Here is a 56,196-nt window from a genome sequence, read left to right as displayed (position 1 = left end):
GAGCTGAAAAAGCAAAAAGCCGCGCAATGCGCGGCTTTGTCGTATCTGGTGGGCCCACACGGACTCGAACCGTGGACCAAAGGATTATGAGTCCTCTGCTCTAACCAACTGAGCTATAGGCCCCAGAGGTGGCGGGGATTATAACGAGGGTTTGAGGTGGGTGCCATCTGAAAGATCTGATAGTGCTATGCGAAGGAAGGTGGCAGCGAATTCCTCCGCAGGCAGGGGCAGGCTGACGATGTAGCCCTGAATTTGTTCGCAGCCTTCGCAGGCGAGAAAGTTTTGCTGCGCCTGGTTCTCGACACCTTCGGCAATGATGGTCAACTGCATGCTGCGTCCCAGGGCGATAATTGCGCGGGTGATGGCGACGTCATGGGGATCGCTGGGCAGGCCGCGAATGAATGACTGATCGATCTTGAGAATGTCCAGGGGTAGACGTTTGAGATAGCTCAGGGACGAATAGCCGGTGCCGAAATCGTCGATCGCCAGCTGCACGCCGAGCGCCTTGAGCTGATGAAGGATGGCCAAGGCTTCCTCGGCCTGGCTCATGATGAAGTTCTCGGTGATTTCTAGCTGCAGGTCCCCGGCCTTGAGCTGGTAGGTCTTGAGCAGGTGTTCTATGCGTCTGGCCAGGTTGGGCTGGCGCAGCTGGGCGCCGGCGAGGTTGATCGACAAAGGGCCAAACGGCTCGTAGGTGCTCTTCCATTTGTACATCTGCCGGCAGGCTTGTTCCAGCACCCAGTCGCCCAACTGCAAAATGGTGCCGTTCTCTTCGGCCAGGTGGATGAACTGCTCTGGCGGGACGTCGCCTAGGGTGGGATGACGCCAGCGGATCAAGGCCTCTGCGCCAACCAGGTTTTGGGTCTTGAGGCTGAACTTGGGCTGAAAGCACAGGCTCATTTCGTTGCGCTCGATCGCCCGACGCAGTTCGTGTTCCAGAGCGATGCGCTCGCTGGCCTGGGCGGTCAGGTCGCGGGTATAGGCCTCGACCCGGTTGCGGCCCTTGGCCTTGGAGCGGTACATGGCCGCGTCGGCGTTGCGAATAAGGTTGGCGACGTCGGTGCCATCCTGTGGATAAAGGCTGATGCCGATGCTGGCGCTGGTGAAGAACTCATGCTCACCGGCCTCGAACGGGGCATGGAAGCAGGTTAGCAGCTTGTTGGCGATGGCGCTTGCATCGCTTGGGCGATGCAGGCCGGGCAGGAGGATGATGAACTCATCGCCACCCAGCCGCGCCACCGTGTCCAGGTCGCGTACCTGCTCTCTCAGGCGTTGGGCGATGCCTTTGAGCAGTAGGTCGCCGACCGGATGGCCGAGGCTGTCGTTGATGTGCTTGAAGCGGTCCAGATCCAGAAACAGCACCGCACCCTGTCGGTTGGCCTCTTGCGGGCACGTGAGGGCAGCCTGCAGACGTTTTTCGAACAACGCACGGTTGGGCAGGCCCGTCAGCGGGTCGTGGTGGGCCTGGTAATCGAGCTTGGCTTGGGCGAGCTTGAGGCTGGAGATATCAGCGAACACTGCCACGAAGTGGGTGATCTCATGGTCGCGGTTGCGCACGGCGCTGATGGTCAGCCAGCCGGGGTAGAGCTCGCCATTCTTGCGCTTGTTGTAGATCTCGCCTTGCCAATGGCCTTCGGCAGTCAGTTGATGCCACATGGCCGCGTAGAACGCGCTGTCGTGCTGCCCGGACGCGAGCAGGCGCGGCGTTTGCCCAAGGGCTTCGATCTCGCTGTAGCCGGTGATCTCGCTGAAAGCGCGGTTGACGGCGTTGATGCGCTGGTCGGGATCGGTGATGAGCACCCCTTCGGCAGTGTTCTCGAACACCGTGGCGGCCAGTTGCAGTTTTTCCTGCATCAGATGGCGCTCGGTGATGTCCCGGGCGATGGTCAGCATGCAGTCGGTGCTTTCGATCGGCAGCGGCCTGGCGGAGAGCTCGCACAGGCGGATCTGCCCATCGCTGCGCCGGATATGACAACTGAAGTCGCGCACGAAACCGTCGCGCTGCAATTGCTCGATCAGGCGCTTGCGCTCGTTGAGGTCGACCCAGATGCCCAGGTCCAGGGAGGTCTGGTCCATGGCTGGATTGATGTCATAGCCGGTGAGGCGGCAGAACCCTTCGTTCACTTCGAGCAATAAACCATCGCTTTGACGCGACAGCAACAGGCCGTCGGGGGAGGCATGGAAGGCCTTGGCGAACTTTTCTTCGGAGGTCTGCAGCTGTCGCTGGGTTTCCTTCAATTGGCTGATGTCGCGCACCGCCACGACCATGGCCCGGGTGCCGTCGAGGTCGAACGTCTCGGCCGAGGTCAGGCCGGTGAACACCTGGCCGTTGCTGCGGCGAAAGCTCATTTCCAAGTTGCGGATGCCGCCTTGCTGCAGGCGCTCGAGCAGAGCGGGGCCGGCGCCAGCCAAGGCCCACAGGTCTAGTTCGGTGGCGGTGCGACCGATCACCTGGCCTGGGCTCAGGCCGATCTGTTCCTCGAAGGCTTCGTTGACTTCCAATAGGCAACCGTCGCTATGACGAGCAATCACCAGGATGTCCGGGCATTGCTGGAACACCGAGGCGAACTTTTGTTCCGACAGGCGCAGGGCATCTTCCGTACGTTTGGTTTCGCTGATGTCGATCATCAAGCCCCGCAGCAACGGGCGGTGGCCGTGTTCGATCATGCTGACGATATTGCGCACCCAAAGGGCGTGACCGTCGGCGCGGATCACTCGATAGTCGAGGCTGTGGTCGCGCCCCGCGGCGGTTTCGCTGTCGCAATAGGCCTGGGCCCAGAGCGCGTCCTCAGGATGCAGGATGCTGCGCCAGAAACCGGGGCGCAGCCAATCACTCAAGGGGTAGCCGAGCAGGTCTTCGGCATGGGGGGACACATAGCTGTATGTGAAGTCGTTGGCATCGGCTTCCCAGGCTATGGCGGACAGGCTTTCGACCAGACTGCGGTAGTGATACTCGCTGCTGCGCAGTTCCTGTTCGAGGGCGATGCGTCGGGAAATTTCCGAGCTCAGGCGTCGGTTGATGCGAATGACCACCGCCAGGCCGGCAAGCAGCAGCAAGACCGCAGGCAGGCCGTAGAGCAGCATGTCACTCCAGAACGACCGCTGGTCGACGACGTTCCCGACCCAGCGTTGCTGGATGTGGCTGATTTCTGCCGTGGTCATGTCGGCCATGACCTTGTCGAGGAGGCCGACCAGTACCTTGTTGTCCTTCTGGACAGCCATGGCCAGTTGATAGCGATAGGGCGTCTCACCGCTGACGTACAGGCCGTCGAGTTTTAGCTGGCGCAGGGCCCAGATACTCGAGGCGAGGTCGCCGACCACGGCGTCCACTTCATCTGTCGCCAGGGCCTGAAGGGAGGAGCTGACGTTGGGCAGTGCCACCAGGTTCAGGTCCGGGTGGTGAGTGCGCAGCAGCTCATGGGGGGCATAGTTTTCAACCACGGCCACCTTCAGCCCATACAGGTCTTCGAGGGTGCGGGGCTGTGGGCCGCCCTTGTGTGCCAGGATGACGATGGGGAAGTCCAGGTAGGGGCGGGTGAAGGCGAGGGATTGCTGGCGTTCGGGCGTCGACATGATGCCGGGGAGCAGGTCGATGCGTTTTTCCCTCGCCTGCTGCAATACCTCGGTCCAATTGCTGGGCTCGATCGGTTTGAGCGATATGCCCAGACGCTCCTGGATCAAGGCAACGTAATCGGCGGCCAATCCCTGGTAACGGTCGTCCTGGTCGCGAAACTCGAAAGGCGGCCAGGAGGCATCGACGCCCAGGCGCAGGTGTGGGTGAGCGCTGAGCCAGGCTTTTTCTTCATCAGTCAGGGTCAGGGCGCCGGCCGTTGCGTTCCACGCAAGCAGGATCAGCAACAGAAGGGCCGGCACAAAGGACATAGCGGCCTCTCATTCAGGTGGTCTGAATCGAGTGTAGACGGGCAATGGCCGAGGGGAGAGGCGATCGGTGGGGTTTGTCGCGTGCCTGAAAAGAAAAACCCCGGCCTGGGCCGGGGTTTGTCATCACTCGTCGAGGAATGAGCGCAGGTGCTCGCTTCGCGTCGGGTGGCGCAGCTTGCGCAGCGCCTTGGCTTCGATCTGACGGATCCGCTCGCGGGTCACGTCGAACTGCTTGCCTACCTCTTCGAGGGTGTGATCCGTGTTCATGTCGATACCGAAACGCATGCGCAGCACTTTGGCTTCGCGTGCGGTCAGACCGGAGAGCACGTCACGCGTGGCTTCCTTGAGGCTTTCGACCGTGGCCACGTCGATCGGGGACTGCATGGTCGAGTCCTCGATGAAATCGCCCAGATGCGAGTCTTCGTCGTCACCGATCGGCGTTTCCATGGAGATCGGTTCCTTGGCGATCTTCAACACCTTGCGGATCTTGTCCTCAGGCATTTCCATGCGCTCGCCCAGCTCTTCCGGCGTCGGTTCGCGACCCATTTCCTGCAGCATCTGGCGGGAAATACGGTTGAGCTTGTTGATCGTCTCGATCATGTGCACCGGAATACGGATGGTGCGTGCCTGGTCGGCGATCGAGCGGGTGATCGCCTGGCGGATCCACCAGGTGGCATAGGTCGAGAACTTGTAGCCGCGACGGTATTCGAACTTGTCCACCGCCTTCATCAGACCGATGTTGCCTTCCTGGATCAGGTCCAGGAACTGCAGGCCACGGTTGGTGTACTTCTTGGCGATGGAGATCACCAGACGCAGGTTCGCCTCGACCATTTCTTTCTTGGCGCGACGGGCCTTGGCCTCGCCGATCGACATGCGACGGTTGATTTCCTTGATCTCGGCGACGGTCAGGCCGGTTTCGTTCTCAAGGTCGATCAGCTTCTGCTGGCAGGCGACGATCGCAGCGTCTTTCTCACCCAGGGCGGCAGCCCACTTGGTGTTGCGCTTGGACAGGTCACCGCTCCAGGTCTGGTCGGTCTCGTTGCTTGGGAACAGGCGCAAGAAGTCGGCACGAGGCATGCGTGCATCACGTACGCACAACTGCATGATGGCGCGTTCCTGGGCGCGCAGGCGATCCAGTGCACTGCGCACGCGCTCGACCAGAACGTCGAACTGCTTGGGTACCAACTTGATCGGCATGAACAGGTCTGCCAGGGCCTGGAGGGCTTCGATGCTCTCCTTGCCGCTGCGCCCGTGTTTCTTCAGGATCTTGCCGGTGATCTGGAGCTGGTCGGCGACGGCGCCGAAACGCTGGCGGGCGACTTCTGGATCCGGGCCGCTTTCGCCCTCGTCCTCGCTGTCGTCGCTGCTTTCTTCGCTCTCTTCGTCTTCGTCCTCTTCTTCCTTGGCAGCTGCGGCCTTGGCACCCGGGATCGGGACTTCTTCGGTCGGCGCGGCAATGTTGTCGTCAGGGTCGATGTAACCGCTGAGGACATCGGACAGACGGCCACCTTCGGTGGTGACGCGATCGTATTCGCTTAGGATGTAGTCGACAGTCCCCGGGAAATGGGCGATGGCGCCCATGACTTCGCGAATGCCTTCCTCGATACGCTTGGCGATTTCGATCTCGCCTTCGCGGGTCAGCAGCTCGACGGTACCCATTTCGCGCATGTACATGCGCACCGGGTCGGTCGTGCGGCCGATATCGGTTTCGACTGCCGCCAACGCTGCGGCGGCTTCTTCGGCTGCGGCTTCGTCGGTGTCGGCTTCCGCCAACAGCAGGGCATCCGCATCCGGAGCACTCTCGAATACGTTGATCCCCATGTCGTTGATCATGCGGATGATGTCTTCCACCTGTTCCGGATCTGAAATATCCTCAGGCAGGTGGTCGTTGACCTCCGCGTAAGTCAGGTAGCCCTGCTCACGACCGCGGGTGATCAACTCTTTGATACGAGATTGCTGTTGCGCTTTTCCGGACATAACACCCTATCCACTGAAGGTCTTGGCGGGCAAAAAACAAGCCGAGGATTATACCCGAGCATGGACCTCACGCGCCAGATGAGGTCGGGGTTTGTGCGGGAACATTCCGGCTCAGCAGTGCGAGGAGCTGCGATTTTTCCTCGGTGCTCAACTCGCTTTGACGTGCTTTCCTGAGCAGATGTTCCAGGCTGCGCTCGCGTTGGCGGGCGGACAAGCTAGTTATAGTGTCGAAAAACTGTTGTTCAAGGTTATCGGCATCGATCAGCCATTCCTTTTCCGCCAGAGCCCGCAGCAGGCGGCCTTGTTCGGTGCCGTGCCAACGTGCGATCAACTGCATTGAGCTTAGCTTAGGATTCTTCTGCGCGGCCTCGATCAGCGCGACCAACAGCTGGCTGTAGATATGCTCTTCGTCGGCAAAATGGCTGGCATCTTCCACCTTTCCGGCCAGCAACGGGTAATGCAGCAGGGTGCGCAGGGCCGACAGGGTCGGCGGCTCGACCGGGGCGGGGACACGCGGTGGTGCTTCGCCGCGCTGGCCATCGCGTTGCCAGGGTTTGCCGCCTTTTTTGTCCCAGGGCTTGCCATCCCATGGTTTCTTCGCGCCCTTGTTCGGGGTCCATGGGCGCTGCTCCTGCTGGGCGGGCGCGTAGTCGGGCTGATGCGCGTCGCTGTAGTCAGGGGCGTAGCTGGCCATGGCGTCGTAGTCATAGCCTGGGTCGTAGTCGGGCACGTTGGGTGCCGGCGCATGCTGTGCCAACTGCTCGACCTGCTGAGGATCGAGACCGGTGATTTCCTTCAAGCGATTGCGCATGAGCTGACGCAAATTGGCGCCCGGAATCTTTTCGATCAGCGGTGCGGCCAATGTAGCCATGTGCGCCTTGCCTTCCAGCGATCGAGGGTCCGCCTCGTTGCTCAGTTGCTCGAAGAAGTAGTCTGCCAGCGGTTGGGCGTGCTGGTTGATGCGGGCCATGAAAGCGTCGGTGCCTTCGGCGCGGACCAGGCTATCCGGGTCTTCGCCCTCGGGCAGGAACAGAAAGCGCGCCCGGCGCCCATCCTGCAGGCTGGCCAGGGTGGACTCCAAGGCACGCCAGGCAGCCTTGCGACCAGCCTGGTCACCGTCGAAGCAGAACAGGACACTCGGCACCACGCGAAACAGGCGCTTGAGGTGTTCCTCGCTGGTTGCGGTGCCGAGGGTTGCCACCGCGTTGCGCAGGCCTTGCTGGGCCAGGGCGATGACGTCCATATAGCCCTCGACCACGATGATCTCATCGAGGTTGCGGTTGTGCTTTCGCGCTTCGAACAGGCCGTAGAGTTCCTGGCCTTTGTGAAAGACCGGGGTTTCCGGGGAGTTCAGGTACTTGGGCTTGTCATCGCCCAGGACCCGGCCGCCAAAGGCGATGACCCGCCCCCGGCTGTCACGGATTGGGAACATCACCCGGTCGCGGAAGCGGTCGTAGCGCTTGCCGCTCTCGGCGTTCTCGATCAGCAGGCCTGCGTCGATCATCACTTTCTGTTGCAGGCTATCGGCGCCCAGGTGTTTGAGCAGGTTGTCCCAGCCCGGCGGCGCGAAGCCCAGGCCGAAGTCGCGGGCGATCTCGCCGGACAGGCCGCGGCCCTTGAGGTAGTCCACCGCTGCCTTGCGGGTCGGGTGAGCGCGCAGGGCCTGGCGATAGAACTCGGCAGCGGCCTCGAGCAACGGGTAGAGGGGTGAATCGGTGGGCTGACGGGGCTTCTGACCTCGGCGGCCTTCTTCTCGCGGCACTTCCATGCCAGCGGCGCGTGCCAGTTCCTCCACGGCCTGGGGGAAGTCCAGGTTGTCGTGGTCCATGACGAAGCCGAGCGCGTTGCCGCCAGCGCCGCAGCCGAAGCAGTAATAGAACTGTTTGTCTGGGCTGACGGTGAAAGAGGGGGTTTTTTCTTTGTGGAACGGGCAACAGGCGGAGAGATTCTTGCCGGTTTTCTTCAGTTGGATGCGCGAACTCACCACATCGACGATATCGGTGCGGTTGAGCAGGTCATCAATGAAGCCTTGGGGAATCAGCCCGGCCATGGCAGTCTCGTCATCTGGCAGCTGGCAAGTCTAATCGCTACGCGCGGGTTAGGGGCGAGTAGTGCGGTGCGGGAAGTATGAGAAAAAATGTGCTCGTCAGCCACGGAGGGCTCGTCAGTCAGGACGTGCACGACTGGTCGAGGACCAGCTCTGACGTGTTCAGGCAGGTTGCCCCGGAGTTGTTGCGAGGGGCGCCTCGGACGTGAGCCTGAGGTTTGAAACAACCGCTGCCATCAACCCGGCACAGGGCCGGGCGGGGCAGAAGCTTTGCGTAGAACGTCTGTATTAGTACAGACGAACGGCGCGGCGCTGTTCGCGCTGAACCTTCTTGGCGTGACGCTTTACAGCGGCAGCAGCTTTGCGCTTGCGCTCGGCAGTCGGCTTCTCATAAAACTCGCGGCTACGAACTTCAGCCAGTACACCGGCTTTTTCGCAGGAGCGCTTGAAACGACGCAGAGCTACGTCGAAGGGTTCGTTCTCTTTAACTTTGACGGCTGGCATCCAGGGCTACCTTCATTCATTACCGGGGTAGACGTGCTCCTGGCAAAACAAAAAGGTGTGCTGGAGAACGTCGGTTTTCAAGGGTTGCGGATGTTAACCCTTAGCTGGCCGGAATGCAAAGCCTCTGATCGAAAACCGCTGGTCGGCATGGGGTACGAGGACTATCATGCGCGCCTTCGAATTCAGCCTCGACAAGGCACGGACCCATGCTAGTACTGGGATTGGAAACATCCTGCGACGAAACCGGCGTCGCATTATACGACAGCGAACGTGGCCTGCTGGCCGATGCGCTGTTCAGTCAAATCGACCTGCACCGCGTCTATGGCGGCGTGGTGCCGGAGCTGGCCTCGCGTGATCACGTCAAGCGCATGCTGCCCTTGATCCGCCAGGTGCTGGCCGAGGCCGACTGTGTCGCCACCGAGATCGATGCGATCGCCTACACTGCTGGCCCCGGGCTGGTCGGCGCGCTGCTGGTCGGCGCTTCCTGCGCCCAGGCGCTGGCGTTCGCCTGGGACATCCCGGCGGTCGGCGTACACCACATGGAAGGTCACCTGTTGGCGCCCATGCTGGAAGAAACCCCACCAGAGTTCCCGTTCGTCGCTTTGTTGGTCTCCGGCGGCCATACCCAGCTGGTGCGGGTCGATGGCATCGGCCAGTACGAGCTGCTAGGCGAAAGTCTGGATGATGCGGCAGGCGAAGCGTTCGACAAGACGGCCAAGCTGATCGGCCTGAATTACCCCGGAGGCCCGGAAATCGCCCGTCTGGCCGAAAAAGGCGTGCCGGGCCGCTTCGTGTTCCCACGGCCAATGACCGACCGTCCGGGCCTGGAGTTCAGCTTCAGTGGTCTGAAGACCTTCGCCTTGAATACCTGGCAGCAATGCCGGGATGCCGGCGATGATAGCGATCAGACCCGCTGCGACCTTTCACTGGCGTTCCAGCAGGCGGTGGTTGAGACGTTGACCATCAAGTGCAAGCGCGCGCTCAAGCAGACCGGCCTCAAGCGCCTGGTCATCGCGGGTGGCGTGAGTGCCAACAAGGCCTTGCGCGCCTCGCTGGAAACCATGCTCGCGAGTCTCCATGGCAACGTTTACTACGCGCGTCCCCAGTTCTGCACCGACAACGGCGCGATGATCGCCTATGCCGGTTGCCAGCGGCTGCTGGCCGGGCAACGCCAGGACCTGGCGATCAGCGTGCAGGCGCGCTGGCCGATGGAGCAGTTGTCGGCCTTATGAGGCGGGGTATTGCCGGGCAGGGCGTTAGAAATGTCGTTCGCGCCCAGCAAACAGGTCGCGTAGATTGCTGCGGTGGCGCCAGACGATGAGTACTGTAAGCACGGTGATTGGCAGCAGTGCCTCAGGTTCGCGCCAGGCCAGCAATGGCAGTGTCAGCGGTGTGGCAATCAATGCGGCGAGGGAACTGGTGCGGGTCAGGTAGAAGGTCAGCAGCCAGGCGGCGATGGCCAGCAAGGCGGCCGGAAAGTACAGGCCCATGAGCATGCCGGCTGCGGTGGCCACGCCCTTGCCGCCCTTGAAGCAGAAGTAAAGCGGGAACAGATGACCGATGACCGCGCAGAGGCCGATCCAGGCTTGCTCCTGAAGGCCGAGGCCGGCCAGTTGGGCGAGCAGCACGGGCAACAGCCCCTTGCACAGGTCGCCGAGCAGGGTCAGGATCGCCAGCTTGCGGCCCGCCAGGCGTAGCATGTTGGTCGCGCCGGCGTTGCCTGAGCCGCTCGAACGCGGGTCCGGGCTGCCGCTGAGGCGGCTGAGGACGATGGCGAAGGACAGAGAGCCGAGCAGGTAGGCAAGCAGCGCCAATAACCAAAACATGCTAACTATTCCGGGCGAGGACGCCTTGATTCTAACGGCGCCAGTCGCCCTTGTCGTGCTGTGGAGAGAAGTGCTTGGACAGAGTGTTCATCGAAGGCCTGGAAGTCGAGACCGTCATTGGTGCCTATGACTGGGAGCGGGATATTCGCCAGTGCCTGCGCCTGGACCTGAGTTTCGCCTGGGACAACCGCCCGGCGGCAGCAGGCGACGACCTGAGCCTTGCCCTGGACTACGCCAGTGTGAGCGCGCGTATTCAGGCGTTCGCCGAGCAGTCGCGCTATGAGCTGGTGGAGACCTTTGCCGAACGCTTGGTTGCGGCGCTGATGGAAGAGTTCAACATCCCTTGGGTACGCCTGAAGCTGACCAAGCCCGGTGCCGTGCCGGCTGCCCGCGGTGGTGTCGGCGTGGAGATCGAGCGCGGATGTCTTTGAGCACGGTTTACCTGGGGCTGGGCAGCAATATCGACCGTGAGGCGCACCTGTGCGCCGGGCTCGATGCCCTGGCGAGCGTTCTGCAGGGCATGCACTGCTCTCCGGTGTTCGAGAGCCAGGCGGTGGGCATCAAGAGTGGGCCTTTCTACAACCTGGTGGTGACCGGCAAGACCGACCTGCCGCTGCTGGAGCTGGACCGTCGGCTCAAGTTCATCGAGGCGGACAATGGTCGCTATGCGCCCGAGCGCAAAGGCCTGCCGCTGGACATCGATGTGCTGATGTACGACGACTTGTTGGGGACTTTCAACGGCTTGGTGTTGCCACGGGCCGAGATTCTGAAGAACGCGTTCGTGTTGTGGCCGCTGTCGCTGATCGCGCCGCAACTGGTGCATCCCGGCGAAGGTAAAAACATGGCTCAGCTGTGGCAGGAGGCGCGGATCGAGCAGGTGCTGGCGCCGGTGCCGTTCGAGTGGCGTGGCTTGCAGCTGACGCCACGGCAGCCCATCTGAAGCCGCCTCTGTGGGAGCGGGGGCGCCGGTGAATGCGGTGTGAACCCACCGCTCAACGATGACCCGCTCCCATGGCGAGCAATTCAGCGTTGCCTGTAGGTCTCGAGCGCCGTCAGCCGGGCCTCCTTCAGCGCTTCGCCCAGTGCCTGCCCGGTCAGGCCTTTCTCCACCAATCCCTTCACATCGACCGCCTTGGCCACTGCCGCCGCGCCGCGCAGGTAGTCGGCTTGTGGATAGGCCTGGTTCTCGCCTCGACTGCGCGCTTGTGCCTGGCAGGCGGCGATGAAGTCCTCCAAACGCTGGGGGCGACGGTACACATCGAATTTCTGCAGCAATTCCAGCAGGCCGGCAGCGCTCAGTTCCAGGGCACCATGGCACAGGGTTTGGCATTCCACGACCAGCAAGGCCAGTTCCTGGGACTCCCGGGGCGCCTTGAACCGCTGGTTGAGTGCCTTGGCCTGGTTCAGGTCGGTAAGTTCATGCAGCAGGCAGGCCCAGCGTACGTGGAGCGGTAGCTGCTCGCGGGCGGCCTGCTCCAGTGCTTGCAGGGTATGGCGTTGCTGCTTGTCCAGCAGTGCGTCCACTTCTGGCATCAGGACCTTCAGGGCGCCGCAGTTGCGTAGCACCTGGATGAACACCTGGGGTTGATCCTCCATCAGCGCGCGCTCGATCTCCTTCCAACTGCGCTCGGCGGTCAGCGCCTGCAGCTCGCCGGATGCGCTGATCTGGCGCATCAGGTCGAGCGTTTCGTCGGCGACCCGAAACCCCAGCGGCGCATAGCGGGCGGCAAAGCGAGCCACGCGCAGCACGCGCAGGGGATCTTCGGCGAATGCCGGAGAAACGTGACGTAACAAGCGCTGATCCAGGTCATTTTTGCCATGATAGGGATCGTACAGGTTGCCCTGTTCGTCTTCGGCCATGGCGTTGATTGTAAGGTCCCGGCGAATCAGGTCCTCTTCGAGGGTTACATCGGGGCTGGCATGGAAGGTAAACCCACCATAACCCCGCCCGCTCTTGCGTTCGGTACGCGCCAAGGCGTACTCCTCGCCCGTGCGCGGATGAATGAACACCGGGAAATCAGCCCCGACCGGGCGGTAGCCCAGGGCCTGCATCTGGTCGACCGTAGCGCCGACTACCAGCCAGTCGATATCGCTGACCGGGCGCCCGAGCAGGCGGTCGCGTACCGCGCCACCGACTTTATAGATCTGCATGAAAAACCTCCGTGACTGCCGACAGGATACCCTGTCGACAGCTACGGAAGGGGGCTCTAGAGGTGGTGGACCACTGCCAGGTCCATGCGACCGTACTCTCCCGCTTCGCTCTGGTCGCCGCGGGGAGGCATGTGATGGGTCTTCATGACCTGGTCGCCTTGCACGGTTTCCAAGTGGATATCGAAGCCCCACAGACGATGAAGGTGCTTGAGCACTTCCTCGGTGGAGTCGCCCAGCGGCTTGCGATTGTGCTGCTGGTGGCGCAGGGTCAGGGAGCGGTCGCCGCGACGGTCGATGCTCCAGATCTGCACGTTGGGTTCGCGATTGCCCAGGTTGTACTGGGCGGCCAGTTGCTCGCGGATGATCCGGTAGCCAGCTTCGTCGTGGATCGCCGGTACCAACAGGTCGTCACGCTGGTCGTCATCCAGGATGCTGAACAGCTTGAGGTCACGGATCACCTTGGGCGAGAGATATTGCAGGATGAAGCTTTCGTCCTTGAAGCTGCTCATGGCGAACTTGAGTGTGGAAAGCCAGTCGCTGCCGGCGATGTCAGGGAACCAGCGTCGATCTTCTTCCGTAGGATGTTCACACATGCGACGGATGTCCGTGTACATCGCAAAGCCCAAGGCATAGGGGTTGATGCCGCTGTAGTAAGGGCTGTCGAAGCCCGGCTGGAACACCACGCTGGTGTGCGACTGCAAGAACTCCATCATGAAGCCTTCGGTCACCAGGCCTTCATCGTAGAGGTCGTTCATCAGGGTGTAATGCCAGAACGTCGCCCAGCCTTCATTCATGACCTGGGTCTGTCGCTGCGGGTAGAAGTACTGGGCAATCTTACGCACGATACGCACCACTTCGCGCTGCCAGGGCTCGAGCAGCGGCGCGTGTTTTTCGATGAAATAGAGGATGTTTTCCTGCGGTTCGGCGGGGAAGCGCACATCATCGCGTTCATTGCCTTTTTCCGAGCCCTTGGGAATGGTGCGCCACAGGTCGTTGATCTGCCGTTGCAGGTGCTCCTCGCGCTCTTTCTGCCTGCGACGTTCTTCCTCGGCAGAAATGGGGTAGGGGCGCTTGTAACGGTCGACACCGTAGTTCATCAGGGCGTGGCAGGAGTCGATGAGGTCTTCGACGGCATCGATGCCGTGGCGCTCCTCGCATTGGGCGATGTACTGCTTGGCGAACACCAGGTAATCGATGATCGAGCTGGCATCGGTCCAGGTGCGGAACAGGTAGTTGCCCTTGAAGAAGCTGTTATGGCCATAGCAGGCATGGGCGATCACCAGCGCCTGCATGCACATGGTGTTTTCTTCCATCAGATAGGCGATGCACGGATCGGAGTTGATCACGATCTCGTAGGCCAGGCCCATCTGGCCACGGCTGTAGGACTTCTCCGTGCTGAGGAACTGCTTGCCGTAGGACCAATGGTGATAGCCCAGCGGCATGCCGACGGAGGCATAGGCGTCCATCATCTGCTCGGCAGTGATCACCTCGATCTGGTTGGGGTAGGTGTCCAAGGCGTAGCGCTCGGCCAGGCGGCTGATTTCGCGGTCATAGGCCTGGATAAGCTCAAACGTCCACTCGGACCCGGTGGAAATGGGTTGGCGTCTCTGCTCTCTGGCGGTCATGTGGCTAACCTGCGCTGGAAGAGTTCACGGAAGACCGGGTAGATGTCACCGGCCGATACCAACTGCTGCTGGGCGAAGGTATCTGGGAAAGCCTCACCGATGCGCTCGTATTCATACCAGAGCGCCTGATGTTCGCGAGGAGTGATCTCGACGTAAGTGTAGTACTGCACATGCGGCATGATCTGCTTGGAGAGGATGTCGCGGCAGATCGGCGAGTCGTCGTTCCAGTTGTCGCCGTCCGAGGCCTGGGCGGCATAGATGTTCCAGTCGCTGGCCGGGTAGCGTTCGGCCATGATCTCCTGCATCAGCTTGAGTGCGCTGGAAACAATGGTGCCGCCGGTTTCACGGGAGTAGAAGAACTCTTCTTCGTCCACCTCGCGAGCGCTGGTGTGGTGGCGAATGAATACCACCTCGATGCGATCGTAGTTTCGCTTGAGGAACAGGTACAGCAGGATGAAAAACCGCTTGGCGATGTCCTTGGTGGCCTGGGTCATGGAGCCGGACACGTCCATCAGGCAGAACATCACCGCTTTGGAGCTGGGGTTGGGCTGCTTGACCAGCAGGTTGTACTTGAGGTCGAAAGTGTCGAGGAAGGGCAGGCGGTTGATGCGTGCCTTGAGGCGTTCGATCTCGGCCTCGGTGGCCTGGATATCGGTGAAGTTGTCCGGCTCCTCGACCTTGAGGCGGGCAAGCTCGGCCTGGGCTTCGCGCAGCAGGGCCCGGCTGCTGCCGGTCAGGGCAATTCGCCTGGCGTGGGCCGAACGCAGGGTGCGGACAATGTTGATGCGCGAGGGGTTACCCTCGTTGGCGATGCCTGCACGCACGGTCTTGAAGGTGTCGGCGCCGGTCAGGTGACGCTTGACCAGGTTAGGCAGTTCCAGGTCCTCGAACATGAATTCGAGGAATTCTTCCTGGGTGATCTGGAACACGAAATCATCCATGCCCTCCCCGGAATTGCCGGCCTTGCCGCGGCCGCCACCCCCTCCGCCACCCTGCGGCCGGGGGATGTGTTCGCCTGCGGTGAACTCTTTGTTGCCGGGGTGGATGATGGTCTGTTTACCGCCACGACCATGGTGCAGCACGGGTTCGTCGATATCACGACCCGGAATGCTGATCTGCTCGCCATGCTCCATGTCCATGATGGAGCGGCGGCTCACGGCCTCTTCGACGGCTTTCTTGATGTGCTCACGGTACCGCCGCAAGAAGCGCTGGCGGTTGACCGTGCTCTTGTTCTTGCCGTTCAGGCGTCGGTCGATTACGTAGCTCATGGTCCCTCCGGTGACTGGATGCAGCTGCAAGCCTCAAGCTGCAAGAATGAGCAGCCACCGCTGCTGCAAACTGTGGCGCGCGAGACGTGGCCTGGCGCCGGACAGCTTGCAGCTTGCGGCTTGTCGCTTGCCGCTTTATTGCGATTTCCTGACCCGCAGATACCATTCCGACAGCAGGCGAACCTGTTTGTCGGTGTAGCCACGCTCCACCATCCGGGTGACGAAGTCGTTGTGTTTCTGTTGGTCCTCCTTGCTGGCCTTGGCGTTGAAGCTGATGACTGGCAGCAGGTCTTCGGTGTTGGAGAACATTTTCTTCTCGATCACCACGCGCAGCTTCTCGTAGCTCAGCCAGCTTGGGTTCTTGCCGTTGTTATTGGCCCGTGCCCGCAGCACGAAGTTGACGATCTCGTTGCGGAAGTCTTTCGGGTTGCTGATACCGGCCGGCTTCTCGATCTTCTCCAGCTCTTCGTTGAGGGCAATGCGGTTGAGGATCTCGCCGGTTTCCGGATCGCGGTACTCCTGGTCCTGGATCCAGAAGTCGGCGTACAGCACGTAGCGGTCGAAGATGTTCTGGCCGTATTCGCTGTAGGACTCCAGATAGGCGGTCTGAATCTCCTTGCCGATGAACTCGATGTAGCGCGGAGCCAGGTATTCCTTGAGGTAGCGCAGGTAGCGCTCGCGTACTTCGGCAGGGAATTGCTCCTGTTCGATCTGCTGTTCGAGCACATAGAGCAGGTGCACCGGGTTGGCGGCGATTTCATGGGGATCGAAGTTGAACACCTTGGAGAGGATCTTGAAGGCGAAGCGGGTCGACAGGCCGTTCATGCCTTCATCGACACCGGCGGCGTCGCGGTATTCCTGGATCGACTTGGCCTTCGGGTCGGTGTCCTTGAGATTTTCGCCGTCGTAGACGCGCATCTTCGAATAGATGTTGGAGTTCTCGGGCTCTTTCAAGCGCGACAGTACGGTGAACTGCGCAAGCATCTTGAGGGTGTCCGGTGCGCAGTGGGCCTTGGCCAGCGAGCTGTTGATCAACAGTTTGTCGTAGATCTTCACTTCGTCGCTGACACGCAGGCAGTACGGCACCTTGACGATGTAGATCCGGTCGATGAACGCCTCGTTGTTCTTGTTGTTGCGGAAGGTGTGCCATTCCGATTCGTTGGAGTGGGCCAGCAGGATCCCGGAGTAGGGGATCGCACCGAGGCCTTCGGTACTGTTGTAGTTGCCTTCCTGGGTGGCGGTGAGCAGCGGGTGCAGGACCTTGATCGGCGCCTTGAACATTTCGACGAATTCCATCAGGCCCTGGTTGGCCCGGCACAGCGCGCCCGAGTAGCTGTAGGCGTCGGCGTCGTTCTGCGGGAATTCCTCGAGCTTGCGGATATCCACCTTACCGACCAAGGCGGAAATGTCCTGGTTGTTCTCATCGCCTGGTTCGGTCTTGGCGATGGCGATCTGGTTGAGGATGGAGGGGTAGAGCTTGACCACCCGGAACTTGGAGATGTCGCCGCCGAACTCCTGCAGGCGCTTGGTGGCCCAGGGGGACATGATGGTGTTCAGGTAGCGCCGCGGAATACCGAATTCTTCTTCGAGAATGGCGCCGTCCTCGCTGGCATTGAACAGCCCCAGGGGCGATTCGAACACCGGAGAGCCTTTGATGGCGTAGAAGGGGACCTTCTCCATGAGCTGCTTGAGCTTCTCGGCCAGGGACGATTTGCCGCCACCCACCGGGCCCAGCAGGTACAGGATCTGTTTCTTCTCCTCCAGGCCCTGTGCGGCATGGCGGAAGTACGACACGATCTGGTCGATGCATTCTTCCATGCCGTGGAAGTCGGCAAAGGCCGGATAGCGCCTTATTACCTTGTTGGAGAAGATTCGCGACAGCCTGGAGTTCGTTGAGGTATCGACCAGCTCTGGTTCGCCTATGGCCAGCAACAGCCGTTCGGCCGCCGATGCATAGGCACTGCGATCCTCTTTGCACAGCTCGAGGTACTCCTGCAGCGAGAATTCTTCCTGGCGGGTTGACTCGAAACGTTGTTGGAAGTGGCTAAAAATGCTCATGACGTCACCTCGCTCGATACGTTGGAGCCGACGCCGGATCAGTCAGCATGATGCTGGCATGCAACCGGGCTGGCCGATTGCTGTATACCCCCCAGAACACCCGTAGAAACGCTACCGATGACCCGCACGCCGGTGTACCGGCTCTCCCCTTTTTTGGATGGCCTGGGCTTAAGGATAGTTGGTTATACGGGAGGTCAAGGGCGCGAGGCCGAGAAGATACTCACGACCGTTCGTCAGGAAAGGCCCAAGCCCGCACGTGGCGCGGGCTGCGGGAAAATGAAAAATTTTATTCGGCGCCGCCTTGAGCGGTTTCAGCCGGGTAGGTGTTGCGCCACAGCTCGAAGCCGCCATCGAGGCTGTACACCTCGGAAAAGCCCTGGCCCACCAGATAGGCCGCCGCGCTCTGGCTGGAATTGCCGTGGTAGCAGACCACCAGGGTCGGTGCATCGAGGTCGGCATTGCGGATGAACTCCGCGACCGAATGGTTATCCAGATGTGTGGCGCCGCTGATATGGCCGGCAGCAAACGCCTGTGGGTCGCGAATATCGACGACCACCGCACCTTGCTCACGCAAGGCCAGAGCCTGCTCGGGAGGGATGCGCTTGAATTCGCTCATGGGTCGGTTTCCTTCGGGGCTGATCGTTAAGTCTAGTCGGTTATGCCGGTGGGCGTGGGGTGCCATCGTCGGCGCACTCGCAGCGGTGGAATTCGCCGCTGTCGACGTTGTACAGCGTCATGGCGCCACCCCAGACGCAACCGGTGTCCAGGCCGACGACATCGGGGACATCGACACGACCTTCCAGGGCGGCCCAGTGGCCGAAGAGGATCTTCACATGACGTGAGCGGCGGTCCTTGTGGGCGAACCAGGGCTTATAGCCCTTGGGGGCGCTGTCCAGGCCTTCCTTGCTCTTGAGGTCGAGCTTGCCCTCGGCAGTGCAAAAGCGCATGCGGGTGAAATAGTTGGTGATGACCCGCAGGCGTTCGACGCCGGTCAGGTTCTTGCTCCATTTGTTCGGCTCGTTGCCGTACATGCCATCGAGAAAGAGCTGCAGGCGAGTGTCGTCGCGCAGCACTTCCTCCACTTCGGCCGCCAGTTCGAGCGCCTTGCCCAGGGTCCACTGGGGCGGGATGCCGGCGTGGACCATGGCGATGCCGCGTGACTCGTCATAGTGCAGCAGCTTCTGCTGGCGCAGCCAGTCGAACAGCTGGTCGGCGTCTGGTGCTTCGATGATTTCGCGCAGGGTGTCGCTCTTCTTCAAACGCTCGACGTTGTACCAGGCTGCCAGCAGATGCAGGTCATGATTGCCCAGCACACACACCAGCGACTGGCGGATCGAATACAGAAAGCGCAGGGTCTCGAGTGACTCGGGGCCGCGGTTGACCAGGTCGCCCACCAGCCACAGGCGGTCCACGGTGGGGTTGAAGTGCACGCGTTCGAGCAAGCACTTGAGCGGCTGCAGGCAGCCCTGCAGGTCGCCGACCGCGTACACCGCCATCAGTGCAGTGCTCCAGGCACGGCCAGGCGGAACGGCGCGATAGGCGCATCGAAGTGTTTGCCGTCCTCAGCGAACATCTGATAGCTGCCCTGCATAGTACCGACACGGGTCGTGAGCACCGCGCCGCTGCTGTAGGTATGGCTGTCGCCTGGCTCGATGAGCGGTTGCTGGCCGACCACTCCCGCCCCGCGAACCTCTTCGACTTCCCCGTCACCGTTGGTGATCAACCAGTGGCGTGAGACCAGACGGGCCTTGAGTGTGCCGTTGTTTTGCACAGTGATGGTGTAGGCGAAGGCAAAGCGGTCGTTGTCGGGATCGGATTGTTCTTTGAGGTAACGGGTCACGACGCTGACGTCGATCTGATAGCGGGGGTCTGACATGCAAAGGCCTTGGACGAGCGGACGCAAATACTGCAATGGTTGCAGTCTAGGCCATGGACGGGGCTGGAGGCCAGTTATGCAGGGCCTGGCGTCGCTGGTAGACATTTTCGGCCCCATCGCGGGCTTGCCTGCGCGATGGGGCCACAGTACTGGCGTGTGCCTAGCTGGCGCTGGGCTGCTCGGCCAGCTTGTCGGCCAGGCGTACGAATGCCGCCAGGTCCAGTTGTTCCGGACGCAGGCTGCCATCGACGCCTGCTGCCTCGATGGCCTGGCTGTCAAGCAGGCCCTTCAGGGTGTTGCGAAGGGTCTTGCGACGCTGGTTGAAGGCTTCGCGGACGATGCGTTCGAGCAGGCGTGGATCCTTGGCCGGGTGTGGCAGGGTTTCGTGCGGCACCAGGCGGACGATGGCTGAGTCCACTTTCGGCGGCGGGTTGAAGGCGCCAGGGCCGACGTTGAACAAGTGTTCCACGCGGCAGTGGTACTGGACCATGATCGACAGGCGGCCCCAGTCACCGCCGCCTGGGCCGGCGGCCAGGCGCTCGACCACTTCCTTTTGCAGCATGAAGTGCATGTCGCGGATCAGGTTGGCGTGTTCCAAGAGGTGGAAGATCAGCGGGGTGGAGATGTTGTAGGGCAGGTTGCCCACCACCTTGAGGCTGCGCTCGGGCACGCCTAACTGATTGAAGTCGAATTTCAGGGCATCGCCCTGGTGCAGGCGGAAGTTGTCCCGGCCTGCAAACTTGTGCTGGAGAATCGGCACAAGGTCCTTGTCCAGCTCGACGACGTCCAGTTGGGCGCCGCTGCCCAGCAGGCCTTCGGTCAGGGCGCCTTGGCCCGGGCCGATTTCCAGCAGATGCTCGCCGGGTTTGGCATTGATGGCGCGCAGGATGCGGTCGATGATGCCCGCGTCGTGCAGGAAGTTCTGGCCGAAGCGCTTGCGGGCCCGGTGTTGGTATTGCTCGTTCATGGTCGGTTCTCGGCCATCTGGTAGGCGGTTTCCAGGGCGACGCGCAGGCTCCCCGTGTCGACCTTGCCGCTGCCGGCCAGGTCCAAGGCGGTGCCGTGGTCGACCGACGTGCGGATGATCGGCAGGCCCAGGGTCACGTTGACTGCGGCGCCAAAGCCTTTGTACTTGAGTACCGGCAGGCCCTGGTCGTGGTACATCGCCAGCACCGCATCGCAGTGCTCCAGATATTTGGGGGTAAACAGGGTATCGGCCGGCAGCGGACCACGCAGGTCCATGCCTTGGCTGCGTAGGCGCTGCAAGGCGGGCTCGATGATGTCGATTTCTTCGCGGCCCAGGTGACCGCCTTCGCCGGCATGCGGGTTGAGGCCGCAAACCAGGATGCGGGGCTGGGCGATACCGAACTTGTCACGCAGGTCGGCATGCAGGATCCGCGTGACCCGCTCCAGGCGCTCGGCGGTGATGGCGTCGGCGACATCGCGCAGGGGCAGGTGGGTAGTCACCAGCGCCACGCGCAATCCATGGGTGGCCAGCATCATCACCACCTGGGTGGTGTGGGTAAGGTCAGCCAGAAATTCGGTATGGCCGGAGAAAGTGATGCCGCTTTCATTGATCACGCCCTTGTGCACCGGTGCGGTGATCATGCCGGCGAAATGCCCATCCAGACAGCCTTGGCCAGCGCGGGTCAAGGTCTGCAGCACGAAAGCGGCATTGGCCTTGTCCAACTGCCCGGGTACAACCGGGGTGGCCAATGGCGTATCCCAGACATACAGGCTGCCGGCGGGGGCGGGTTGGTCGGGCCAGGCGCCTTGGATGACCGGCAGCAGATTGACAGCCAGCCCCAGCTGCGTGGCCCGCTCGGCGAGCAGGTCACGGCTGGTGATGGCGATCAGGGGATGGGGCTGGGCCTCGGCGGCCAGCAGCAGGCACAGGTCGGGGCCTATGCCGGCCGGCTCGCCGGGCGTGACGGCGAAGCGCAGGGGCTTCACTGGGCGGCCTGGTCGGCGCCAGGCAGCTTGATTTCAACGTAGGCTTCGTCGCGGATCTGACGCAGCCAAGTCTGCAGCTCTTCATCGTACTTACGGTTGCGCAGCACGCTTAGGGCCTGCTGTTCACGCGCTTGCTCGGTGCTGTCGGTAGCGCGGCGGCCCAGCACTTCCAGTACGTGCCAGCCGTACTGGGTACGGAACGGACGGGTCACTTCGCCCTGGGGGGCGTTGGCCATCTGTTCGCGGAACTCCGGCACCAGGCTGTTGGGGTCAACCCAGTTGAGGTCGCCACCGTTGAGGGCCGAACCTGGGTCTTCCGAGAAGCTCTTGGCCAGCTCGCCGAAGTCTTCGCCGTTCTTGATGCGCTCATACAGGCGCTCGGCCAGTTGCTCGGTGGCCGCATCGCTGCGGATCTCGCTTGGCTTGATCAGGATATGGCGAACATGGACTTCGTCACGCAGCACGCTGGCATTGCCCCCACGCTTTTCCTCGAGCTTGAGGATAATGAAGCCGTTGGGGATGCGGATTGGCTGGGTGATGTCGCCGTCGGCCATGCTGCTCAACATCTTGGCGAAATCAGGCGGCAGTTGGCCGGCTTTACGCCAGCCCATCTCACCGCCTTCCAGGGCGTTCTCGCTGGCGGAACGGGCGATGGCCATCTGGCCGAAGTCCGCACCTTGCTTGAGCTGCTGGTAAACGTCACCGGCTTGGCGGGCGGCCGCCTGGATCGCCTCGGAGTTGGCGCTTTCCGGGGTCGGGATCAGGATGTTGGCCAGGCGGTACTCTTCCGACAGTTGCATCTTGCCCAGGTCGGAGTTGAGGTAGTTCTTCACTTCCTGTTCGGAGACCTGGATACGCTCGGCCACACGACGCTGGCGCACGCGGCTGATGATCATCTCGCGCTTGACCTGGTCACGGGCATCGTCGAACGACAGGCCGTCGTGGGCCAGGGCGGCACGGAACTGATCGAGGCTCATGCCGTTGCGCTGGGCAATGGTACCGATGGCCTGGTTGAGCTCTTCGTCAGTGATGCGGATGCCCGAACGTTCGCCGATCTGCAGTTGCAGATTCTCGACGATCAGACGCTCCAGCACTTGCTGCTCCAGGGCTCCGGCCGGGGGCACGCCGCCGCCGCGCTTGGCGATGGTCTGCTGCACTTCGCGGATGCGCTGGTCCAGCTGGCTTTGCATGACCACGTCGTTGTCGACGATGGCCACCACGCGGTCCAGGGGTTGTACCGCGGCATGCACCGCGCCACTCAGCAATACAGCGCCCAGCAGCAGCGGGCGCAGGCGATCAATAAGCTTGGTCTTCACGTGTACGGTAACCTTGAATGCCTTCGTCGAGGAACGTCTCGACCTTGTTGCCCACAACGCCGCCGAGGCCTTTGAGGACGATTTGCAAGAAGACGCCGTGGTCGCCCTTCTCGTTTTGCGGCAGTGCCTGGCTGAAGTCGTCGTAGTCGATCCAGTAACGGTTGATCAGACGCAGCTTCCAGCAGCAGTTGTCGTACTCGAAACCACCCATGGCTTCCAGGGTGCGGTTGCGGTTGTAGTCATGCTGCCAGCGACCGATCACGCTCCACTGAGGAACGATCGGCCAGATGACCGAGAAGTCGTGCTGCTGGATCTTGTAGTAGTCCTTGACGTAGTTCGGGCTGCCCGGGGTGCCGTAGTCGCCACCACCCACCTGCCAGGTGCCGGTGAGCGAGTCGTAGCGCACCAGGTCGTTGCGGTAGCGGTAGCCTGCGTTGATGACCTTGTTCGGGTTGTCTTCCGGTTGGTAGTGGAACATGGCGCTGCCGGAGCGTGGCTTTCGGCTGTCCGGGTCCCAGTTGTAGTCAGAGTTGAAGCGCCAGTCGCGGTTGAAGGCGTACTGGTATTCCAAGGCGTACGGGGAAACGTCCGACTGCGAGTCGGCACGGGTCCGCCAGTCGATACCTGGCATCTGCACCTTGCGGTCGCGGAAGTACAGGGCCTGGCCGACGCTCAAGCGCTGGCGCTCGAAGCCGTTTTCCTCGATCCAGCGGTTGGTCACGCCCAGCGACAGCTTGTTCTCGTCGCCGATGCGGTCGGAGCCGCTGAAGCGGTTGTCGCGGAACAGCGAGGCGTAGTTGAAGTAAGTTTCTCCAGTGTCGAAGACCGGGATGTCCTTCTGATCCTCATACGGCACGTAGAGGTAGAACAGGCGCGGTTCGAGGGTTTGGCGGTAGTTCTTGCCGAACCATTGGGTGTTGCGGTCGAAGTACAGGCCGCTGTCGACGCTGAAGACCGGAACACTGCGGTTTTGAGTGCTGGAAAAGTCGCCACGTAGCTCACGTGTTGCCGGGCTGGCATTGGCAAGATCGGTCTTGCCCTTGTTGTCCAGGTCCAGATCGTAGTGCGTATAGACGTACTTCAGCTTCGGTTTGAGGAACCCATAGCTGGCTTCCATCGGCAAGCTGATGGCTGGCGCGGCATTCAGGCGGGTGCCGTTGGCGCGCGCGAGGCCGAAGACGTTCTGATCGAGGCGTCGACCTGGCGCACCCGCGGAGGTGTCCGGCAAACCATCTTCGTTGTAAACGAAGTCGTCCTTCAGGTCACGATCGAAGCGCACGGCTTCGGTCTGGTAGCTGAAGTCGAACCCGCCCGGGTGATAGGGCAGGAGGCCGTTGAAGGTGACCTGCGGCAGCTTGTCGTACGGTGTGGTCCGCGACAGCGTCGCCATCTCATACGCTTGCAGATTCAGGCGTGCCTGGTAGCTATCACCACGATAGGTGAGGGTACCGCGCTGGTTGACCACATCCCGACTTTCAACACCAATCTGACCGGTTTCCAGATCCTGGAAGTAGAACGGGTCGCTGATGTCGGTGTAGTCAACCTCGCTCATCAAGCGCGAATCCAGCCCGCCCTTGTGCTGCCAGTTGTACATCCAGCGCTGTTCTTTGTAGTCGGTCTGATCTTTACGATCGTCGTTCTTGTCGTTCAGGTACGCAGCACCGAGCTGGCCTTCGCTGGACTTGGTCAGGTAGCGGAACTCGCCTTCCATCAACAAGCCACGCTTGGCCATGTAGCGCGGATACAAGGTGGCGTCGTAGTTCGGCGCCAGGTTGAAGTAGTACGGCGTGACCAGCATGAAGCCGGTGTCGCTGCTGGTGCTGAACGACGGCGGCAGGAAGCCGGACTGGCGACGGTCGTCGATCGGGAAGTAGATGTACGGTGTATAGAACACCGGGAAATCCTTGACCCGCAGGGTGACGTTGGTCGCGGTACCGAAGCCGGTGGCCGGGTTCAGGGTGATGTTGTTGCCCTTTAGCTGCCATGCGTTGCTGCCCGGCTCACAGGTGGTGTAGGTACCGTCCTTGAGGCGGATGATGGCGTTTTCGCCACGCTTGGCGTACAGCGCGTTGCCGCGAATGTGCGACTTGTGCATCACGTATTCGGCGTTGTCGACCTTGGCCTCGCCGGTATCCAGCTGGATTTCGGCCTGGTCGCCGACGACCAGCGAGCCGTTGTCGCGCAGCTTGACGTTGCCCTTGAGCTCGCCGCGGTTCTCGGCTTGGTACAGGTTGGCCTCGTCGGCCTGGACCTGCATGCTGCCCTGGCGCATGACCACGTCACCGGCGAGGGTGGCGATCTGCTGCTCCTGCTGGTAGCGGGAGACCTTGGCGTTCAGGTAGGTCGGCGCTTCATCCTTTGGCGTGGTGTCATCCATGCCAGGACGCGACGGCTCGATGTAGGCGCCACCGCAGTACGGACCGGTCTCAGCCAATTGGGCGGCGGTGAGTTTGTCGCGGGGAACCCAGTCAAGGTGGCTGTAGTCTTCGCTACGTGACTTCAGGCCGCGGCCCTTGCTCTCGGTGACCAGCACCGGCTTGGGTTCGCCATCGGCGTCGGTCTCGGCGACCTGGGCGTCACCGCCCGAGCTCAGTGCGGCGCCTTCATGCACTGGGCGCGGCGGCAGGTTGTTGGCCGTGGTCTTGGGCTTGCAGTCCCAACCACCGGAGGCGGACACTTGGCAGTCGAACTGCTCGGCTGCCACCACGTATGACGTGGCCAGAGGTTGCAGAGCCAGCAGACCGCCAGTCACCAGCAACGGAAACTTTCTACGAAACGCGGGGGATTTCAATGCCATCTTATTAGTCCGGGCTTCCTGCGTGCCATCTGCCCGCGTGTGGGGCCGCACGCCTCTCGATGGTCTGAAAAAGATGCTGGATAATAAAGCATGACCCGCTTGACGGCTAGGGCCGTCGGAGACCCTTGTAATGCCCGATCACGATGTACGCCTGCAACAACTGACCGCTTGGCTCGATGAGCAGCTTGACCGTCTTTTCCGTGAAAACGCCTGGGACGAGGTGCCAGAAGGCGCCCTGACCGCCGCCAGCAGCGACGCGAGCTTCCGTCGCTACTTCCGCTGGCAGGGGGGCGGACGCAGCTTCGTGATCATGGATGCGCCGCCGCCACAAGAGAATTGCCGGCCCTTCGTCGACATCGATCATCTACTGGCCAGTGCGGGCGTGCACGTGCCGGCCATCCACGCCCAGGATCTGGAGCGTGGCTTCCTGTTGCTGGGGGATCTGGGCCGTCAGACCTACCTGGATATCATCGATGCCGGCAATGCCGATGCCCTGTTCGCCGATGCCATCGACGCCTTGCTGGCCTTCCAGCGCCTGCCGATGGACGCGCCGTTGCCCAGCTACGATGTCGCCCTGCTGCGCCGCGAAGTGGAGCTGTTCCCCGAATGGTACGTCGGGCGCGAGCTGGGCCTGACGTTCACTGATTCGCAGCAGGCGACCTGGCAGCGGGTGAGTCAGTTGCTGATCGACAGTGCCCTGGCCCAGCCCAAAGTCCTGGTGCATCGCGACTATATGCCGCGCAACCTGATGCAGAGCACACCGAACCCTGGCGTGCTGGACTTCCAGGACGCCGTCTACGGCCCGGTGACCTATGACATCACCTGCCTGTTCAAAGACGCGTTCGTCAGTTGGCCCCAGATGCGAGTCGAGGGCTGGCTACGCGATTACTGGCAGAAAGCCCAAGCGGCCGGCATCCCCGTGCAGGCCGACTTCGAGGACTTCCACCGCGCCAGTGACCTGATGGGCGTGCAGCGTCACCTGAAGGTCATCGGCATCTTCGCCCGTATCTGCCACCGCGACGGCAAGCCGCGATATCTGTCTGACGTGCCGCGATTCTTCGCCTATATAGATGAAGTGATCAGCCGTCGTCCCGAGCTGGCCGAACTGGGGCAACTGATCGCCGAGCTGAAGGCCGGAGCGCGTTCATGAAGGCTATGATCTTGGCAGCGGGCAAGGGCGAGCGCATGCGTCCCCTTACCTTGCATACTCCCAAGCCACTGGTGCCAGTGGCAGGCCAGCCATTGATCGAATATCACCTGCAGGCGCTGGCCAAGGCGGGCTTCACCGAGGTGGTGATCAACCACGCCTGGCTGGGCCAGCAGATCGAGGATCACCTGGGCGACGGAGCCCGGTTCGGCCTGCACATTCGCTACTCGCCCGAGGGCGAACCGCTGGAAACCGGCGGCGGGATCTTCAAGGCGCTGCCGTTGTTGGGCGATGCGCCGTTTCTGCTGGTCAACGGCGATATCTGGACCGACTACGACTTCGCCCGGCTGCGCGTGCCCATGAGGGGGCTTGCGCACCTGGTACTGGTCGACAATCCAGGCCATCACGGCCGTGGTGACTTTCGTCTGGATGGCGATTCGGTTGTCGATGGCGACGAGGCACCTGGCACCCTGACCTTCAGCGGGATCTCCGTACTCGATCCTGCGTTGTTCGAAGGCTGTGAGCCTGGCGCGTTCAAGCTGGCGCCATTGCTGCGCCATGCAATGGCCGAGGGGCGGGTGAGCGGTGAGCACTTCCAGGGGCGCTGGGTCGATGTCGGCACCCTAGAGCGCCTGGCCGAGGTCGAGCGTTTGATCGGCGAGCGCGTTTGATATGTGGTGGCCAAGCACATTGATAGGTGCCGGCGCCGGTTTCGCCGTGGCCAGCATCCCCGGTGCGTTGCTCGGGGCCTTGCTTGGCCAGGCCATGGACCGGCGCTTGCGTCTGGAGGGCTGGGAAGACCTGCGTGAGCGTCTGGGTGGACGCCCGGCATTGCGTGACGAGGAATTGCTATTCGTCCTGCTCGGGCGACTGGCCAAGAGCGATGGCCGTGTCGTGGATGGGCACATCCAGCAGGCCCGCCAGGAAATGACCCGTCTGGATATGGCCGAGCCGGCTCGGTTACGGGCAATCGCCGCCTTCAATCGTGGCAAGTCGGGCAAGGTGCGTGTGGGACGCTATTTGCAGCGGATCAAGCAACAGCCCCATGCCGCTGAAGGCACCCTACGCGCCTGCTGGCGGATGGTCTGGGCGGATGGCAAGGCGGGGATGCGTGAGCGCGAGCTGCTGCTGGAGTGGGGGCGCCGGCTAGGCCTGTCACGGTCTCAGATCCAGGCGCTGGCTCTTGAATACGAACCGCGCAAGGCGGCTCCGGAGGGCGCCGTGTTGACCTACGCAGCAGCCCTGCGGCTACTCGGGGTCGAGGCGGACAGCGAGATCGAGCACGTCAAGCAAGCCTATCGCCGGCTGGTCAGCAAGCATCATCCGGACAAGCTCGCCGGCAGCGGGGCCAGCGACGCGCAGGTGCGCGAGGCGACCGAGCGCACCCGTGAACTGCACCAGGCCTATGCCCTGGTGCGCAAGCGGCGCGGGCTTTGACGCCTCTGACCTGGGGGCGGGCGCGCGGCTGCGATGGGCTGCAAGGCAGCCCCTCCAATCACTCCTGAGGCATCAGCCACCCACGCACCCGGCGGAACAGCTGCTCCTGCTGCGCCGCCGCATTCCCCGGCATGGCAATCAGCGACAGCTGCCGATACTGGCTGTCCTTCTGCCGCTTGCTGGCCTGCAGGCGCTGCTCGGCAGCACGGCGGTCACGCGGCTGCGTGCTGTAGTAGACGTCGGCGGTCGGCACCTTCACGGTGGGCGCCAGGGCTTCGAGGTCCTGTTCCACCTGGGCCGGTGTCTGCGCGGCGATCATCACCAGCTTTTGCACCTGTGGCGGCTGCCGCTCGCTGAGGTAGCGCGCGGCCCAATAGGCGCCGCTGCCATGGCCGACCAGGGCGATGCTGCGCGCATTGTGCTGCTGGGCAAAGGCCACTGCTGCGTCGAGGCGGGCGAAGATGCGCTCGGCATCGGCCGGATCGTTTTGCTCGGCGGCTTCCTTGGCATCGGTGCTGTCGGCCGCATCGGCTTCGGCGGCCGTGGCCTGGGCAACGTTGGCGTTGGCATCCTCCGGCGTGTCCTTGGCGGGCGCCGACTCGCCCTCGCCCTTTTCAGGTTCGGGGGCAGGCTTGCTCTCGGCTCGCGGCTGCGGGCTGTCGCTGACAAGGTCCGGCAGGCTGATGCTCAAGCTGTGCCAGCCGACATCGGGAAACTTGCGCCGCAGCGGCCCGACAGCATTGGGCCAGTCGGCGTTTTCACCGGCACCCGGGACGATGATCACAGCGCCCTTGGGGTCGGCATCGTTGGCCGGCTTCCACAAAGCGAGGAAGCTTTCGGCGCCCGCCTGCAAGGTTTGCTGTTCGGCCTTGGGCACGGTACGTTCGAGCGCCTGGGCATCTTCCTGGCTGCGTTCGGCCAGGGGTGGGCGAGGTGCGGGCGCCGTGGGCGACTCTGCGGTGGCGGGAGGTGTTTGAGGTTCGGCGGCCTGTGTGCCGAGCGGTAGGATCGTGGCCAGGCAGCAAATGGCCAGCGTCGTGCGATAAAGTGTGAACATGAATCAACCCAAGGCCAGAATGATACCGGCAGCCTAATAGTATTTGTCCGTGACGGCCATGCGCATCGGCCGTCCTTGCCCAGACGAGCGTGTAGATGAAGCGAATGCGTTGCCTGTTGGTTATCGGCTGGTTGCTGCTGCCCTTGATCGCCTTGGCAAGGCCCGCGCCTGAGCCTTCGGTGGTGTTGGAGCCGGCTCAGCAGCAATGGCTGGATGACCATCGCAACCTGCGGGTCGGCCTGGTGCTGCAGGCGCCCTATGCCCAGTTCGATCGTCGGCTTCAGCAGTTCTATGGTGCCAATGTCGAGATCGTGAATGCGCTGGCGCGGCTGCTCAGGCTGGACCTGACGTGGCGCAACTTTCCGGATCAGGCCGCACTCGAACATGCCCTGCAAGCCGGTGAGATCGATTTCGCGCCCGGTCTGACCCAGACCCCGGCCAGCTTGCGCCTCTGGTCGTTCAGCGATCCTTACATGCGTGTGCCGCAAATGGTCGTCGGGCCGCGCACCGGAGCGGTGGCGGTCGAGCTGGAAAACCTGGGCGCCAACGACCGGGTGGCGGTGCGCATGCCCAGCGCCTTGGCCGATTACCTGCGGGCCAACTACGTCAACCTCAACCTGCAGGGCGTGCCCAACGAGCGCCAGGCCCTGCAATTGGTGCTGGGTGGCCAGGCCAGTTTCGCGGTCATGGATGAAGCACGCCTGAGCGGGTTGTCTCGGGAAAGCGAGTTCGGCGAACTGGCGGTGGTCGGTGACATTGGCCTGCCGCAACTGCTTCGGGTCGGCTCGCGGCGCGACTGGCCGATCCTGGCCGATGTCCTGGAGCGCGGCTTGCAAGCCATTCCTGCCAAGGAGCTGGAGCAGCTGCACCAGCGCTGGCTGCAACCGAAATACCCACGGCTGAGCGACACCGCAGGCTTCTGGCAGAACCTGGCATCGTTGTTCGGCCTGTTGCTCATCTGTGCAGTGGTCACGCTGCTCTGGCAACGGCGTCAGCAGCACCAGCTTGAGCGCAACCTGCTGGCCACGCGGGAAACCCTTGCCGAACGCCAGACGCGCGAAGAAGCGCTGCGCCTAAGCCAGTTTTCCATCGACCAGAGCACGGTCGGCATTCTCTGGGTCAACTGGGACAGCCATGTGCGCTACGCCAACCACGCCGCCGAGCGCATGCTCGGCAGGGGTGAGGGCGAGTTGCTGGACCGGCCGCTGATCGACTTCGAGCCCAACCTGCACATGGACCGCTGGTTGCAGTTGTGGAAACGCGTGCGCACCGGCGATGGAGGGGTCGAGCCGTTCGAGACCCAATGCCTGCGCAGTGACGGCAGCCTGTTACCGGTGGAACTGTCGCTGAGCTTTCTGCGTTTTCGCGATGCCGAGTACCTGGTGATGTTCATCACCGACATTACCGAGCGCCGCCGCGCCCTGGCGGCGTTGCGCGAAAGCGACGCGCGGCTCAAGGGCATCGCAGGCAACGTCCCTGGGCTGGTGTTCCGTCTGGAGCGCGATCCGGCCGAAGGTGATCTGGAGTTTCCGTACATCAGTGAGGGCAGCGAAGCGCTGGTCGGCTATGCGCCAGCCCAGATCCAGCATCCGGACATGGGCCTTCGCAACTTGGTCCATCCCGAGGACCGTGCCGATTACCACCGGGTCCAGGACTTGGCACTGGCCACCGACCAAGACTGGTCCTGGCAGGGGCGGATCCTCACCCGTCAGGGCGAACAGCGCTGGGCCGACATCAAGGCCAGCACCCGGCGCCTGGCCGACGGCCGGGTGGTGTGGGACGGCATTGTCTGGGACATCACCCAGAGCAAGCGGGTCGAGCTGGAGCTGGCGCGGTCCCAGGAGCAGTTACGTGAGCTCTCGGCGCACTTGGAGAGCGTGCGTGAAGAGGAAAAAGCGCGGATTGCCCGGGAAGTCCATGATGAACTGGGGCAGATGCTCACGGTGCTCAAGCTCGAAGTGTCCATGTGCGAGCTGGCCTATGCCGAACTCGACCCTGGCCTGAATGAGCGTCTGGACAGCATGAAGCGACTGATCGCGCAGTTGTTCCAGCTGGTGCGCGACGTGGCCACGGCCTTGCGTCCGCCGATTCTCGATGCCGGCATCGCCTCGGCCATCGAATGGCAGGCACGGCGCTTCGAGGCGCGTACGCAGATTCCCTGTCTGGTCCAGGTGCCGGACAATCTGCCAGCATTGAGTGACGCCAAGGCCACCGGCCTGTTCCGGATCCTGCAGGAGGCATTGACCAATGTCATGCGCCACGCCCAGGCCCATACCGTGCAGATCGAGCTGGCGCGCGAGGAGGGCTGTCTGCGCATGACGGTCATCGACGATGGTGTGGGGTTCAGCTGCGATCAGGCCAGGCCAACCTCCTTCGGCCTGGTGGGCGTGCGCGAGCGGGTCCTGATGCTGGGCGGCGGCATGACGCTGGACAGCGAGCCGGGTGAAGGTTGTAGCCTGAGTGTGACCATTCCGTTGGGGTAGGGGAGAACGACTGTGATACGCGTGCTAGTGGCCGAAGACCACACGATTGTCCGCGAGGGCATCAAACAGCTGATCGGCCTGGCCAAGGACATGCAGGTGGTGGGCGAAGCCGGCAACGGCGAACAACTGCTCGAGACCCTGCGTCATACGCCCTGTGAGGTGGTGCTGCTGGATATTTCCATGCCTGGGGTGAACGGCCTGGAGGCGATCCCGCGTATTCGGGCGCAGCACAACCCGCCTTCGATCCTGATGCTGTCCATGCATGACGAAGCGCAGATGGCCGCCCGAGCCCTGAAGGCCGGCGCCGCAGGCTATGCCACCAAGGATAGCGACCCGGCCCTACTGCTCACCGCTATCCGGCGGGTGGCCGCTGGCGGACGCTACATCGACCCGGCGCTGGCGGACCGCATGGTCTTCGAGGTCGGTCTGACCGAGACCCGGCCCTTGCATACGCTGCTGTCGGAGCGCGAGTTCTCGGTGTTCGAACGCCTCGCCCAAGGCGCCAACGTCAACGACATCGCCCAGCAGCTGGCGCTCTCGAGCAAGACCATCAGCACCCACAAGGCGCGCTTGATGCAGAAGCTCAAGGTGAACTCCCTGGCGGAACTGGTGAAGTACGCGATGGAGCACAAACTGGTGTGAGTGTTCTGGTTGCGACAGCTGTGCTCTTATGTCCGGCCCTTCGCTTGTGGGAGCGGGTTTGCCCATGAAAGGGCTGGGCCTGCGATTCGCGTTGCCTGGGCTGATCTCGTCGGGGTCTACCCGCTCCCAGAGCGGGGGATGCTGGGCTGGCGCACTGTCCCAATCCCGCCACTCTTGTAGGGATCGCCCTACAACAAATCTTCCATCCGGATGATGGCATTCTCTCAGCACCCCCGATTTTCCGGGGCTTGCGCCTTCTCTAGTCTTTGCCTACGCAGTCATTCCAACAAGAAGGTGCAGGCATGAGCGAGGCGAATTCGAACGCTGCCACCGGCGAGATCCTGGTCAGCTTCCGCGGTGTGCAGAAAAGCTACGACGGCGAATCGCTGATCGTCAAAGACCTCAACCTGGACATCCGCAAGGGTGAGTTCCTGACCCTGCTCGGTCCGTCCGGCTCGGGCAAGACCACCAGCCTGATGATGCTGGCCGGTTTCGAGACTCCTACCGCAGGTGAAATCCAGCTGGCCGGGCGCTCGATCAACAACGTGCCGCCGCACAAGCGTGACATCGGCATGGTGTTCCAGAACTACGCGCTGTTCCCGCACATGACCGTGGAGGAGAACCTGGCGTTTCCTCTGACCGTGCGCAACCTCAGCAAGACCGACATCAGCGAGCGGGTCAAGCGCGTGCTGACGATGGTCCAGCTCGATGCTTTCGCCAAGCGCTACCCGGGCCAGTTGTCCGGTGGCCAGCAGCAGCGTGTGGCCCTGGCCCGCGCGCTGGTGTTCGAGCCGCAACTGGTGTTGATGGACGAACCGCTCGGCGCGTTGGACAAACAACTGCGTGAACACATGCAGATGGAGATCAAGCACATCCACCAGCGTCTGGGCGTGACCGTGGTCTACGTGACCCACGACCAGGGCGAGGCGCTGACCATGTCCGACCGGGTAGCGGTATTCCACCAAGGCGAGATCCAGCAGATCGCCCCGCCGCGCACCCTTTATGAAGAGCCGCGCAATACCTTCGTGGCCAACTTCATCGGTGAGAACAATCGCCTCAACGGCACCTTGCTGTCCCGTGATGGCGAACGCTGCCAGGTCCAGCTGGCCCGTGGGGAGCGGGTCGAGGCCTTGGCGGTGAACGTTGGCGAGGCGGGTGATCCTGTGACGTTGTCGATCCGCCCCGAGCGCGTGCGCCTCAATGGCCACAGCGAAAGCTGCGTCAATCGCTTCTCCGGCCGCGTGGCCGAATTCATCTACCTGGGCGACCACGTGCGGGTTCGCCTGGAAGTCTGCGGCAAGGGTGACTTCTTCGTGAAGCAGCCGATCGCCGAACTCGACCCGGCCCTGGCTGTGGGCGATGTGGTACCGCTTGGCTGGGAGGTGGAGCACGCCCGCGCGCTCGATCCGATTGCCGAAGCCCATTGATGGTTTGCTTCACCAACCCTTAACTGTGGAGAGAACAATAATGCACAAGCAGTTGAAACTGACCGCCCTGGCCCTCGGCTTGTTCGCCGCCGGCCAAGCCCTGGCTGCGGATTTGACCGTGGTGTCCTTCGGCGGTGCCAACAAGGCTGCCCAGGTCAAGGCGTTCTATGAGCCATGGGAGAAGGCAGGCAAAGGCAAGATCGTCGCCGGTGAGTACAACGGCGAGATGGCCAAGGTCAAAGCCATGGTCGACACCAACAGCGTCTCCTGGAACCTGGTGGAAGTGGAGTCGCCGGAACTTGCCCGCGGTTGCGACGAGGGCATGTTCGAGGAGCTGGACCCGGCCTTGTTCGGCAACGAGGCCGACTACGTGCCGGGCGCCATCCAGCCGTGCGGCGTGGGCTTCTTCGTGTGGTCCACAGTGCTGGCCTACAACGCCGACAAGCTTAAGACCGCACCTACCAGCTGGGCTGACTTCTGGGATACCCAGAAATTCCCGGGCAAGCGTGGCCTGCGCAAGGGCGCCAAGTACACCCTTGAGTTCGCCCTGATGGCCGACGGCGTGGCGCCCAAGGATGTGTACAAGGTGCTGGGCACCAAAGAAGGCCAGGATCGCGCCTTCAAGAAACTCGACCAGATCAAGCCAAGCATCCAGTGGTGGGAAGCGGGCGCCCAGCCGCCACAGTATCTGGCCTCCGGTGACGTAGTGATGAGCTCGGCCTACAACGGCCGGATCGCCGCAGTGCAGAAAGAGAGCAACCTCAAGGTCGTCTGGAACGGCGGCATCTACGACTTCGACGCCTGGGCCATCCCGAAAGGCGCCAAGGATACCGACCTGGCGAAGAAGTTCATCGCCTTCAGCGTGCAGCCCGAGCAGCAGAAGACCTACTCCGAGAACATCGCCTACGGCCCGGCCAATGCCAAGGCTGTCAGCCTGCTGTCGGACACGGTGAAGAAGGACATGCCGACCACGCCTGAGAACATCGCCAACCAAGTGCAGATCGACGTGGCCTTCTGGGCCGACAACAGCGAGCAGCTGGAGCAACGCTTCAACGCTTGGGCGGCGAAGAAGTAAGCCGCGTTGACGGAGCGCCGGCCTTTAAGGCGGCGCTCATCGTTCCCCAGATTTTCGGAGTTCGCCATGGCCATTGCAGTGCCCCTGAACGAAGGCGCAGGTAAAAGCCTCAAGCAGCGCCTCAAGCATGCCGAGCGGGTCAACCGTTGGAAGGCGCAGGCGTTGATCGCGCCGCTGGCGCTGTTCCTGTTGCTGGTGTTTCTGGTGCCGATTGCGGCACTGCTGTACAAGAGCGTCGGCAACCCCGAGGTGGTCAACGGCCTGCCGCGCACCGTCGAGGCCATCGCGCAATGGGATGGTAAGGGCCTGCCGGGCGAGGACGTGTACAAGGTGCTCAGCCAGGACCTGGCGGAGTCACGCAAGAAACAGACCCTGGGCGATCTCTCCAAACGCCTGAACATGGAGTTGGCCGGCTACCGCAGCCTGCTGGCGAAGACTGCACGGGCGTTGCCGTTCAAGGCCGAGCCTAGTTCTTATAAAGATGCCCTGCAGACGCTCGACGAGCGCTGGGGCGACCCTGCGTACTGGCAGGCGATCCGTCGCAATACCAGTGCAGTGACACCGTTCTACCTTCTGGCGGCGCTGGACCATCGCATCGACGACTTGGGCGAACTGGCCAAGGCCACGCCAGACCAGGCCATCTATCTGGACATCTTCACCCGAACCCTTTGGATGGGGGTGGTCATCACCGCAATCTGCCTGGTGCTGGCCTATCCGTTGGCCTACCTGCTGGCCAACCTGCCGACCCGGCAGAGCAATTTGCTGATGATCTTGGTGCTGCTGCCGTTCTGGACCTCGATTCTGGTGCGGGTGGCTGCTTGGATCGTGCTGTTGCAGTCCGGTGGCTTGATCAACAGTGCGTTGATGGCCATGGGCATCATCGATGAGCCGCTGGAGTTGGTGTTCAACCGCACCGGTGTGTACATCGCCATGGTGCACATCCTGCTGCCGTTCATGATCCTGCCGCTGTACAGCGTCATGAAAGGTATCTCGCCCAGCTATATGCGTGCGGCGATCTCCCTGGGCTGCCATCCGTTCGCCAGCTTCTGGCGCGTGTACTTCCCGCAGACCTATGCGGGTGTGGGGGCCGGTTGCCTGTTGGTGTTCATCATCTCCATCGGCTACTACATCACCCCGGCGCTGCTGGGCAGCCCGAACGACCAAATGGTCAGCTACTTCGTGGCCTTCTACACCAACACCAGTATCAACTGGGGCATGGCTACCGCCCTGGGCGGACTGTTGCTGCTGGCCACCGTGGTGCTGTACCTGATCTATAGCTGGCTGGTCGGCGCCAGCCGCCTGCGCCTGAGCTGAGGAGCCCTGTCATGCTGAGCCCTTACATGTCGCCCGTGGAGCGGGTGTGGTTCTACAGCCTGCGTATTCTCTGCGGTTTGATTCTGCTGTTCTTGGTGTTGCCGGTGCTGGTGATCGTGCCGTTGTCATTCAACAGCGGCAGCTTCCTAGTGTACCCATTGCAAGGCTTCTCGCTGCACTGGTACCAGGACTTCTTCGCCTCGGCCGAATGGATGCGATCACTCAAGAACAGCATCATCGTCGCCCCGGCCGCCACCGTGCTGGCGATGGTATTCGGCACCCTGGCCGCCATCGGCCTGACCCGCGGGGACTTCCCGGGCAAGTCGTTGGTCATGGCTCTGGTGATTTCGCCGATGGTGGTGCCGGTGGTGATCATTGGTGTGGCCAGCTACCTGTTCTTCGCGCCACTGGGCATGGGCAACAGCTTCGTTTCGTTGATCCTGGTGCATGCGGTGCTGGGCGTGCCCTTTGTCATCATCACGGTGTCGGCCACGCTGCAGGGCTTCAACCAGAACCTGGTGCGGGCTGCCGCCAGTCTCGGTGCCTCGCCGCTGCTTACCTTCCGTCGGGTGACCCTGCCGTTGATTGCCCCAGGTGTGATCTCCGGCGCGCTGTTCGCCTTCGCCACCTCCTTCGACGAAGTGGTGGTGACGCTGTTTTTGGCCGGCCCTGAGCAAGCGACCTTGCCACGGCAGATGTTCAGCGGCATTCGCGAGAACCTCAGCCCGACCATCGCCGCGGCCGCGACCTTGCTGATCGCTTTCTCTGTGGTGCTGTTGCTCACCCTTGAGTGGCTGCGCGGGCGCAGCGAGAAGCTGAGGACCCAGCAGCCGAACTGACGGTTCCGGATCAATACCCGCTCTCACAGGGCTACGCTGAAACTGTGGGAGCGGGTTCACCCGCCAAGCGTTTGCACCGCATTGAAGCAACTGGTCGACACCCATTGATACCAATCAGCCTTCATTGGCTTGCCTGAGTTACAATGCGCGCCACCGTGATTTCTGCCAACAGGTGCGCCATGCAGCCCTACGCTATTGCCCCCTCCATCCTCTCCGCCGATTTTGCCCGTCTGGGCGAGGACGTCGACAAGGTGCTGGCCGCCGGGGCCGACATCGTTCACTTCGATGTGATGGACAACCACTATGTGCCCAACCTGACCATCGGCCCGATGGTCTGCAGCGCCCTGCGCAAGTACGGCGTGACCGCGCCGATCGACGTGCACCTGATGGTCAGCCCGGTCGATCGCATCATCGGCGACTTCATCGAGGCAGGCGCCACTTACATCACCTTCCATCCTGAAGCGTCCCAGCACATCGACCGCTCCCTGCAACTGATCCGCGACGGCGGCTGCAAGGCCGGCCTGGTGTTCAACCCGGCCACCAGCCTGGATGCCCTCAAATACGTAATGGACAAGGTCGACATGGTGCTCTTGATGAGCGTCAACCCAGGCTTCGGTGGCCAGAAGTTCATTCCCGGCACCCTCGACAAACTGCGCGAAGCCCGCGCGCTGATCGACGCCAGCGGCCGTGATATCCGCCTGGAGATCGACGGTGGCGTCAACGTCAACAATATCCGCGAAATCGCCGCCGCCGGTGCCGATACCTTCGTGGCCGGCTCGGCGATCTTCAATGCGCCGGACTACCAGGAAGTCATCGGTAAAATGCGCGCCGAACTGGCCCAGGCGCGCCCATGAGCGGCTTCGAGCAGCTGTTCCCGGGAGCGCTGCCAAGGCTGGTGATGTTCGATCTGGATGGCACGTTGATCGATTCGGTCCCTGACCTTGCCGCCGCCGTGGATCGCATGCTGCTCCAGATGGGGCGCCCACCCGCGGGCCTGGAGGCCGTACGCCACTGGGTCGGCAATGGCGCCCAGGTCCTGGTCCGCCGCGCCCTGGCCGGTGGCCTGGACCACGATGCCGTGGACGATGCGTTGGCCGAACAGGGCCTGGCCCTGTTCATGGAGGCCTATGGGCAAAGCCATGATCTGACGGTGGTCTACCCTGGTGTGCGCGACACCCTGCGTTGGCTGCGCAAGCACGGCGTGGAAATGGCGCTGATCACCAACAAGCCAGAGCGCTTCGTCGGGCCACTGCTCGATCAGATGAAGATCGGTCGTTATTTCCGCTGGATCATCGGCGGCGACACCCTGCCTCAGAAAAAACCCGATCCGGCCGCGTTGCTGTTCGTCATGAAGATGACCGGTGTGTGCCCCGAACAGGCACTGTTCGTGGGCGACTCGCGCAGCGATGTGCTGGCGGCCAAGGCGGCAGGAGTCAAGTGCGTAGGACTGAGCTATGGCTACAACCATGGCCGGCCGATCGACGAGGAGTCGCCCAGCCTGGTCATCGACGATCTGCGTGCCTTGCTGCCAGGTTGCTTAGTCCCGGCCACTGGGATAACGTTGGCGGACCTTCAAGCCTCACAAGACAGAGAGTCCACCGTGGCGGTCATCGGCAAATTCTGGATGAAAGTCATCAAGGCCCTGGCCCGCTGGCGCTGGCGCGCCTGACTTCTGCCCGCCGGCGCCTGCCGGCCCGTCCGCTTGCCCGACCCATTGCTGCTTGCCACGAGGCTACCCATGACCCGCGAAGAATTCCTGCGCCTGGCCGCTGCCGGCTACAACCGCATTCCCCTGGCCTGCGAAACCCTGGCTGACTTCGACACGCCGCTGTCGATCTACCTGAAGCTTGCCGACCAACCCAACTCCTATTTGCTCGAGTCCGTTCAGGGCGGCGAGAAGTGGGGGCGATATTCGATGATCGGCCTGCCATCGCGCACCGTGCTGCGTGTGCATGGCTACCACGCGAGCGTCCTGCAGGACGGCGTGCAGGTGGAAAGCCATGACGTAGAGGACCCCTTGGCGTTCGTCGAGACCTTCAAGGATCGCTACAAGGTCGCTGACATCCCGGGCCTGCCACGCTTCAACGGTGGTCTGGTCGGTTACTTCGGCTATGACTGCGTGCGTTACGTGGAAAAGCGCCTGGGCGCCTGCCCGAACCCAGATCCGCTGGGTGTACCGGACATCCTGCTGATGGTCTCCGATGCCGTGGTGGTGTTCGATAACCTCGCCGGCAAGATGCACGCGATCGTGCTGGTGGACCCGGCCGAGGAGCAGGCCTACGAGCAAGGCCAGGCGCGGCTGCAGGATCTGCTGGCCAAGCTGCGCGAGCCGATCACCCCGCGTCGCGGCCTGGACCTGAGCGGCCCGCTCGCCGCCGAGCCCGCATTCCGCTCCAGCTATACCCGCGAGGACTACGAGAACGCGGTCGGGCGCATCAAGGAATACATCCTGGCCGGTGACTGCATGCAGGTGGTGCCGTCCCAGCGTATGTCCATCGACTTCAAGGCCGCGCCGATCGACCTGTACCGAGCGCTTCGCTGCTTCAACCCGACGCCTTACATGTACTTCTTCAACTTCGGTGACTTCCATGTGGTGGGCAGCTCGCCGGAAGTGCTGGTGCGTGTCGAGGACAATCTGGTCACCGTGCGACCGATCGCCGGAACCCGCCCACGCGGCGCCACCGAAGAAGCCGACCGGGCACTGGAAGACGATCTGCTGTCCGATGATAAGGAAATCGCCGAGCACCTGATGCTCATCGACCTGGGTCGCAACGATGTGGGCCGGGTATCGTCCACCGGCAGCGTGCGCCTGACCGAGAAAATGGTTATCGAGCGCTACTCCAACGTCATGCACATCGTCTCCAACGTCACAGGCCAACTGCGTGAAGGCCTGACCGCGATGGACGCGCTTCGCGCGATCCTGCCGGCTGGCACCCTGTCGGGCGCCCCAAAGATCCGTGCCATGGAAATCATCGACGAGCTGGAACCGGTCAAGCGTGGCGTCTATGGCGGCGCCGTGGGCTACCTGGCCTGGAATGGCAACATGGACACCGCCATCGCCATCCGCACCGCGGTGATCAAGGACGGCGAGCTGCATGTACAGGCTGGTGGCGGCATCGTCGCTGACTCGGTACCGGCGCTTGAGTGGGAAGAAACCATCAACAAGCGTCGGGCCATGTTCCGCGCGGTGGCCTTGGCGGAGCAGACGCCACAAGCCTGACGGGCAGTGGATGAGTGAACGGCGCCCTGGTGGCGCCGTTCTTCTTTGGAGGGCCTGTGTGGAGCCTGTTGCGACAGCGGCGCTCAGGCCTGTTTCGCGGGTTCTCGAGTGCTCTTGACTACTGCGCTGTCCTGCGGGAGCGGGATTACCCGCAACACAGGCAACGGGATCTGCCGCAGGGCGCCACTTCCGTTCAAAAGTCCAAGCTCAGCGCCAGGCCGACGCCTTGCTGGGTCAGCGCATCGCTCTTGCGCCAATTGTAGTTGCCCCGCAGGTGCACACCGGGCACCAGTTCATGGGTCAGCCCCAGGCTGGTACGGGTCAGGTTGCTGTCCGGCGTGTAGCCGGTGAGTGTGAAGTCATGGGCCGGCAGGCTGGTGAGGTGCAGGCTCAGGTCTTGGCGGTCGTCTTCGAATTCGTGCTCTCGGGCGATTTCGACAAATAACCGGGTACCTGCCGCAAACTGATAGCCACCTTGCAGGCCTATCCCCAGACGCCGCGAGCTGCGTTCCTGGTCATCGTAGGCCAGGGATGTGGAGCGCCCGCTCTTTTCCTCGTAACCGTCGACCTTGACCCGGGCATAGTCGGCGCTGAGGAAGGGCGACAGCTGCCAGACACTGTGCTCGCTCGCCAGGTTGTAACCCAGCCGGCCGGTGACCGACCATGCCTCGCCATCTGTGTCGCCTTTCTCGCTGCGCTCCCCCACGCCGAGCGCGAAGGTACGCCTGAGGTCGTGATAGTCCAGGTGCCCTGCGGTCAATGCCGCGTCGGCCCACCAGCGGTGCTGGCGATATTGCGCAAAGACCGTGGCGAGATAGCTGTCGAGCTTGTAGTCCGAGTCGTATTCTCCGACCTCGAGCTTCTGCCGGTTCACGCCAGCCGCCAAGCCGATGCGCCACGCCTCGTCGAGGCGGTAGCTGCCGCCCAGGGTCAGGTTGTAACCGCGTCCATCTGCGCTGGCGGCACCGCGCTGGTCGTCGAAGTCGAGGTCCTGAGCGCCCGTGGCGACAAAGGGCTGCCATTGGCCAACGGCCTGCCAGGGTGTCTGCCATTGGTTGCGCAGCTCGTCCTGATGGGCCCGTAGGTTGCCGTGGGCCATTTCCGGCAGCAGCGTCAGCTCCCAGGGCGCAGCAAGGATCGAATAGCCGTAGTCGGCGATCAGTTTCTGGCCGGCGATGGTCGGGTGCACCGAATCGTTGAACAGCAGTTTGGTGGGATCCGGTGTGATGCCGTTGGCCCCGTACACCGGGTTACCCACGCAGCCTTCGCCGCTGTAGCAGGTGCCGACCAAGTTCTGGCCGGTGGCCAGCCCGAAGTCGGCTGGATTCGCCAAGGCCTCCTGAAGCAGGGCTGGAATGTTCAGAGGGATGATCTGTGCGTCGATCTGGCCGAGCTGGTTCAGCAATGATTGATTGAACACGCCAGACAATTGCGACAGCGGGCCTTCCAATGGCGTGCCGCTGTAGTTGGGTGTCTGCCCCAGATCCGGCAACAGCCAGACCATGATGTAGCGCGCACCACCCTGTTGCAGGGCCTGCGCACTGGCTGCCAGGCGCGCGCCGGCGGCAGCGGCGTCGCCCGGAGTGTTGACCAGCCCTTGAAGGAAGTCGTTGCCGCCGCCGGTCAGGTAGTACAAAGCGTGAGGGTCGGCGCGCAAACCATTGGCCAGGTAGCCGTCACGCTCGCGCAGCACCGTACCCGCACCCGGACGTCCCGGCGGGATGATGGTGCGTGAGGTCTCGGTGATCGAGTCGAGTATCTGCTGCGTTGTGTAGCCTCCGACCGCCCAGTTGTTGCCGTCGGGGCGGGTGCCGATGGAAGTGGAGGGGTTGAGCTCGTCGGTGGGTACACCCAGCCGGTTCCCCAGGATCATCGGCGTCACCGGTGCATAGCTGCCATCGGCATTGCGGTTGGTGAAGCGCAGCCCGAACTGTCCGGCATCGCTGAGGCTGTCGCCGAACACGATGAGCGAGGAGTAGGGCGAGGGCGCTGCCATGGCCTGGCTGCAGGAAAGGGCCAGAAGCCCCATCAGAGGACGAATGAAGCGTGTTTTGCGCATTGGAGAAGGTCCTTTTCTTTATTTTTGTCGGAACAGCCCGATTGACCTTAACAAAGCTGAGGGAATTCGATCCAAGTGGATTCGTTTCTCCGTATTTACGGGCATATTGCACCCGCCGGCCCGGTAGGCTACTGTGCCGTGACGTACAAGCGAGACCTACTTCTGTGTTGATCGTCAGCAAACTCTTGATGCGCGTTATCAAGGCCCACGCCCGTTGGCGTTGGCGCGCCTGACTTTATCTCCTGCCGGCCCGTCCGGCCCGCCCCCGTTTGCCTTCCAATCGCTTCACCCACCGCTCGCTGCGGGACAGCCCGCGCTTGCACCGGCATTGGAAGGTTCGAATTCAAAGTCAGTAGATTCAAGAGGTTCAGCCCGATGTTACTGATGATCGACAACTACGACTCCTTTACCTACAACGTCGTCCAGTACCTGGGCGAGCTGGGCGCCGAGGTCAAGGTCATTCGCAACGATGAAATGACCATCGCCCAGATCGAAGCCCTCAAGCCCGAGCGCATCGTCGTCTCCCCTGGCCCTTGCACGCCGAGCGAGGCCGGAGTCTCCATCGAGGCCATCCTGCACTTCGCCGGCAAGCTGCCGATCCTCGGCGTCTGCCTGGGCCACCAGTCCATCGGTCAGGCCTTTGGCGGTGATGTGGTTCGCGCCCGTCAGGTGATGCACGGCAAGACCAGCCCGGTCCATCATCGCGACCTGGGCGTGTTCGCCGGCTTGAACAACCCGCTCACCGTGACCCGTTACCACTCGCTGGTGGTCAAGCGCGAAACCCTGCCCGAGTGCCTGGAAATCACTGCCTGGACGGCTCATGCCGATGGCTCGATTGACGAGATCATGGGCTTGCGCCACAAGACGCTGAACATCGAAGGGGTGCAGTTCCACCCCGAGTCGATCCTCACCGAGCAGGGCCACGAACTGTTCGCCAACTTCCTCAAGCAGACCGGCGGCCATCGCTAAGGAGCGAACATGGATATCAAGAGCGCGTTGAGCCGTATCGTCGGCCACCTGGATCTGTCCACCGAAGAAATGCGCGCTGTCATGCGCCAGATCATGACGGGCCAGTGCAGTGAGGCGCAGATCGGTGCCTTCCTGATGGGCATGCGCATGAAGAGCGAGAGCATCGACGAGATCGTCGGTGCCGTATCGGTGATGCGTGAGCTGTGCAGCAAGGTAGAACTGCAAACCCTCGACGGTGTGGTCGACATCGTCGGCACCGGCGGCGATGGTGCCAACATTTTCAACGTGTCCACCGCGTCGGCGTTTGTCCTCGCGGCAGCGGGTTGCCCGGTGGCCAAGCATGGCAACCGCGCGGTATCCGGCAAGAGTGGCAGTGCCGACCTGCTGGAGGCCGCTGGAATCTACCTGAACCTGACGCCCGTGCAGGTCGCCCGCTGCATCGACAGCCTGGGGATCGGCTTCATGTTCGCCCAAACCCACCACAGCGCCATGAAGCATGCTGCCGGCCCGCGCCGTGATCTGGGGCTGCGCACCCTGTTCAACATGCTGGGCCCGCTTACGAATCCGGCCGGTGTGAAACACCAGGTGGTCGGGGTGTTCACCCAGGCCCTGTGCCGCCCGTTGGCCGAAGTGCTGCAACGCCTGGGCAGCAAGCATGTGCTGGTGGTGCACTCCAAGGACGGTCTGGATGAGTTCAGCCTGGCTGCACCGACCTTCGTGGCCGAACTGAAGAATGACCAGATCTCCGAATATTGGGTCGAGCCCGAAGACCTTGGCATGAAGAGCCAGAGCCTGCACGGTCTGGCTGTGGAAGGTCCGCAGGCCTCGCTGGAGTTGATCCGTGACGCCCTAGGCCGGCGCAAGACCGAGAATGGCCAGAAGGCCGCCGAGATGATCGTGCTCAATGCTGGCGCGGCGCTGTACGCCGCCGACCACGCCATGAGCCTCAAGAGCGGTGTAGAACTTGCCCATGACGTGCTGCACACAGGCCTTGCCTGGGAGAAGCTGCAAGAGTTGGGCGCCTTTACCGCGGTATTCAAGCAGGAGAACGAAGCATGAGCGTACCGACGGTGCTGGAGAAGATCCTTGCCCGCAAGGTCGAGGAAGTGGCCGAACGCAGTGCCCGCGTCGGCCTGGCCGAGCTGGAGCGCATGGCCAAGGCGGCCGACGCCCCGAGAGGCTTTGCCAACGCCATGCTCGAACAGGCCAAGCGCAAGCAGCCGGCAGTGATTGCCGAGATCAAGAAGGCCTCGCCCAGCAAAGGCGTGATCCGCGAGCATTTCGTTCCGGCCGACATCGCCGTCAGCTATGAAAAGGGCGGGGCCACCTGCCTTTCGGTATTGACCGATGTGGATTACTTCCAGGGCGGCGATGCCTACCTGCAGCAGGCCCGCGCAGCCTGCAAGCTACCGGTGATCCGCAAGGACTTTCTCATCGACCCTTACCAAGTGGTCGAGGCCCGCGCCCTGGGCGCCGATTGCGTCTTGCTGATCGTCGCCGCGCTGGATGACGTACGCATGGCTGAACTGGCTGCTACCGCCAAGTCTGTCGGGCTCGATGTTCTGGTCGAGGTGCACGACGCTGCTGAGCTGGAGCGCGCGTTGAACACCCTCGATACTCCGCTGGTCGGGGTCAACAACCGCAACCTGCATACTTTCGAGGTCAGCCTGGAGACCACGCTGGACCTGTTGCCGCGCATTCCACGGGATCGTCTCGCCATCACCGAGAGCGGCATCCTAAACCGCGCCGACGTGGAGCTGATGGAAATCAACGAGGTCTACTCGTTCCTGGTCGGTGAAGCGTTCATGCGCGCCGAGCAGCCGGGGCTGGAGCTGCAGCGACTGTTCTTCCCCGAGCGCGCGGTGAAAACCGTGGTTCAGGAACTGGACTGATCGATTCGAAGCCGGCGTTTGCCGGCTTTTTTGTATGCCTGTTCTGGCCTTTTCGAAAGTTTGCTCGCGAAAGGGCTGATGCAAACGACATCTTTAGGTGAATCAATGACCGACCAACCCCTGGCGCTGACCGTCGAACAAGGCCTGCATGCCGAGCAGGAACTGCTGGCCGAAGTGTGCCGCGGTGAACGTGATGCCGGCGTGCTGTTCTGGCGCCCCACTGACCATGCTTTGGTGATGCCGCGACGCATGAGCCGTCTCGAGCATTTCGAGACGGCTTGCGCCGAGTTGGCCATTGCAGGCTGGCCTGTGCTACTGCGCGAGACAGGCGGTGAGCCAGTGCCGCAGTCCCATTCCACGGTGAACGTGGCGCTGGTCTACGTTGCCCCACGCAGCGAAGGGGATCATGGGCGTATCGAGAATGCCTATGAGCGTCTGTGTCTGCCGCTGTGCGATGTGCTGCGCGAGTGGGGCGGTGTGGCTTCGGTGGGCGAGATCGACGGCGCTTTCTGTGACGGTCGATACAACGTCAATCTCAATGGCCGTAAGCTGGTCGGCACTGCCCAGCGCTGGCGCCAGGGTTTGGGGGGTAGGCGCGCCGTCGTGCTGGTGCATGGCGCATTGCTGCTGGACAACGAGCGAGAATCGATGGTCGCGGCGGTCAACCGCTTCAATGAATGCTGTGATCTGGAGCAGCGTTGCCGTGCCGACAGCCATATCGCTCTGCACGAAGTGGTGCCCGAGGCGCCATGGTTCGAGCGCCTGAGCCAGGCCTACAACGAGACGATCGCGGCGATCCCTCGCGACTAGCGGGTGCCGTGGACCACCATGGTCTTGCCTTTGACCTGGACCAGGCTGCGCTCCTCGAGGTCCTTGAGCACACGCCCGACCATCTCCCGTGAACAGCCGACGATGCGCCCGATCTCCTGACGGGTGATCTTGATTTGCATGCCGTCCGGGTGGGTCATGGCGTCGGGCTGCTTGCACAGGTCGAGCAGGCATCGGGCCACGCGGCCGGTGACATCGAAGAAAGCCAGGTCGCCCACCTTGCGGGTGGTATTTCGCAGGCGCTGGGCCATCTGGCTGCCCAGGGCGTAGAGGATGTCTGGATCCTGGCGGGCCAGTTCACGGAACTTGTCATAGCTGATTTCAGCTACCTCGCACTCAGTCTTGGCGCGGACCCAGGCGCTGCGCTGCTGCTCTTGTCCTGCGGACTCGAACAAGCCCAGCTCACCGAAGAAATCCCCGTTATTGAGGTAGGCGATGATCATTTCATGGCCATCGTCATCCTCGATCAAGATGGTCACCGAACCCTTGATGATGAAGGACAACGTTTCAGCCCGATCACCGGCGCAGATGATGTTGCTTTTGGCGGTGTAGCGGCGGCGCTGGCAGTGGGCGAGCAGCTTGTCGATATTCTTGATCTTGGCAGGTAGAGCGGAGGCAACCATCACGAAATCCTGTTCGGGGCGAGGCATTGCACTTTTTATAGGACGTTGGCGACAAGCGCCAGTCATTTGGCGTCAGCTTATCAGACACTGCCACTTGCAATGGCATTAAAGGCGCTCGCATTGCGCTTTTCCGAGAGCGCCACAAGGACTAAGCTGACGACCTTTCTCAAGCATCTTGGAGTCCAGATACATGAAGGCACGCATCCAGTGGGCCGGTGAAGCGATGTTCCTCGGCGAATCGGGGAGCGGCCATGTCGTGGTCATGGATGGCCCGCCCGAGGCAGGTGGTCGTAACCTGGGCGTGCGCCCCATGGAAATGCTGCTGCTCGGCCTGGGCGGCTGCAGCAGCTTCGATGTGGTGAGCATCCTCAAAAAGTCTCGCCAGGCCGTGGAGAGCTGCGAGGCCTTCCTGGAAGCCGAGCGCGCCAGCGAAGACCCCAAGGTATTCACCAAGATCCACCTGAACTTCGTGGTCAAGGGGCGCGGGCTTAAGGAAGCCCAGGTCAAGCGCGCGGTGGAACTGTCGGCGGAGAAGTACTGCTCGGCCTCGATCATGCTCGATCGCGCTGGCGTGGAAATCACACACGGCTACGAGATCGTCGAGCTGGGTTGAATGACCGGTCGGGGCTGCCTTGCAGCCCCAAGCCTGTTCAGTTACGAAGTGCGGGCAGCGCTTGCTGCAACCATCTTGGCAGGTGTGCCCGTAGCGACTGGCTCAGTTGCTCACGCTTTTTCTGGTACAGCAAACCCAGCCCGATCACGCCAAGGCCGATCACGGTCAGCACCAGCGGGAAGAGCAGCGACTCAGCGAACACGTCGTAGGAGAGGTAGCCCAGGTAGGCTGCCACGCCCATGGAACCAAAAACCATGAACACCGGCCGACGCAACAGTACCGCCAAGCCCATCAGGCCAAGATTGACCACGCAATACAACGCCTTACCCAGCTCGCTGCCGCTGTCCATCAGCGTCAGTCCGCCCCAGAATGCCGCCAGTCCCGCCAGATAGCCCCAGCCTGCGTAGTCCCGGCGGGTTCGCCCATCGATCACGATGAAGACCGCCAGTAGCGTCAGACCGAACCACAACGAGACCGTGCGACGCTGTTCCCAGCTGAACGGTGAACCGAAGAACCATTCGCTGAGGTCCATGGACATGAACCATAGGGCCACGGCCATCGGCATCACGATGAAGGGAAAGGGGACCAGGCGCAGCATCAACAAGCCCGCCACCACCGTGGCCGCCTCCATCAGTACCCAGCCGCCCTGTACGTAGGTGTAGTACTGGTGATACTCGCTCTGGGTATCGTCGAGTGGCCACCACCCGGCAAGGCGCTCGATGGCGAACACTGCCAAGGGCACGATGCTCACGGCGACTGCGGCCAGCACGCCGGCGGCAATGGGTTGCTCCCGGCGTTGCAGCCTAAGGGCGAGCAGCGTCAACAAGGCGATGTAGAGCGAGGAAACGCCCAGCAGCGCCGAATCGCCGATGCTCATCCAGGCTTCGGTGAGCAGCCAGCCCATGGCGCCCATGATCAGTAATGCGCCGAAGTAGAACGCCACATGGGCAAGCTGGAAAGTACCGCGGGTTTGCGGTTGCTGGCGCAGGAAGGCTAACAAGGCCTGCTCCTGGCCCGGTTGGAGAACACCTGCGTCTACGGCGCGAGCCAGGTCCTTGGCGTCGAAACGTTCCGTCATGTTCGTGCCCTTCAGATGCGGTAGGTGCTCTTGGTCATCACCTTGGCCATCAAGCTCATGCCGAAGCGCACAGGGGCTGGGAAGCGGTAGCCGCCGGCTTCGAGCGCGGACTCAGCGTGCTGTTCTTCATCGACACGCATCTGTTCGAGAATCGCCCGGGATTTTTCATCTGCCTCGGGCAGTTGCTCAAGGTGCTCGTCCAGGTGCTTGCATACCTGGTGTTCGGTCGCTGCGACGAAGCCAAGGCTGACCTTGTCGCTGACCAGGCCCGCAAGAGCGCCGATGCCGAAGGACATGCCGTAGAACAGGGGGTTAAGCACGCTCGGATGGCTGCCTAGCTGGCGGATGCGTTGCTCGCACCAGGCAAGGTGGTCGACTTCTTCCTCGGCGGCATGCTCCATCGCCTTGCGCACCTCAGGTAACTTGGCGGTCAAGGCTTGGCCCTGGTACAGCGCCTGAGCGCAGACCTCGCCGGTATGGTTGATCCGCATGAGGCCGGCAATATGGCGGGTTTGGCTTTCGTCCAGTTCGGCATCGGGTTGGACGATGGCCGGGGATGGACGGGCAGGTTGGCCGCTGAAGGGCAGCAAGGTGCGCATGGCGGTATCGGCCTGCAGCAACAAGCGGTCGAGCGGCGAGTAGTGACGTTCGGTAGCCATCGGGCACCTCCGCTAGAGTGTGCCCGACAGTTTACCGCAATCGGGAAGGGGGCGGTTGCCCTGGATCAGCCCGGCGGCCAGTGCATCTGACGCTGGCCGAGCACGTGCATGTGGATGTGGTAGACCGTCTGACCACCCAGCTCATTGCAGTTCATGACCACACGGAAGCCATCCTCGCAGCCGAGCTCCTTGGCCAGGCGCTGGGCCGTAAACAGGATATGGCCGGCCAGGCCTTTGTCTTGCTCGGTCAGGTCGTTGAGGGTGCGGATGGGCTTTTTCGGGATGACCAGAAAATGCACAGGTGCCTGCGGGGCGATATCGTGGAAGGCCAGAACCTGGTCGTCCTCGTAGATGATCTTCGCCGGGATCTCCCGGTTGATGATCTTGGTGAAGATAGTCTCCACAGCTCGTACTCCATGGTGAGTGTCCGGGCCGAGTGTACCCAGCACGACGACGCTCGCCCAGTGGCTATTCGACGCCGACCGGGCAGTAGCGCCGATGGATGACGCCGGCCAGCTTGCGCGTGAGCCAGCGCGGCATCAGGCGAGGCATCGCCGCTAGCCAGCGGTTGCGTCGTCCAGGCATGATCAGGGCGCGGTTCTTGTCCAGTGCGCGTACGGTGTAGAGCGCCACTTCTTCCGGGCTCAGGCAGCGCGCGCTGTTGTCCAGTCGAGGGATGCGTCGGCGCGAGGATCGCACTGGCCCGGGGCACAGGACCGAGACCTTGATCCCGGTGCGCTTGAGCTCCTCGCGAAGCGCCTCGGAGAAACTCACCACATAGGCCTTGCTGGCTGCGTAGGTGGCCATCCAGGGGCCGGGCGCGGCGCTGGCCAGGGCTGCGACATTGAGGATCTGTCCGCCTCCGTGTAGCGCCATCAGGTTGCCAATGGCATGACACAGGCGGCTCAGGGCGAGGACGTTGACTTCCAGTAGATCTTGTTCGTCGGCCCATTCATGGGCGAGGAACGGCCCGTAGGTCCGCTGGCCGGCACAGTTGACCAAAAGGTCGATGTGCCGCTCGCCTTCTTCGAGCTCCAGCACGAAGCCCGACAGGCGTAGGGGTTGGCTCAGGTCACAAGCCCGGAACAGCACTTCGACGCCGAAGCGCTGGGTCAGCTCGATGGCGACCGGCTCCAGGGTCTCGCGGTGGCGTGCCACCAAGATCAGGTTGCGCCCACGCCGTGCCAGGGCTTCCGCCAGGGCAAGCCCTAGGCCGCTGGAAGCACCGGTAATCATGGCGTAACGGGTCATGCAAGGCTCCTGAGGCCGAAAAAGGGCGCCTAGTGTACAGCGTGGTCGGAGAAGGTGTTGCCTTTTGCTACCGGCTCAGCCCCGTTCCCCAGGGGTGCCTGCCAGCGCGTGATGCCTCGGGCTCAGAACGGCTTGACCACCACCAGGATCACGATGCCCAGCAGGAACAGCACCGGCACTTCGTTGAACCAGCGGTAGAACACGTGCCCACGGGTATTGGTTCCGGCGGCGAAGCGTTTGCGCTGGGCTCCGCACATGTGGTGGTAGACGGTCAGCAGGGCCACTAGGGTGAGCTTGGCATGCAGCCAGCCCTGGCTCAGCCAGCCAGGATTGAGATAGAGCATCCAGGCGCCGAAGACATAGGTGGCGATCATCGCTGGATTCATGATGCCGCGGTACAGCTTGCGCTCCATGGTGACGAAGCGGTCCAGGCTGAGGCTGTCCTGGCTTTGGGCGTGGTAGACGAACAGGCGCGGGAGGTAGAACAGCCCGGCGAACCAGCAGACCACGCTGACGATATGCAGGGCCTTGATCCATAGATAAAGCATGGGGGAGTTCCTTCAGGATTCACGATCGTCAGATAGTAACGGTCAAGCGTCCAACGGGGCATCCGAAGAGTTGTTACAGATGTCCCGCGCCCCTATTATCGTGCGCTTTCCAGTGGGCTCGTTGATAAGGGGCAAGCGTTATGATCAAGGTCGGTATCGTCGGCGGCACGGGTTACACCGGTGTCGAATTGTTGCGTCTGCTGGCGCAGCACCCACAGGCCGAGGTCGCGGTCATCACGTCGCGCTCCGAGGCGGGCGTCGCGGTCGCCGACATGTATCCGAACCTGCGCGGTCATTATGATGGCCTGGCCTTCAGCGTGCCGGACAGCAAGACCTTGGGCGCCTGTGACGTGGTGTTCTTCGCCACGCCCCACGGGGTTGCCCACGCCCTGGCCGGCGAATTGCTGGCTGCCGGGACCAAGGTCATCGACCTGTCCGCGGATTTCCGCCTGCAGGATGCCGTGGAGTGGGGCAAATGGTACGGCCAGCCCCACGGTGCGCCGGAGCTGCTCAAAGATGCGGTGTATGGCCTGCCAGAGGTCAACCGCGAGAAGATCCGCCAGGCCCGCCTGATCGCAGTGCCCGGTTGCTACCCAACCGCCACTCAGCTGGGCTTCTTGCCGCTGCTCGAGGCAGGTTTGGCTGATCCATCGCGACTGATTGCCGACTGCAAGTCTGGGGTGAGCGGGGCTGGGCGTGGCGCAGCCGTGGGGTCGCTGTTCTGTGAAGCAGGCGAAAGCATGAAGGCTTATGCGGTCAAGGGGCATCGCCATCTGCCTGAGATTAGCCAGGGCCTGCGTCAAGCCGCTGGCAAGGACGTCGGGTTGACCTTCGTACCGCACCTGACGCCGATGATTCGCGGTATTCACGCGACCCTTTACGCGACCGTCGCCAACACTTCCGTTGATCTGCAGGCGCTGTTCGAGAAGCGCTATGCCGATGAGCCATTCGTCGATGTGATGCCGGCTGGTAGCCATCCTGAGACCCGCAGCGTACGTGGTGCCAACGTCTGCCGCATCGCTGTGCATCGTCCTCAGGGGGGCGACCTGGTGGTGGTGCTGTCGGTGATCGACAACTTGGTCAAGGGGGCTTCCGGCCAGGCGGTACAGAACCTGAATATCCTGTTCGGCCTGGACGAGCGCATGGGGCTCTCCCATGCGGGTCTGCTGCCCTAAGCGTAGCGGTAAGTTGCAAGCCTCGAGCTACAAGTGAGCACGCCGAGATTGGCTTTCCGCTTGTAGCTTTCACTTGCAGCTTTCGTATTGTTGACCAATTTTCTCGGAGAAGCGGATAATGCGCGTCATCGAGTTTTATGGCGACACTGCGCCGGGAGAGTCAACATGAGCGTCGAAACCTTCACCCCCACGGCTTTGGAGTTCACCCAAGGTGCTGCGAACAAGGTGAAGACCCTGGTCAGCGAGGAAGGCAATGATCGTCTGAAGCTGCGTGTGTTCGTGACGGGCGGCGGTTGCTCTGGCTTCCAGTACGGCTTCACCTTCGATGAAGAAGTGGCCGAGGACGACACCATCGTCGAGCGCGAGGGTGTATCCCTGGTAGTGGACCCGATGAGCTTCCAATACCTGGCGGGCGCCGAGGTGGACTACCAAGAAGGCCTTGAAGGTTCGCGCTTCGTGATCAAGAACCCCAATGCCACCACCACCTGCGGTTGCGGTTCCTCGTTCTCGATCTGAGGCTGGGCCCCGCAATGAAAACGCCGCGCAATTGCGCGGCGTTTTGCGTTGTGCAGGTTCGTCAGGCTGGATAGATCGCCCCGAGAACGCGCAGTCCCCGGGCGGCGGTCACGCTGGGGCGGTTGGCCGGGATGCGTTCGAGGCAGCAATGGGCCAGCCATGCGAAGGCCATGGCTTCGACCCAGTCTGGGTCCACTCCATGAGCGGCTGTGCTGCTGACCTGGGCACAAGGCAGCAGCGCTGCCAGGCGACCCATCAATGCGCCGTTGCGAGCGCCGCCACCACAGACCAGCAAAGCCTCGGTGCCTGATTGGGCGCCAAGCAGCGAGTCAATGATGCTGCGGGCGGTCAGTTCCAGCAGCGTGGCCTGTACATCTTCGTCCCGATAGGCTGGCAGCGCTGCCAGATGGGCGTCCAGCCAGGGAAGGTTGAACACTTCACGGCCGGTGCTCTTGGGGCCGCTGCCTGCGAAGAAGGGGTCCGCCAGAAGCTTGCCCAACAACGTATCGATGATCTGGCCGCTGGCGGCCCAGGCGCCATCGGCGTCATAGGTTTGGCCGCGCTTGCGTTCGATCCAGGCGTCCAGCAGCACGTTGCCTGGGCCGCAGTCGAAACCACGGACCGGTTGGTCTTGCTCGATCAGGCTGAGGTTGCTGAACCCGCCCACGTTCAGAATGGCCACGCGTTGCCCCAGGTGGCTGAACAGCGCTTCATGGAATGCAGGCACCAGCGGGGCGCCCTGGCCTCCCGCGGCCACGTCGCGACGGCGGAAGTCACCGACAACGCAGATGCCCGTCAGCTCGGCCAGCAACGCCGGGTTGCCAATCTGTACAGTGAATCCGCGGGCCGGCTCGTGGCGGATGGTCTGACCGTGGCTGCCGACTGCACGGATGGCGCTGGCGTCCAGGCCCTGGCTTGCCAAGAGCTGTCTTACACCTTCCGCGGCCAGGCTAGCCCAGCGGTTCTCCGCCAAGGCGGCACGCGCGATCTCGTCAGGGCCGCTGGAACAGAGGGCGAGCAGCGCCTGACGAAGATCAGAAGGCATGGGGGTGTAGTGAGTGGCGAGCAGATGGGTCTGCTCGCTTTGCTCGATCAGTGCGATGTCCAAACCATCGAGGCTGGTCCCGGACATCACACCCAGATAAAGCGCCATGGTTCAGCGCTTATTGGCGGCGAGCAGAGTGGCCTTTTCCTGATCCATGCGGGCGATCAGGGGTTGGCTCTGCTGCAGGAAGCGCTGGCGCTCGGAGCGGGCAATCGGGTCGGCCATGGGCACCTTCTGGCTCAACGGGTCGACGTGAACGCCATTGACCTGGAACTCATAGTGCAGGTGTGGACCGGTGGACAGGCCGGTGGTGCCGATGTAGCCGATCACCTGGCCTTGCTTGACTGAGCTTCCGGTCTTGATGCCCTTGGCAAAGCCCTGCATGTGACCATAGAGGGTCTTGTAGGAGTTGCCGTGGGCGATGATCACGGTATTGCCATAGCCACCGCGGCGACCTGCCAGGAGCACCTTGCCATCGCCGGCGGCCTTGATCGGCGTGCCTCGTGGTGCGGCGTAGTCCACCCCCTTGTGGGCGCGGATCTTGTTGAGGATCGGGTGTTTGCGGCCGGCGGAGAAGCGCGAGCTGATGCGGGCGTAATCCACTGGCGTACGGATGAACGCCTTGCGCAGGCTGTTGCCGTCGGCAGTGTAGTAGCTGGTGTTGCCCTGCTTGTTGGTGTAGCGCACAGCGGTATAGGTCTTGCCACGGTTGGTGAAGCGCGCGGACAGGATGTTGCCGGTGCCGACCACCTTGCCGTCCATGACCTTCTGCTCGTAGACCACGTCGAATTCATCGCCAGGGCGGATGTCCTGGGCGAAGTCGATGTCGTAGCCAAGGACGCGGGCCATGTCCATGGTCATGCTGTGGGACAGGCCGGCGCGCTTGGCCGAAGCCGACAGCGAGCTTTTGATCACGCCATGGGCATAGGCAGTACGCACCACCGGTTTGCTGATTTCTCGGTTGAAGCTGTAGCCCTTGGCGGTCTTGGTCAGGCGAATGGTCTCGAGGTTGCTGATCTTGCTGTGCAGGCTGGCCAGTTGGCCGTCCTTGTCGAGTTCGAACTGCAGGATCTGACCATGCTTTAGCTGGCTGAACTGCTTGGCCTGCTTGCCGCTTGCCAGGACGTCATGGACCACATTGGCTGGCAAGCCAACCTTGGCGAACAGTGTGGAGAGGGTATCGCCGCGCGCGACCGCGACTTCACGATGGCCGGGCAGCTTGGCTTCGGCGGTTTCCTTGGCTTTTTCCTCGGCAGCCGGCGCTTGTTGCTCAGCCTGCTTGGTGGCAGGTTCGGCCTCGTCGACCTGGGCAAAAGGAGAGCCTTTGTCGTTCTCGGCTTGAACCAGCGGGGCGGCCTTGGACTCGTCCTTCAACTGCTCGGCCGGTGTTTCCAGCTCCAGGCTGAGGGTGGTCTTCTTGGCTTCGACTTCGCTGGAGGGAAATACCAGCAAAGCCAGGCTGAGCAAGGCGGCAATGCCGCTGGCGGCCAACAAATGGCTTTTCGGATAAAGCGGGGGCGCTTTAGGCGTCTCGTTGGTCATAGGTGAGGTGACTTTGAAAAAGGTGAAATGGAAAAGATGAATGACATGATGAAGATGAAATAACTGTATAAAATATAACCAAATCCGGTTTCGCGCAAGGGCGCGTAGACGCCGCATTGCGTCATCCGGGTCACATTCCTTTGCGAAACTTGTAATTGATGGCCGATCTTGTATGGTTGGCTCCCCTTGAATCTGAGCCTTGCGGGTCTGTCTATGAAGTCGGTTGAAGAGCAGCTGGCGCTTATCAAGCGCGGTGCGGAAGAGGTATTGGTCGAGTCGGAACTGGTGGAGAAGCTCAAGCGCGGCCAGCCCCTGCGTATCAAGGCGGGCTTCGACCCGACTGCGCCGGACCTGCACCTTGGCCACACTGTGCTGATCAACAAGCTGCGCCAGTTCCAGGACCTTGGGCATCAGGTCATTTTCCTGATCGGTGACTTCACCGGCATGATCGGCGACCCGAGCGGCAAGAGTGCCACCCGCCCGCCTCTGACCCGAGAGCAGGTGCTGGATAACGCCGAGACCTACAAGCAGCAGGTGTTCAAGATCCTTGATCCGGCCAAGACCGAAGTCGCGTTCAACTCCACCTGGATGGACAAGCTGACGCCGGCCGACTTCATTCGACTGGCCTCTCAGTACACTGTTGCGCGCATGCTCGAGCGCGATGACTTCGACAAGCGCTATAGCAGCAACCAACCGATTGCGATCCATGAATTCTTGTATCCGCTGGTGCAGGGATACGACTCGGTTGCGCTCAAGGCGGACGTGGAGCTTGGTGGTACCGATCAGAAGTTCAACCTGCTGATGGGGCGCGAGTTGCAGCGTGCCTATGGTCAGGAGGCACAGAACATCGTCACCATGCCTTTGCTTGAAGGGCTTGATGGCGTCAAGAAGATGTCCAAGTCTCTGGGCAACTATGTCGGCATCCAGGAAGCTCCGGGGGTGATGTACAGCAAGCTGGTCTCCATTCCGGACACCTTGATGTGGCGTTATTTCGAGCTGCTGAGCTTCCGCTCCATGGAGGAGATCAACCAGTTCCGAGCCGATGTGGAGAAGGGTGCCAACCCGCGCGACATCAAGATCAAGCTGGCCGAAGAGATTGTGGCGCGCTTCCATGGTGAAGAGGCTGCGGCCAATGCCCATCGTGCTGCGGGCAACCGCATGAAGGATGGCGAGCTGCCGGAGGACCTGCCAGAGATTGAGGTGGCCGCACCGGAAGACATGCCGATAGCCGCAGTGCTGAACAAAGCGGGTCTGGTGAAAAACTCTGCCGCTGCTCGCGATCTGCTCAATGCAGGTGGGGTGAAGGTGGATGGCGCGGTTGTCGATCGTGGTTTCGTCTTTGCCATCGGGGCGACCCATGTTTGCCAGGCGGGTAAGAAAGCTTTCGCTCGCATTACCTTGAAAACCGAGTAGGGCGGCTTCCATATTCTTGGGAGTAGCTATATAGAAGCGGGGAGGCCGTCAGGCCTCCCCGCTT

General features: G+C 62.3%; 50 protein-coding genes and 1 tRNA gene (1 of these 51 only partly in view). 24 read left to right on the top strand and 27 right to left on the bottom strand.

What is annotated here, in order from left to right; genetic code table 11:
* A protein-coding gene (locus HMPREF3173_RS06315; RefSeq protein ID WP_139146823.1) for a WaaS/CpsH family glycosyltransferase crosses the window boundary here: on the top strand, positions 1 to 7 show its end. It extends 908 nt beyond the left edge of the window; the window shows 7 of its 915 coding nt (coding positions 909–915); its start codon lies beyond the left edge, outside the window; the stop codon is at positions 5 to 7.
* 39 nt (positions 8 to 46) lie between these two features.
* Here HMPREF3173_RS06315 and HMPREF3173_RS06310 read toward each other — a convergent pair.
* The 5 genes from HMPREF3173_RS06310 to rpsU all read right to left on the bottom strand — a co-directional run bounded on the left by HMPREF3173_RS06310 (position 47) and on the right by rpsU (position 8,410).
* Positions 47 to 123: transfer RNA gene (locus tag HMPREF3173_RS06310), tRNA-Ile, on the bottom strand.
* Positions 124 to 138: 15 nt separating this feature from the next.
* On the bottom strand, positions 139 to 3,882 hold the full coding sequence (locus HMPREF3173_RS06305; protein WP_070571945.1) for a bifunctional diguanylate cyclase/phosphodiesterase: 3,744 nt from the start codon (positions 3,880 to 3,882) through the stop codon (positions 139 to 141).
* Positions 3,883 to 4,005: 123 nt separating this feature from the next.
* On the bottom strand, positions 4,006 to 5,859 hold the full coding sequence (rpoD, locus tag HMPREF3173_RS06300) for an RNA polymerase sigma factor RpoD (RefSeq protein WP_043210369.1): 1,854 nt from the start codon (positions 5,857 to 5,859) through the stop codon (positions 4,006 to 4,008).
* 67 nt (positions 5,860 to 5,926) lie between these two features.
* A complete protein-coding gene (gene dnaG, locus HMPREF3173_RS06295; RefSeq protein ID WP_070571944.1) occupies positions 5,927 to 7,909 on the bottom strand; it encodes a DNA primase in 1,983 nt (660 codons plus the stop codon).
* A gap of 285 nt (positions 7,910 to 8,194) precedes the next feature.
* Positions 8,195 to 8,410, bottom strand: coding sequence for a 30S ribosomal protein S21 (gene rpsU / locus HMPREF3173_RS06290; protein WP_003255575.1), 216 nt, complete (start codon positions 8,408 to 8,410; stop codon positions 8,195 to 8,197).
* A gap of 206 nt (positions 8,411 to 8,616) precedes the next feature.
* Between rpsU and tsaD the strand changes: the two genes are divergently transcribed.
* The gene (tsaD, locus tag HMPREF3173_RS06285; protein ID WP_070571943.1) at positions 8,617 to 9,642 is read left to right on the top strand and encodes a tRNA (adenosine(37)-N6)-threonylcarbamoyltransferase complex transferase subunit TsaD; all 1,026 of its coding nucleotides are present in this window, start codon (positions 8,617 to 8,619) and stop codon (positions 9,640 to 9,642) included.
* Between the two features lie 24 nt (positions 9,643 to 9,666).
* Here tsaD and plsY read toward each other — a convergent pair whose 3' ends face one another.
* Positions 9,667 to 10,236 carry a glycerol-3-phosphate 1-O-acyltransferase PlsY gene (gene plsY / locus HMPREF3173_RS06280; RefSeq protein ID WP_043210374.1) on the bottom strand — a complete coding sequence of 190 codons (570 nt, stop codon included), beginning with the start codon at positions 10,234 to 10,236 and terminating at the stop codon, positions 9,667 to 9,669.
* 74 nt (positions 10,237 to 10,310) lie between these two features.
* On the opposite strand from plsY, the gene folB reads away from it, so the two are divergent.
* Together folB and folK are read left to right on the top strand one after the other, a co-directional pair.
* Complete coding sequence (gene folB, locus HMPREF3173_RS06275) at positions 10,311 to 10,667, top strand: dihydroneopterin aldolase (protein WP_043210375.1); 357 nt, start codon at positions 10,311 to 10,313, stop codon at positions 10,665 to 10,667.
* Positions 10,658 to 11,176 carry a 2-amino-4-hydroxy-6-hydroxymethyldihydropteridine diphosphokinase gene (gene folK / locus HMPREF3173_RS06270; RefSeq protein WP_070571942.1) on the top strand — a complete coding sequence of 173 codons (519 nt, stop codon included), beginning with the start codon at positions 10,658 to 10,660 and terminating at the stop codon, positions 11,174 to 11,176. The genes folB and folK overlap by 10 nt, the downstream gene beginning before the upstream one ends.
* A gap of 83 nt (positions 11,177 to 11,259) precedes the next feature.
* Here the strand turns inward: folK and HMPREF3173_RS06265 are convergent, their stop codons facing one another.
* From HMPREF3173_RS06265 to HMPREF3173_RS06215, 11 genes are all read right to left on the bottom strand, one after another.
* Positions 11,260 to 12,387, bottom strand: coding sequence for a multifunctional CCA addition/repair protein (locus HMPREF3173_RS06265; protein ID WP_070571941.1), 1,128 nt, complete (start codon positions 12,385 to 12,387; stop codon positions 11,260 to 11,262).
* A gap of 56 nt (positions 12,388 to 12,443) precedes the next feature.
* A complete protein-coding gene (locus HMPREF3173_RS06260) occupies positions 12,444 to 14,012 on the bottom strand; it encodes a SpoVR family protein (RefSeq protein ID WP_043210380.1) in 1,569 nt (522 codons plus the stop codon).
* Positions 14,009 to 15,280 (bottom strand): YeaH/YhbH family protein, encoded by a 1,272-nt coding sequence (locus HMPREF3173_RS06255; RefSeq protein ID WP_043210382.1) that lies wholly within the window; start codon positions 15,278 to 15,280, stop codon positions 14,009 to 14,011. The genes HMPREF3173_RS06260 and HMPREF3173_RS06255 overlap by 4 nt, the downstream gene beginning before the upstream one ends.
* 135 nt (positions 15,281 to 15,415) lie before the next feature.
* On the bottom strand, positions 15,416 to 17,338 hold the full coding sequence (locus tag HMPREF3173_RS06250) for a PrkA family serine protein kinase (protein ID WP_043210384.1): 1,923 nt from the start codon (positions 17,336 to 17,338) through the stop codon (positions 15,416 to 15,418).
* A gap of 286 nt (positions 17,339 to 17,624) precedes the next feature.
* Positions 17,625 to 17,954 (bottom strand): thiosulfate sulfurtransferase GlpE, encoded by a 330-nt coding sequence (gene glpE / locus HMPREF3173_RS06245; RefSeq protein ID WP_043210386.1) that lies wholly within the window; start codon positions 17,952 to 17,954, stop codon positions 17,625 to 17,627.
* 40 nt (positions 17,955 to 17,994) lie between these two features.
* Complete coding sequence (locus HMPREF3173_RS06240) at positions 17,995 to 18,834, bottom strand: symmetrical bis(5'-nucleosyl)-tetraphosphatase (protein WP_070571940.1); 840 nt, start codon at positions 18,832 to 18,834, stop codon at positions 17,995 to 17,997.
* Entirely contained in the window at positions 18,834 to 19,214 is a 381-nt protein-coding gene (apaG, locus tag HMPREF3173_RS06235; RefSeq protein WP_043210391.1) for a Co2+/Mg2+ efflux protein ApaG, read from the bottom strand. Before apaG ends, HMPREF3173_RS06240 begins: the two co-directional genes overlap by 1 nt.
* Positions 19,215 to 19,374: 160 nt before the next feature.
* Positions 19,375 to 20,181, bottom strand: a complete 807-nt coding sequence (rsmA, locus tag HMPREF3173_RS06230; protein ID WP_070571939.1) for a 16S rRNA (adenine(1518)-N(6)/adenine(1519)-N(6))-dimethyltransferase RsmA — start codon at positions 20,179 to 20,181, stop codon at positions 19,375 to 19,377.
* The gene (gene pdxA / locus HMPREF3173_RS06225; protein WP_070571938.1) at positions 20,178 to 21,167 is read right to left on the bottom strand and encodes a 4-hydroxythreonine-4-phosphate dehydrogenase PdxA; all 990 of its coding nucleotides are present in this window, start codon (positions 21,165 to 21,167) and stop codon (positions 20,178 to 20,180) included. The genes rsmA and pdxA overlap by 4 nt, the downstream gene beginning before the upstream one ends.
* Entirely contained in the window at positions 21,164 to 22,483 is a 1,320-nt protein-coding gene (gene surA, locus HMPREF3173_RS06220; protein ID WP_070571937.1) for a peptidylprolyl isomerase SurA, read from the bottom strand. Before surA ends, pdxA begins: the two co-directional genes overlap by 4 nt.
* Positions 22,464 to 25,280: an LPS-assembly protein LptD gene (locus HMPREF3173_RS06215; protein WP_070571936.1), complete on the bottom strand. Its 2,817-nt coding sequence runs from the start codon at positions 25,278 to 25,280 to the stop codon at positions 22,464 to 22,466. Before HMPREF3173_RS06215 ends, surA begins: the two co-directional genes overlap by 20 nt.
* Positions 25,281 to 25,410: 130 nt before the next feature.
* On the opposite strand from HMPREF3173_RS06215, the gene HMPREF3173_RS06210 reads away from it, so the two are divergent.
* Genes HMPREF3173_RS06210 through HMPREF3173_RS06200 form a run of 3 tightly spaced genes read left to right on the top strand, consistent with a single transcriptional unit; the run spans position 25,411 to position 27,864 of the window.
* A complete protein-coding gene (locus HMPREF3173_RS06210) occupies positions 25,411 to 26,430 on the top strand; it encodes an aminoglycoside phosphotransferase family protein (RefSeq protein WP_070571935.1) in 1,020 nt (339 codons plus the stop codon).
* Entirely contained in the window at positions 26,427 to 27,098 is a 672-nt protein-coding gene (gene murU / locus HMPREF3173_RS06205) for an N-acetylmuramate alpha-1-phosphate uridylyltransferase MurU (protein WP_070571934.1), read from the top strand. Before HMPREF3173_RS06210 ends, murU begins: the two co-directional genes overlap by 4 nt.
* Position 27,099: 1 nt before the next feature.
* A complete protein-coding gene (locus tag HMPREF3173_RS06200) occupies positions 27,100 to 27,864 on the top strand; it encodes a TerB family tellurite resistance protein (protein ID WP_070571933.1) in 765 nt (254 codons plus the stop codon).
* 58 nt (positions 27,865 to 27,922) lie between these two features.
* Here the strand turns inward: HMPREF3173_RS06200 and HMPREF3173_RS06195 are convergent, their stop codons facing one another.
* On the bottom strand, positions 27,923 to 28,921 hold the full coding sequence (locus HMPREF3173_RS06195; RefSeq protein ID WP_070571932.1) for an alpha/beta hydrolase family protein: 999 nt from the start codon (positions 28,919 to 28,921) through the stop codon (positions 27,923 to 27,925).
* 95 nt (positions 28,922 to 29,016) lie between these two features.
* On the opposite strand from HMPREF3173_RS06195, the gene HMPREF3173_RS06190 reads away from it, so the two are divergent.
* The 9 genes from HMPREF3173_RS06190 (at position 29,017) to trpE (ending at position 39,921) form a co-directional block, all read left to right on the top strand.
* Positions 29,017 to 31,404 carry a PAS domain-containing sensor histidine kinase gene (locus HMPREF3173_RS06190; RefSeq protein ID WP_070571931.1) on the top strand — a complete coding sequence of 796 codons (2,388 nt, stop codon included), beginning with the start codon at positions 29,017 to 29,019 and terminating at the stop codon, positions 31,402 to 31,404.
* A 12-nt stretch (positions 31,405 to 31,416) separates the two neighbouring features.
* On the top strand, positions 31,417 to 32,046 hold the full coding sequence (locus HMPREF3173_RS06185) for a response regulator (protein WP_043210412.1): 630 nt from the start codon (positions 31,417 to 31,419) through the stop codon (positions 32,044 to 32,046).
* A gap of 302 nt (positions 32,047 to 32,348) precedes the next feature.
* On the top strand, positions 32,349 to 33,473 hold the full coding sequence (locus HMPREF3173_RS06180; RefSeq protein WP_043210413.1) for an ABC transporter ATP-binding protein: 1,125 nt from the start codon (positions 32,349 to 32,351) through the stop codon (positions 33,471 to 33,473).
* A gap of 40 nt (positions 33,474 to 33,513) precedes the next feature.
* A complete protein-coding gene (locus HMPREF3173_RS06175; RefSeq protein ID WP_070090644.1) occupies positions 33,514 to 34,548 on the top strand; it encodes an ABC transporter substrate-binding protein in 1,035 nt (344 codons plus the stop codon).
* A 66-nt stretch (positions 34,549 to 34,614) separates the two neighbouring features.
* Positions 34,615 to 35,862, top strand: a complete 1,248-nt coding sequence (locus HMPREF3173_RS06170) for an ABC transporter permease (protein ID WP_043210418.1) — start codon at positions 34,615 to 34,617, stop codon at positions 35,860 to 35,862.
* Between the two features lie 11 nt (positions 35,863 to 35,873).
* Entirely contained in the window at positions 35,874 to 36,701 is an 828-nt protein-coding gene (locus HMPREF3173_RS06165) for an ABC transporter permease (protein ID WP_070571930.1), read from the top strand.
* 179 nt (positions 36,702 to 36,880) lie between these two features.
* Entirely contained in the window at positions 36,881 to 37,555 is a 675-nt protein-coding gene (rpe, locus tag HMPREF3173_RS06160; RefSeq protein WP_043210423.1) for a ribulose-phosphate 3-epimerase, read from the top strand.
* The gene (locus HMPREF3173_RS06155; protein WP_070571929.1) at positions 37,552 to 38,370 is read left to right on the top strand and encodes a phosphoglycolate phosphatase; all 819 of its coding nucleotides are present in this window, start codon (positions 37,552 to 37,554) and stop codon (positions 38,368 to 38,370) included. The genes rpe and HMPREF3173_RS06155 overlap by 4 nt, the downstream gene beginning before the upstream one ends.
* Before the next feature lie 69 nt (positions 38,371 to 38,439).
* Positions 38,440 to 39,921, top strand: coding sequence for an anthranilate synthase component I (gene trpE / locus HMPREF3173_RS06150; protein ID WP_070571928.1), 1,482 nt, complete (start codon positions 38,440 to 38,442; stop codon positions 39,919 to 39,921).
* Between the two features lie 193 nt (positions 39,922 to 40,114).
* Here trpE and estP read toward each other — a convergent pair whose 3' ends face one another.
* Positions 40,115 to 41,980: an esterase EstP gene (gene estP, locus HMPREF3173_RS06145; protein WP_070571927.1), complete on the bottom strand. Its 1,866-nt coding sequence runs from the start codon at positions 41,978 to 41,980 to the stop codon at positions 40,115 to 40,117.
* A 375-nt stretch (positions 41,981 to 42,355) separates the two neighbouring features.
* Between estP and HMPREF3173_RS06140 the strand changes: the two genes are divergently transcribed.
* From HMPREF3173_RS06140 to HMPREF3173_RS06125, 4 genes are all read left to right on the top strand, one after another.
* The gene (locus HMPREF3173_RS06140; protein WP_070571926.1) at positions 42,356 to 42,949 is read left to right on the top strand and encodes an aminodeoxychorismate/anthranilate synthase component II; all 594 of its coding nucleotides are present in this window, start codon (positions 42,356 to 42,358) and stop codon (positions 42,947 to 42,949) included.
* Positions 42,950 to 42,958: 9 nt separating this feature from the next.
* Positions 42,959 to 44,008: an anthranilate phosphoribosyltransferase gene (gene trpD / locus HMPREF3173_RS06135; RefSeq protein ID WP_070571925.1), complete on the top strand. Its 1,050-nt coding sequence runs from the start codon at positions 42,959 to 42,961 to the stop codon at positions 44,006 to 44,008.
* Entirely contained in the window at positions 44,005 to 44,841 is an 837-nt protein-coding gene (gene trpC, locus HMPREF3173_RS06130; protein ID WP_070571924.1) for an indole-3-glycerol phosphate synthase TrpC, read from the top strand. Before trpD ends, trpC begins: the two co-directional genes overlap by 4 nt.
* Before the next feature lie 105 nt (positions 44,842 to 44,946).
* Positions 44,947 to 45,651 (top strand): lipoate--protein ligase family protein, encoded by a 705-nt coding sequence (locus HMPREF3173_RS06125; protein ID WP_070571923.1) that lies wholly within the window; start codon positions 44,947 to 44,949, stop codon positions 45,649 to 45,651.
* Here HMPREF3173_RS06125 and crp read toward each other — a convergent pair.
* On the bottom strand, positions 45,648 to 46,292 hold the full coding sequence (crp, locus tag HMPREF3173_RS06120; RefSeq protein WP_070571922.1) for a cAMP-activated global transcriptional regulator CRP: 645 nt from the start codon (positions 46,290 to 46,292) through the stop codon (positions 45,648 to 45,650). The genes HMPREF3173_RS06125 and crp overlap by 4 nt on opposite strands.
* Positions 46,293 to 46,482: 190 nt before the next feature.
* Between crp and HMPREF3173_RS06115 the strand changes: the two genes are divergently transcribed.
* Positions 46,483 to 46,905: an OsmC family protein gene (locus HMPREF3173_RS06115; protein ID WP_028689009.1), complete on the top strand. Its 423-nt coding sequence runs from the start codon at positions 46,483 to 46,485 to the stop codon at positions 46,903 to 46,905.
* 37 nt (positions 46,906 to 46,942) lie between these two features.
* Here HMPREF3173_RS06115 and HMPREF3173_RS06110 read toward each other — a convergent pair whose 3' ends face one another.
* The 5 genes from HMPREF3173_RS06110 to hemJ form a co-directional block, all read right to left on the bottom strand.
* Positions 46,943 to 47,983 (bottom strand): DUF2157 domain-containing protein, encoded by a 1,041-nt coding sequence (locus HMPREF3173_RS06110; RefSeq protein ID WP_070571921.1) that lies wholly within the window; start codon positions 47,981 to 47,983, stop codon positions 46,943 to 46,945.
* Positions 47,984 to 47,994: 11 nt separating this feature from the next.
* Positions 47,995 to 48,642: a 2-polyprenyl-3-methyl-6-methoxy-1,4-benzoquinone monooxygenase gene (coq7, locus tag HMPREF3173_RS06105; protein ID WP_070571920.1), complete on the bottom strand. Its 648-nt coding sequence runs from the start codon at positions 48,640 to 48,642 to the stop codon at positions 47,995 to 47,997.
* A 65-nt stretch (positions 48,643 to 48,707) separates the two neighbouring features.
* Positions 48,708 to 49,046 (bottom strand): histidine triad nucleotide-binding protein, encoded by a 339-nt coding sequence (locus HMPREF3173_RS06100; protein ID WP_070571919.1) that lies wholly within the window; start codon positions 49,044 to 49,046, stop codon positions 48,708 to 48,710.
* Between the two features lie 64 nt (positions 49,047 to 49,110).
* Entirely contained in the window at positions 49,111 to 49,893 is a 783-nt protein-coding gene (locus HMPREF3173_RS06095) for an SDR family NAD(P)-dependent oxidoreductase (RefSeq protein WP_070571918.1), read from the bottom strand.
* Between the two features lie 122 nt (positions 49,894 to 50,015).
* Positions 50,016 to 50,441, bottom strand: coding sequence for a protoporphyrinogen oxidase HemJ (hemJ, locus tag HMPREF3173_RS06090; protein WP_043210459.1), 426 nt, complete (start codon positions 50,439 to 50,441; stop codon positions 50,016 to 50,018).
* Between the two features lie 140 nt (positions 50,442 to 50,581).
* Between hemJ and argC the strand changes: the two genes are divergently transcribed.
* Positions 50,582 to 51,616 carry an N-acetyl-gamma-glutamyl-phosphate reductase gene (gene argC / locus HMPREF3173_RS06085; protein ID WP_070571917.1) on the top strand — a complete coding sequence of 345 codons (1,035 nt, stop codon included), beginning with the start codon at positions 50,582 to 50,584 and terminating at the stop codon, positions 51,614 to 51,616.
* Positions 51,617 to 51,781: 165 nt separating this feature from the next.
* Positions 51,782 to 52,132, top strand: a complete 351-nt coding sequence (gene erpA / locus HMPREF3173_RS06080; RefSeq protein WP_043210464.1) for an iron-sulfur cluster insertion protein ErpA — start codon at positions 51,782 to 51,784, stop codon at positions 52,130 to 52,132.
* Between the two features lie 61 nt (positions 52,133 to 52,193).
* Here the strand turns inward: erpA and HMPREF3173_RS06075 are convergent, their stop codons facing one another.
* Both HMPREF3173_RS06075 and HMPREF3173_RS06070 read right to left on the bottom strand, forming a co-directional pair.
* Positions 52,194 to 53,285: an anhydro-N-acetylmuramic acid kinase gene (locus HMPREF3173_RS06075; protein ID WP_070571916.1), complete on the bottom strand. Its 1,092-nt coding sequence runs from the start codon at positions 53,283 to 53,285 to the stop codon at positions 52,194 to 52,196.
* Between the two features lie 3 nt (positions 53,286 to 53,288).
* Entirely contained in the window at positions 53,289 to 54,719 is a 1,431-nt protein-coding gene (locus HMPREF3173_RS06070; protein ID WP_070571915.1) for a peptidoglycan DD-metalloendopeptidase family protein, read from the bottom strand.
* Between the two features lie 213 nt (positions 54,720 to 54,932).
* Here HMPREF3173_RS06070 and tyrS point away from each other — a divergent pair, with 213 nt between their 5' ends.
* A complete protein-coding gene (gene tyrS, locus HMPREF3173_RS06065; protein ID WP_070571914.1) occupies positions 54,933 to 56,132 on the top strand; it encodes a tyrosine--tRNA ligase in 1,200 nt (399 codons plus the stop codon).
* Positions 56,133 to 56,196 lie beyond the last annotated feature (64 nt).

This window comes from Pseudomonas sp. HMSC08G10, from assembly GCF_001808425.1.
GTDB lineage: Bacteria > Pseudomonadota > Gammaproteobacteria > Pseudomonadales > Pseudomonadaceae > Aquipseudomonas > Aquipseudomonas guariconensis.
This window is presented reverse-complemented; position numbering and strand designations above follow the sequence as displayed.

Coding starts and splice junctions, on each gene's coding strand:
- HMPREF3173_RS06305 (WP_070571945.1), bottom strand. CDS start 3,882: ATGTCCTTTGTGCCGGCCCTTCTGTTGCTGATCCTGCTTGCGTGGAAC.
- rpoD (WP_043210369.1), bottom strand. CDS start 5,859: ATGTCCGGAAAAGCGCAACAGCAATCTCGTATCAAAGAGTTGATCACC.
- dnaG (WP_070571944.1), bottom strand. CDS start 7,909: ATGGCCGGGCTGATTCCCCAAGGCTTCATTGATGACCTGCTCAACCGC.
- rpsU (WP_003255575.1), bottom strand. CDS start 8,410: ATGCCAGCCGTCAAAGTTAAAGAGAACGAACCCTTCGACGTAGCTCTG.
- tsaD (WP_070571943.1), top strand. CDS start 8,617: ATGCTAGTACTGGGATTGGAAACATCCTGCGACGAAACCGGCGTCGCA.
- plsY (WP_043210374.1), bottom strand. CDS start 10,236: ATGTTTTGGTTATTGGCGCTGCTTGCCTACCTGCTCGGCTCTCTGTCC.
- folK (WP_070571942.1), top strand. CDS start 10,658: ATGTCTTTGAGCACGGTTTACCTGGGGCTGGGCAGCAATATCGACCGT.
- HMPREF3173_RS06265 (WP_070571941.1), bottom strand. CDS start 12,387: ATGCAGATCTATAAAGTCGGTGGCGCGGTACGCGACCGCCTGCTCGGG.
- HMPREF3173_RS06260 (WP_043210380.1), bottom strand. CDS start 14,012: ATGACCGCCAGAGAGCAGAGACGCCAACCCATTTCCACCGGGTCCGAG.
- HMPREF3173_RS06255 (WP_043210382.1), bottom strand. CDS start 15,280: ATGAGCTACGTAATCGACCGACGCCTGAACGGCAAGAACAAGAGCACG.
- HMPREF3173_RS06250 (WP_043210384.1), bottom strand. CDS start 17,338: ATGAGCATTTTTAGCCACTTCCAACAACGTTTCGAGTCAACCCGCCAG.
- glpE (WP_043210386.1), bottom strand. CDS start 17,954: ATGAGCGAATTCAAGCGCATCCCTCCCGAGCAGGCTCTGGCCTTGCGT.
- HMPREF3173_RS06240 (WP_070571940.1), bottom strand. CDS start 18,834: ATGGCGGTGTACGCGGTCGGCGACCTGCAGGGCTGCCTGCAGCCGCTC.
- apaG (WP_043210391.1), bottom strand. CDS start 19,214: ATGTCAGACCCCCGCTATCAGATCGACGTCAGCGTCGTGACCCGTTAC.
- rsmA (WP_070571939.1), bottom strand. CDS start 20,181: ATGAACGAGCAATACCAACACCGGGCCCGCAAGCGCTTCGGCCAGAAC.
- HMPREF3173_RS06215 (WP_070571936.1), bottom strand. CDS start 25,280: ATGGCATTGAAATCCCCCGCGTTTCGTAGAAAGTTTCCGTTGCTGGTG.
- HMPREF3173_RS06210 (WP_070571935.1), top strand. CDS start 25,411: ATGCCCGATCACGATGTACGCCTGCAACAACTGACCGCTTGGCTCGAT.
- murU (WP_070571934.1), top strand. CDS start 26,427: ATGAAGGCTATGATCTTGGCAGCGGGCAAGGGCGAGCGCATGCGTCCC.
- HMPREF3173_RS06200 (WP_070571933.1), top strand. CDS start 27,100: ATGTGGTGGCCAAGCACATTGATAGGTGCCGGCGCCGGTTTCGCCGTG.
- HMPREF3173_RS06195 (WP_070571932.1), bottom strand. CDS start 28,921: ATGTTCACACTTTATCGCACGACGCTGGCCATTTGCTGCCTGGCCACG.
- HMPREF3173_RS06190 (WP_070571931.1), top strand. CDS start 29,017: ATGAAGCGAATGCGTTGCCTGTTGGTTATCGGCTGGTTGCTGCTGCCC.
- HMPREF3173_RS06180 (WP_043210413.1), top strand. CDS start 32,349: ATGAGCGAGGCGAATTCGAACGCTGCCACCGGCGAGATCCTGGTCAGC.
- HMPREF3173_RS06175 (WP_070090644.1), top strand. CDS start 33,514: ATGCACAAGCAGTTGAAACTGACCGCCCTGGCCCTCGGCTTGTTCGCC.
- HMPREF3173_RS06170 (WP_043210418.1), top strand. CDS start 34,615: ATGGCCATTGCAGTGCCCCTGAACGAAGGCGCAGGTAAAAGCCTCAAG.
- HMPREF3173_RS06165 (WP_070571930.1), top strand. CDS start 35,874: ATGCTGAGCCCTTACATGTCGCCCGTGGAGCGGGTGTGGTTCTACAGC.
- rpe (WP_043210423.1), top strand. CDS start 36,881: ATGCAGCCCTACGCTATTGCCCCCTCCATCCTCTCCGCCGATTTTGCC.
- HMPREF3173_RS06155 (WP_070571929.1), top strand. CDS start 37,552: ATGAGCGGCTTCGAGCAGCTGTTCCCGGGAGCGCTGCCAAGGCTGGTG.
- trpE (WP_070571928.1), top strand. CDS start 38,440: ATGACCCGCGAAGAATTCCTGCGCCTGGCCGCTGCCGGCTACAACCGC.
- estP (WP_070571927.1), bottom strand. CDS start 41,980: ATGCGCAAAACACGCTTCATTCGTCCTCTGATGGGGCTTCTGGCCCTT.
- HMPREF3173_RS06140 (WP_070571926.1), top strand. CDS start 42,356: ATGTTACTGATGATCGACAACTACGACTCCTTTACCTACAACGTCGTC.
- trpD (WP_070571925.1), top strand. CDS start 42,959: ATGGATATCAAGAGCGCGTTGAGCCGTATCGTCGGCCACCTGGATCTG.
- trpC (WP_070571924.1), top strand. CDS start 44,005: ATGAGCGTACCGACGGTGCTGGAGAAGATCCTTGCCCGCAAGGTCGAG.
- HMPREF3173_RS06125 (WP_070571923.1), top strand. CDS start 44,947: ATGACCGACCAACCCCTGGCGCTGACCGTCGAACAAGGCCTGCATGCC.
- crp (WP_070571922.1), bottom strand. CDS start 46,292: ATGGTTGCCTCCGCTCTACCTGCCAAGATCAAGAATATCGACAAGCTG.
- HMPREF3173_RS06115 (WP_028689009.1), top strand. CDS start 46,483: ATGAAGGCACGCATCCAGTGGGCCGGTGAAGCGATGTTCCTCGGCGAA.
- HMPREF3173_RS06110 (WP_070571921.1), bottom strand. CDS start 47,983: ATGACGGAACGTTTCGACGCCAAGGACCTGGCTCGCGCCGTAGACGCA.
- coq7 (WP_070571920.1), bottom strand. CDS start 48,642: ATGGCTACCGAACGTCACTACTCGCCGCTCGACCGCTTGTTGCTGCAG.
- HMPREF3173_RS06095 (WP_070571918.1), bottom strand. CDS start 49,893: ATGACCCGTTACGCCATGATTACCGGTGCTTCCAGCGGCCTAGGGCTT.
- hemJ (WP_043210459.1), bottom strand. CDS start 50,441: ATGCTTTATCTATGGATCAAGGCCCTGCATATCGTCAGCGTGGTCTGC.
- argC (WP_070571917.1), top strand. CDS start 50,582: ATGATCAAGGTCGGTATCGTCGGCGGCACGGGTTACACCGGTGTCGAA.
- erpA (WP_043210464.1), top strand. CDS start 51,782: ATGAGCGTCGAAACCTTCACCCCCACGGCTTTGGAGTTCACCCAAGGT.
- HMPREF3173_RS06075 (WP_070571916.1), bottom strand. CDS start 53,285: ATGGCGCTTTATCTGGGTGTGATGTCCGGGACCAGCCTCGATGGTTTG.
- HMPREF3173_RS06070 (WP_070571915.1), bottom strand. CDS start 54,719: ATGACCAACGAGACGCCTAAAGCGCCCCCGCTTTATCCGAAAAGCCAT.
- tyrS (WP_070571914.1), top strand. CDS start 54,933: ATGAAGTCGGTTGAAGAGCAGCTGGCGCTTATCAAGCGCGGTGCGGAA.